The following is a 57,671-nucleotide window of genomic DNA, read 5'->3' as shown; positions in this document are numbered from 1 at the left end:
GAGAAAAATTAGTATTGGGTAGAGACTGCGATCGCAAGACATTCAACACAGACACAGACAGTAGGGCTGAACCCACCCCATGTCCAGAAACATCTAAGAGATAAATAGCCAAATTATCATCATCAATCCAGTAATAGTCAAAGCAATCTCCGCCTAACTGTGCTGAAGGAACAAACAAAGCTTCCGTAGTTACAGCACCAAGAAGCGGGGATGGTAAAAGCGATCGCACATACTCCGCAGCTTCAGCCAATTCTGCTTCTAAATTTTGGTTTAGCTTCTCTAAAGCTAGCTGTTTATTTTTCAAATCCTGATTGAGTTGATGTAATCTTAACCCGGCTCTAACCCGCGCCTTCAATTCATTCATTTCAATCGGTTTAGAAACAAACTCATCCGCGCCAGCATCTAATCCTTTAACTCGCTCCCCCTCTTCCCCTGGTGCTGCTCCCTTAGCAGTCAGCAAAATAAAAAAAGTTGTCGCCAAATTGGGATCTTCCTTCACTTGACGACACACCTCTAAGCCATCTATTTCTGACATTACCCAATCACAGATAATCAAAGCTGGATGTAATATCTTCGCCTGTGTAATTCCTTCTTCTCCATTGCTGGCTACAGTGGTATCGTACCCCTGATTTTGCAATGTTCTTTTCAGTGCTGCGCGCACTATCGGATCATCATCAATAATCAGGATCTTAAACATAATTTTCAACTAATACTAAATTTTGACCAACGCGCATAAAATAAATATTTCCCTGTTATTTGGCGATTTTTTTGTTCAAATTCATTTTATTTTCATAAAACATTGTTATAACTAATTTATCAAGTAAAATTTGCTATTATTTTCCCTCCACAAATTCAAATATTTGACAGGTAAAGAATGAATAAAAAAATTCATCTAAAAGTGAAGACAGACCTTAATGATACAGAGAAAGTTTTATCATGGTTTGAGCAAATTAATCAACCTCCTCTTCCTGATCAAAATGTCTGGTGGAAATGTCAAACTTTACTGATTGAAGGTTTTACTAATATTGTAGAACACGCACACAAAAATTTACCTGTAGAAATTCCCATTGAGTTGGAAGTTGTGCGGTTAAGTGAGCATATAGAGATTCGCATCTGGTCTGTTGGTGAAGCATTTGACTTGGAACAGCAATTACAAATTACACCTGAACTCACAGATAATTTTCAAGACAGAGGTCGCGGTCTCAAAATCATTTCTTCAATAGCAGAAGAATTCAGTTATCTTCCTACAGATGATCAGCGTAATTGTCTATTTTTTAAAATCAAATATTAATTTTTTGGTCTTTCTCAGCAAGACTTAATCAGGATGTGGCAGAACGAACTGCATTCTCTGACGAAACGCTTTAGCTATTAGTCTTAGCGTCTCAAATAGAAAGAACGTGTCCCAGAATTTTGGCATTATTTAGCTTGATTATTAGGGTCATTTGCTGCTAAAAAAGCTTTAATTTCTTGTAGAAAGCCTTCTAATTCTACCATAATTTCAGTTGCACCGATGCACTCTTGTTTATGACTCATTTGTTCTAGCTTTTCTACAGCTTGCTGCATAGATATAGCTCCTACATTGGCGCTTGCACCTTTGAGATGATGTGCTTCTCGCGCTAGTTGCTGAAAATTATTGGCAGCGATGGCAGCTTTGGTTGCTTCTAAATGTAACTGGCTATCTTCAACTAATATTTGTAATAATTCCAATTCAAATTCGGTGTTATTTTCCGAAAGCTGATGTAAATGTTCCCAATCAATTGCTAGTTCAAAATCAACATTTGTATTCAAAATTACTTGGCTCCAATGCTCTAGTATGGCTCCTAATTTGTCTTTTTTTACTGGTTTACTCAAATAATCATCCATGCCAGCATCTAGACAGTTTTGTTGGTCTTCTTTCATGGCATTAGCTGTCATGGCAATGATCACGGGTTGCGGATGAAGACGACGACGAATTTCTCTAGTAGTTTCTAAACCATCTAAAATTGGCATTTGGCAATCCATGAGAATTAAGTCATAGGCAATTGTTTCTAATAGCTGTAAAACTTCTTGACCATTGTCTGCAACATCAGCTGCATAACCTAAATTTTGCAGTTGCTTCAGGGCAACTTTTTGATTGACTAAATTATCTTCGGCTACCAAAATTTTCAATTTGGATTTAGTCAAGCCAGTTTTAGGAATAATTGGTTGCTCAATTTTGGGAGATGTTGGTCGGCTTTCCAAGATATTAATGATTGTATCGAATAGCCGAGATGGTTTTACAGGTTTGACTAAATAACTAGCAAATCCTATATTTAAGGCTTTTTGAACTTCATCTCTTTGATTAGTAGAGGTCAACATAATGATGGGAATATCCGCAATTAAAGGATTTGCTTTGATTTGTGTTCCCAAAGTTAAACCATCTACTTCCGGCATTTGCATATCAATCAAAGCCACATCATAAAGCATTCCTTTTTCAGCAGCAGTTTGTAAAGCATTCAGGGCTTGGGCTGCACTGTCCGCCGCATCTACTTGCATTCCCCAACGGGTAGCTTGATGATAGATAATTTTCCGGTTGGTAGCATTATCATCTACTACTAACAAGCGCCGATGGGTGAGAATTTCCCAGTCCTGTACAGGGGAAACAGGCTGAGACTGCTGATTAAAAGCTAGTTCAAACCAAAATTGAGATCCTTTTCCTAGCTGACTGTTTACCCCAATTTTTCCCCCCATCAAACTAACTAACTGGTGACAAATAGCTAGTCCTAAACCTGTACCACCATACTTGCGAGTAATGGAAGCATCCACTTGGGTGAATGGCTGAAATAGTTTGCTTTGGTCTTCAGAGGAAATACCGTTACCTGTATCTGTGATGGAAAAATTGATGCAGGCTGTATTTGGGGTTTGATTTCGCAGTTCGGCTCGGACGACAATTTCTCCTCTGCTGGTGAATTTGATGGCGTTACCAACCAGATTCATCAAAATTTGGCGCAGCCGACTAGCATCACCTTGGAGATAAACCGGAACGTTGCGATGAATCAAGCCGGCAATTTCTAATCCCTGCTTATGGGCTTGGGGTGCTAATAATTCTAAAACTTCTTCTACACAACTAGATAAGTCAAAATCTAAAGTTTCCAGAATCATTTCTCCGGCTTCTAGTTTTGACAAATCCAAAATCTCATTAATTAAGCATAAAAGCGCATCGCCACTAATGCGAATTGTCTCGGCAAAATCACGCTGTTCTGGATTCAAATCAGTTTCTAATAATAAGCCAGTCATTCCCAAAACCGCATTCATGGGTGTGCGAATTTCATGACTCATATTGGCTAAGAAAGCACTTTTGGCTTGAGAAGCTAATTCTGCTTGTTCGCGGGCAATTTCTAGTTCTTGTCGTTGGCGTGTTTCTAGTTCCAGTAAATTGGCTTGAGCTAAAGCAATCCCGATTTGATCAGCAAGCGATCGCAAAAGTTCAATTTCCCAATTATTCCATTGCCGGGGATGATTGCACTGATGGGTAATTAGCAATCCCCAAAGTTTATGTTGCCGGAAAATAGGAATCACCAGATTAGCTTTGACCTGAAATTGTTCCAGTAATTGTTTATGGCAAGGCTCGATGTCAGATTGTGCTAGATCATGAATAACGCCTATTTTACCTTGATAGTATTTCTGGAGATAATTATCTGTGAAACAAGGTTCCATAATGTTTTGACCCATAACCACAGGTAATTCAGGAATTGCAGCTTCTTTTAGTACTGTTATAGAATGATTGCCTTGCAATTGCGATATCAGTACTCGGTCTGCTTGCAATAGTTTTTGTACTTCTGTAACGCTAGTTTGCAGAATGTCATCAATTTGTAAAGACTCACGAATTTTTAAAGTCACATCAGCTAATAATTGCGATCGCAAGTTTTGTCGATGTAAATCTTCTTCGGCTTGCTTGCGTTTGATAAACTGACCGACCTGATTACCAATAGACATCATCACTTTCAGCAAATCTGCATCTTGTGGCTGAATTGTTTTGCTGAAGAAAGTCATCACACCTATAGTAATGTTGCCACTACGGATAGGAAAACCAAAAGCTGCGTGCAATCCCACTTGAGCCGCAACTTCCATTCTCAGAAAACTCTCATCATCCGCTACATCAATGAGCCATATAGGTTCGTCACTAGCCAATATCCGCCCTGGTAATCCCATTGCTGGCGCAAAAATAGTTTGTCTGGTGATTCTTTCAAACTCTTGTAGTTCAGGGGCTAATCCATACCAGATGTCGAGACACCGCAGCACATTTGTTTGCTGATCTAGTATCCAAATTTCACCCAAATCCCATGCCAAACTCTGGCAGATACCTGACAAGATGCCTTGTGTAGCTTTAGCAATGGTGACAGATGCTGCTAAAGCGCTGGTAGTAGCATATTGAGCAGCCAAATGTTTTTCTGCTCGCTGACGTTCAGTAATATCAATACCAGTAGCAATAATATACTCAATGTTACCTTGTTCGTCTTTCAGGTGAGCATTAGTCCAAGCGATCAACCGCCGATTCCCAGATTTTGTTACCCAGTAATTATTGTAGTCTTTGATTTTCTGACCATTAGCTATCTGCTCAAAAAATGCTTTGACTGGTTCCACCTCTTCTGGAATTAAAAACAAGTTCCAAAAATGTCTATTACTCACTTCATTAAATGAGTAACCTGTGGTTTGTTCACAAGCTTGATTAAAGCGCACAATTCGCCCTTGCAAATCCAGAACTACTACCAAGACACTAGCTGTATCTATGACAGCCGAAATAAAATTGCGTTCTTTTTTGAGTATTTCCTCTGTACGTGTGCGCTCACTAACTTCTCGATAAATCTGGTAGTAGACAAAAGCCAGAATGATAAAACACAGACAAATGGCGATCGCCACTGTCATAATAGTATTACGTCTGCTGCTTCTTGCGGCTAAAGACTGTTGCTGAAGCCGTTCTTGTTCTTCTTGCTCCATTGCATTAATCATCTCGCGGATATCATCCATGAGATTTTTACCCTGATTAGTTTTGATTACCTGCAAACTAGCCTCAAATCCCTGGTTTTGTCTTAACTCAATATTCTGTTTAATTCCTGCCAGTCTGGCTGCTATCAAAGTTTCTACAGTAGTAATCTGTCTTGGTTGATTAACTTGATTTGCTGTTAATGTTTTCAATAATTGGATTTGTTGAGTAATCTTGGTAACTGCCAATTCATAAGGTTCTAAATAAGACTTTTCACCTGTGAGAATATAACCACGCTGTCCAGTTTCAGCATCTGTCATCAGAGAAAGTAATTGTTCTTGAATATTGATTTTCTCTAAAGTTTTTTGCTGTTGATTACTAATTTCTAGATAAGTTTTTGTATTCTGATATGAAACCAAACCAATGAGGACGAGAATTGCTGATGCTAATCCCAATCCTCCCGCAATCTTTTTGAAAAATTTAAACCGGGCTTTCTTTGATTGTTGACGCTCCTGATTTACGAGTATCAAACTCGCTAAATTACGTCGCAGTTCCAATTGCTTAATAACTTGATGACCTAAAATGCGTAAAGCATTTACTTGTTCCTCCGTCAGATTACGCGGTACTTGGTCAATGACACAAAGGGTTCCCAAACTGTGTCCTTCAACATTAGTCAGAGGTATACCCGCATAAAACCGGACGTTGGGGTTTGATGTTACTAGTGGGTTAGTAGCAAATCGTTCATCAGTTGTGGCATCAGGAACGATAAATACATCTTTTTGCAAAATAGCATGAGCGCAAAATGCTATATCACGTGGGGTTTCTAGGGCTTCTAAACCAACTTTAGATTTAAACCATTGGCGATTGGTATCAACCAAACTAACCAAGGCGATGGGAGTACCGCAAATATACGAAGCTAACCGAGTCAGTTCATCAAAAGATTCTTCAGGTTGGGTATCAAGAACTTTATACTCTAAAAGCGCCTCAACTCTTGCCGCTTCGTCATCAGGTAATGATGCTTTCATAGGTGCGAATCCCTGCCTATAGTCGTTATGCGAGGTTACTCAGATTATGTCGCATGATTTTAATCATGACACAGGAAATTCAGTATATGAGAAAAATGAATTAATTGTAATAAATCTGACACACAATTAGCTTTATCTGGTCAGCAATACATTTTTAGGAATTGATTTCAGTTCACCAACCGGATGGGAAATGATTGAAAAGGCGATCGCATCTTTAGTTAAGACAATTGTTCAAATCGACGAATCAGTTTAGCCACCGATAATTCAGACATTTTGCCAACTTGAATGAGGAAGCAGTCTAGGTTGATCAAAGACTCTACATCCTAGTGCTAAATCAATCTAGAATTTATTTAAAAGCGATGTATTCGGTAAGTTAGGTGATCAACTACGCTGGGCGGTTACGAGATCAGCTATGCTGGGCGGTTACGCCATCGCACTATCTCCACCAATGCAGCCAACCACCATGCTTTGGAACTCGGAGGTTTAGAGCGAATGGTTGAAGCTTCACTGAGAGAGATGTTCTGCGTTTATGTATGATTGAGATAAAACAAACTCAAATATCTGCTCATGACATTACAAGAATTGCAAAAACAAGTCTTGAAATTACCAATGAGTCAACGCTGGCTATTGGTACAAACTTTATTAGAATCAATCCAACAAGAAACTCAACCAGTCTCAAAGAAGGGTAACTTATCCCGACTGCATGGTATTGCTAAAGGTACAGACATATCAAGTGATGAAAATATTGTTGCAGATTATGTCAGTTATCTAACTGAGAAATACCAGTGATGCGAGTTTTTATTGAATAGTAATATATTAGCTGGTGAGATGCAAAATGCCAACAATGAAAGTTGAACTACAATTGTCTTCAGAAGATTTGATCAAAGCTGTTGAGCAATTGAGTCAAGCAGATTTAAAGCAGTTTATTTCTCAAGTTATCGCTTTACAAGCACAACGTACTGCTCCGAGTTTGATGCAACAGGAGTCAGAATTGTTATTAAAAATTAATCAGGGGATTTCTTTAGATATTCAGAACTATTACAATGATTTAATAGCAAAAAGAGAAGCAGAAACTCTAACTGATGAGGAATATAGAGAGTTATTGAGCTTAACTGAACAGATTGAAAAACAGCAAGCACAACGCATTGAATATTTGGTAGAGTTGGCGAATTTACGAGGAATTTCGCTGAATGCGTTGATGGAAAGTTTAGGTATTCAGACGCAAGTTTATGTCTGAAAAAAGAGTCACAGCACAACAGAAAAAAGCTGTCGCTAAACGTGCAAATGGATGTTGTGAATATTGTCGAAGTCAAGTGAGGTTTGCTATTCAACCCTTCTTAAGTGATCATGCGATCGCACTCACAGCTATATATGAATCGTTCAATTAATGAAAAGTATTATCTCCTAGATTTTTCTTGGCAGAATGAACACGCCTTAAGTCCATGCTTTTGAAAGATACTAGGATTCGTATTAATGTAAATTTTGCGTTTATTATCATACATCATATATTCTAGTGCTAAACTCTTCCAGTGATTACAATCTCTATGAAAGTGATAATTTTCATTGGTTAAAATTCCTATATATTCCGAGCCTCTTAATTTTCTTGATATTTCTTGAGATTGTTTTCGTATCTCTTGATTTAAATTTTCTATTTTAACTTTGTATTGATGCTGTTCTTGAAGTAGTTTTTCTATTTGAGAATTTAATATTTTTTGTTGGTTTTCTAAACTATTTTTTCTACTTAACTCTTGATTTAGAAGGAGGATTTGATTTTGTTGGTTAGTTTTTATACCATTAAGTTTATTAATTTCTTCACGAAAATCAATTATTTGAGAATTTAATTGACTAATATAATTTTCACATTTTTTTATGTTTTTATATAGGTTATCAATTTCATGTAATCTTAAATTGTAGTCTACTAATTTTTCCTCTAAATTTTCTATTGCCACATCTCTTTGGTAACCAAGATCATTTATTATTTTTTGGAATTTTTTAATATCTTCATTGCCATCATTTTTATAGATATTAAGTGAGGATATTTTTTTAATTAATTGCTCAATTTTATAAATTAGTTTTAATCTCTTAGGGCTTATTTGAGTTTCTTTCGCTTTTATATCTTTACTAATTTTATCTAGTAATTCTTCAACAAATATAATTTCTGAAGTTTGAATTTTATTCATGGAATTAACTAGATTTTCAATCTGAATATAATCTTTCTCTTCTTCACTAATTATAAGTGCTTGAAAAAATTTTTGAATCCTGTTTAGAGTTTGATATTTCTTCGGTCTTCGAGGCTCTAATTCATTTTCAACTAAATTTCTTTTTTGTTCTAATACTTCTAGTGTTTTAGCAACTCTTTCATGGCTTCCATTTCCGTTTGTACTGAGTCTTGCAATTATTTTTTCATATAGCCAAATTTGAGATTCTAACTTATTTAATTTTTTAACTTGTTCATGATTATCTAATTGTGAAGCAAATTCGTTTTTTTGAACTTGTTGTTGAAAATTATTTACCTTTGCAGCTATTTTTCCTGTAAAGCAGCAAAGAAGTAACTCAATAGTTTGAGCATATGGGAAAGAGTAATCAGTAAAAAAACCGAAGAGAAGCCAAAATATTAAGGTTCCTAATAAGAAAAATATAACTTGGAAATAGCTTACCAACTTGCCAAACAAAGTTAAAGGCTTTAAGTCTCTATTTAAGAGATAAGGATAATAATAATTATTATTAACAGTATTATTATCACCTAGAATATTGTTGTTATTACCATTCCCTTGAATGGCTCTGATATCATTACCTTGATTTAAATTGTGATTTACGGCAGTATCAGTCTGATGCGGTGCATTAGCATCAGGCTGTTGTGAGTCAGAACTATCAGGTAACTGACTCATAAATTAATTCCTACAGACCCAATAGGTCAGAACGAGCAGCAGCAGCTAACCAAGTTGCAACTTTCACAATAATAGGCTTCGCAGTAGACCAAACTTTTTTTCCTGCATCTACTGTTTTGCTAGTTTTCTCAAGTGTTTCTGCCACAGTTCCTAAACGCTCTAATGCTCTGCTGTTATTTGGTTCTTCTTTGTCGGTTGCTTTCTTTGCAACACCCAAGTCTTCAATTACTTCTTCTTTAGTATTTGCTGGTAATTCTGCTCCTTCAACCAAAGTTTCGAGTTCTGTTAACAACTTTACGATACCTTCTTTGGTTAACGGTGTTCCAGTATCAGTAACAACTTGATTCTGTTGTGTAAGTTGATTACCATCTCCCAGAACTGCCTGATTATTATTTCCTTGCACTGCTCTGATATTATTACCTTGAATATTGTTAAGATTGCCACTAACAGAACCACCAACTGAAAACCCACTGGGATTGCTAGTCATATTACCTATCTTTTGGATTTATGGAGCGGACACTAAAATTCTACCTTCAATCGATTCATACTCATCTTCTAATAACTATAACTTAGCTTTTTGATAATTATTACTATAAAATACAACATCATAAACCTATTTGGGTTTAAATGCAGAACTAAAACTTACGACTATCATCACTCTTCTATCAATTGTTTCAGTTCATCAATATTTGCAGAAAATCGAAGTTCAGCATTTTCTTCTTCTTGCTTTGCTGCTTGCAAATTTTGAGAAATTTCCTCCCGGCGTTCCTCCCGTAAATATTGCTGCAATAATAATTGAATATGTAACTTCTCTTCAGTTGAAAAACATTTTATCGCTTCAACCACATCACTAAACATCATAACTGTCAATACCTGTTATTACTATATTTAAAATTTAATCCTAGATCAAAACCCCTCTTCCTCCTCTCTGCGTCTCTGCGCCTCTGCGTGACACAAAAAAAACGGCAGAGAATCAAAATTCCCTACCGCATCTTCAACTTTTACAAATTATTAACTACGACTCAATGCCTTGGGGTAACAATTCCCGGCGTTGTTCAGAACTAACTTGGACAATCCCATTCTCATCAACATCAACTATGGCTGTATCGCCATCCTTAATGCGACCAGACAGAATCTCTTCCGCTAGACTATCTTCTAACAAGCGCATAATCGCTCGACGTAACGGCCTTGCACCGTAACTCGGACTGTAACCTTCCTCAATCAAGCGATCCTTGAAGCGATCGGTAACTTCTAAGACGATACCCTTCTCAGTTAGACGACCAAATACTTCCTTGAGCATGATTTCGGCAATTTGTGTCACCTCTGGCTTGCTCAACTGACGGAAGACGATAATCTCATCTAGTCGGTTGAGGAACTCAGGACGGAAGTATTGCTTCAGTTCTTCGTTCACCAAAGAGCGAATGCGGTTGTATTGAGTCTCGGTAGCATCATCGGCGAATTCAAAGCCGATACCGCCGCCGCCTTTTTCAATTACCTTAGAACCAATGTTGGAAGTCAAAATCAGCAAGGTGTTCTTGAAGTCTACCGTGCGACCTTTGGCATCGGTTAACCGACCGTCTTCCAAAATTTGCAACAGCATATTGAAGACATCGGGGTGGGCTTTTTCGATTTCGTCGAATAGCACCACTGTATAAGGTCGCCGTCTGACAGCTTCAGTTAATTGACCGCCTTCGTTATATCCAACATAACCAGGAGGCGAACCAATCAGTTTACTGACGGTGTGGCGTTCCATGTATTCCGACATATCCAGGCGGATCATTGCTTCTTCGGAACCAAAGAAGTAAGAAGCCAAGGACTTCGCTAACTCGGTTTTACCTACACCAGTTGGACCGGAGAAGACAAAACTAGCGATGGGTCGATTGGGATTTTTCAAACCGACACGAGCGCGACGAATTGCCCGTGAAACTGCTTTCACTGCGTCTTCTTGACCGATTAAGCGCTGATGCAAGGTATCTTCCATGTGCAGCAGCTTCTCGGATTCCGATTCGGTGAGCTTGTTCACCGGTACGCCAGTCCAGGAAGCGACGATGTGAGCAATATCCTCTTCGTCAACTACAGGTTCTTCACCTTCAGTCCCGGTGGCGCTGGTTTTGCTTTGAGCGATCGCGCGGATTTCGGCTTTGATTTCCATTTCGCGATCGCGCAGTTCGCCAGCTTTGTCAAAGTCTTGTCCGCGTACAGCGTCGTCTTTTTCTTTTAAGATTTGACGTAGTTCTTTGTCTAACTCTTTGGCTGCTGGTGGCAATTGGGAGTTAATCAAACGTACCCTAGAACCAGCTTCATCGATTAAATCAATGGCTTTGTCTGGAAGGTAGCGATCGCTGATGTAACGGTCAGATAATTTGGCCGCAGCTACAAGCGCTTCATCAGAGATTTTCAGCTTGTGGTGTTGCTCGTAGCGTTCGCGCAACCCGTGCAAGATTTCAATAGTTTCATCAACTGACGGTTCACCCACCATTACTGGCTGGAAGCGTCGCTCAAGGGCTGCATCTCGCTCGATGTGCTTGCGGTACTCATCTAAGGTTGTGGCTCCAATACACTGCAACTCCCCTCTAGCCAAAGCTGGCTTGAGGATATTTGCTGCATCAATGGCTCCTTCCGCCGCACCTGCACCAATTAGGGTGTGTACCTCGTCAATCACCAGAATGACATTACCCGCAGAGCGGATTTCATCCATGATTTTCTTGAGGCGTTCTTCAAATTCACCCCGGTACTTGGTTCCTGCTACTAGCAAGCCAATATCTAGAGTGACTACGCGCTTATCTTCCAGGATATCGGGGATATCTTTGTTGGCAATGCGCGATGCTAAACCTTCAGCGATCGCTGTTTTACCAACCCCTGGTTCACCAATCAATACTGGATTATTTTTAGTCCGGCGACCCAAAATTTGGATCACTCGTTCAATTTCTTTGGCGCGTCCTACAACTGGATCTAGCTTGTTGTCCGTCGCCATTTGGGTCAAGTTCGAGCCAAACTCATCCAAAGTTGGAGTTTTGGTGCGTCCCGATGGACCAGTGGCTGAAACCTCTGCTGTTTCTCCCAGCATTCGGATAACTTGGGTTCGTACTTTCGATAAATCTACCCCTAGATTTTCTAGCACCCTGGCTGCCACACCTTCCCCTTCCCGGATCAGGCCCAACAGCAGATGCTCGGTGCCAATGTAGTTATGCCCTAATTGGCGCGCTTCTTCCAAGGATAGTTCTAAAACTCGCTTTGCCCGTGGCGTAAACGGAATTTCCACAGCCACAAAGCCCGAACCCCGGCCTATGATTTTTTCTACCTCAATGCGGGCATCTTTAAGATTGACACCCATTGATTTCAACACTTTGGCCGCAACTCCCGTACCTTCCCCAATCAGACCCAAGAGGATCTGTTCGGTTCCGACAAAGTTGTGACCTAAGCGGCGGGCCTCTTCTTGGGCCAGCATGATTACCTTAATGGCTTTTTCTGTGAAGCGTTCAAACATACATTTTTCCCATCACCTGCGTCGTGCCGGTATGCTGATTTTAGCACAGGCTCGGCTTTTGGATGCCTGTATAAAGATTATAGGCGACCAGAAAGTTTCGCCCCAGATGATGGCGTAATTGTTAATTATTTATTACTTTTTATCTGGCTGCTATACTGAGGGGCTTGAGTCTACCAGTGTTTCTGGGCTTGACTACTATGCAACAGACCACGATGGTTAAGGGTTTATTCAACCATTTACAAACATTAACTTTTAACATATTCATCCGGATCAAGTCAAGAATATCGCCAACCTATATATTTTTCTAAAGTCAAACTTTTTATTGATTAAATATTTCAATCAAATAATTTGCCGGAAACCTGAATTTTTGATCATTACTGTGATCCTGATCGCGGTTTGCTCATTTTCAGCGCCGAAGAAGCAGGGGAGCAGGGGGGGATTTGTAAGTTACTCAAAGTATTTGCCAAAAAGACTGGCGCAAGCGATCCCCGGAGGGGGGGCTTTGCCCATCGCTCACAGTAATGTACCAATTATCCAAAGTTTCTGGTAAATCTGAGAGCCACAGCACCAGAGCATCTTCGCCATTATCTTGGTAATAACCCTTACGCCGCCCCGCTATTTTGAAGCCAAATTTTTCATATAAAGATATAGCCGCCACATTAGAAGCTCGGACTTCGAGGGTAGATCGTTCTAAACCGCGATCGCAAGCAGCCTTCAGCAAAGAATATAGTAAAACCTGCCCCAAGCCTTGACGGTGATATTGGGGATGAATCGCCAAAATTGTAATGTGTGCTTCGTCTAAAATTGCCCAAAAACAGCCCAATCCCAGCAGCTTTGACGGAGCCAGGGGGGAAAACAAACCCAATAATTCACTGTTAGGACTGTCTAACTCTCTTTGGTAGCCTTCCATCGTCCACAGACCGCCAAAACAGGCTTGATCTAGTTCCAGGATTGCACTTAGATCCTCTGAAGTCAGTGTTTTAAGCTTTAAATTTAATGAAGTCACGTTTATGGGGAATGGGGAATGGGGAGACAATAGCGAACTGAAGTTAGGCATATCTCCTGTTACCGTGATATTTTCGGTAAACTGAGAATCGGGTGACTTTCTCACGCCACGCCCAAAAAAATTTCAACTTTGAGCAAGGATAATTTATAAAAACTATGGTATCGACTCACCCCACAGAGGTTCAATATGCTGGTAGTCAGTATTTACCTCAAAGGCGCAACTCAGAGGCTAATGTTTCCCCCAATCAGGAACTTTTGCCTTTGACCGCTCAAGTTAATAGTCAAGACATCCTGGAGATTGGTGGGTGTGATGTCACAACCCTAGTGCAGCAGTTTGGTTCACCTTTGTACATTTTAGATGAAGAAACGCTGCGTTTAGCTTGTCAGCAATACCGCGATTCATTTAAGCAATATTACCAGGGAGAATCTCAGGTATTATACGCCTCAAAAGCCTGGAATTGTCTAGCTGTTTGCGCGATCGCAGCATCCGAAGGTTTGGGAATAGATGTAGTTTCAGGAGGCGAACTCTACACAGCGCTGAATGCTGGTGTTAGTCCTGATAAACTCTATCTCCACGGTAATAATAAATCTCGTGAAGAACTAGTTTTAGCCATCGACTCTGGTTGTACCATTGTGGCGGATAACTGGCAAGAACTGCATACCTTGGTGAACATAGCAGAACAAGCACCGGGGACATCTTCCCCCATCCGCATCATGTTGCGGTTAACACCAGGGATTGAATGCCATACTCACGAATACATTCGCACGGGACATTTAGATAGTAAATTTGGCTTTGACCCCAATGATTTGGACGAGGTATTTACCTTTGTCAGTCAGCAACCTTGCTTAAACTGCGTAGGGTTACACGCTCACATTGGGTCTCAAATTTTTGAACGCCAACCCCATCAAGATTTGGCAGCTGTGATGGTGCAGTGGTTACAAAAGGCGGCAAATTACGGTTTAAGTATCACAGAATTGAATGTTGGTGGCGGTCTAGGAATTAGGTACACCGAATCTGATGATCCCCCCAGTATTGAAGAATGGGTCAAGGCGATTTGTGAAGTCATTCAAGCCGCTTGTACAGCCGCAAATCTGCCTTTGCCGAAATTGTTGTGTGAACCTGGGCGATCGCTGATTGCCACGGCCTGCATCACGGCCTATACTATTGGATCAACGAAAGTCGTACCCGAAATTCGTACCTACGTCTCAGTTGATGGCGGTATGTCTGATAATCCCCGACCAATTACTTACCAATCAGTTTATCGCGCAGTAGTTGCCAACAAGGTATCTGCTCCGCTCACCGAAACAGTAACCATTGCTGGTAAGCATTGTGAATCAGGGGATATTCTGATTAAAAACGCTCAACTGCCAAAAACTGAACCAGGGGATATTCTGGTAATTATGGGAACTGGTGCGTACAATTACAGTATGGCATCTAACTATAATCGCTTACCCCGGCCAGCAGCTGTTGTAGTGGTGAATGGCGAGGCCAATTTAATTTTGCGCCGCGAAAGTTATCAGGACTTGATTCGACAAGATTGTTTGCCAGACAGACTAAACGTGCAGAAGTAACCAGTTGAAATCAGTTAACAGTTACCAGTTAACAGGCATATGTGAGGAATTGAAACCCGCCACCAAAGCTTTCCACTAATTGGTGTGGTCTTTCACTAGTTATAAAACTGATAACTGATAACTGATAACTGTTAATGCCTCAAGCGTAAACCTTTGGGGCATGAAAATGACAGCGAAATGACCGAATATTGAGGGAGAACAAAGAGTAATCCAGATGTCATGAGAGATTCACCGAAGCAATGGCTGACAAACCTGGGATGGTCGCAGTCCTTGCTGCTTGGGACTCTGGATATCTTGTTAGTGTTAGCGCTGACTTACATCATACTAGTTATTATTAGTGAGCGCCGAACACTGTGGATGGTACGGGGTTTTATTCTCTTGATGCTAGCCTCAGCAATCAGTGGCAGAATGGGTCTACCACTGCTAAATTTTGTTCTCGAAAAATTGGTGATTGGCTGCGCGGTGGCGATGGCGGTTGCTCTCCAGTCCGAGTTTCGCCGATTTTTGGAGCAAGTGGGACGTGGTGAATTTCAGCAGTTATTTAAACCATCCAGTTTAACTATCCCCAAGTCTGATAGTGTGATTGATGAAATTGTGGATGCGGTGAAAGAACTTTCAAAAAACCGCATAGGAGCTTTGCTGATTTTGGAAACAACTGGTCCAATTCACGAGCGGGATTTTTCTGTACCGGGAGTCAAGCTGAATGCGGATGTTTCTAAGGAACTGATCCAAACAATTTTTCAGCCAAAAACTTTACTGCACGATGGGGCAACCTTGATCCGTGGCTCGCGGATTGTGTCATCAGGTATAATTTTACCACTTTCGGGACGCACAGCCTCGCGCCAGTTGGGAACACGCCATCGGGCGGCGATGGGAATTACTGAGCGAGTCGAAAATTGTATCTGTGTCGTTGTATCAGAAGAAACGGGTTCTATTTCCTTAGCGGAACGAGGAAATCTGAATAGACCACTCACCATTAGGACACTCAAAGAGTCTTTAGATGCTCGATTATCAACCTCTGTAGATCGGGAAGCTGTTGCTCCTAGTCTGTTAGGTTTGGGTCTTCAGGTGGGTCGTAAGGCAATAGGATTAGTTTCACGTGTACTCGGATTACCATCGACCGCTTCTCGCAATAAAAAATGACAGCACAACAAACTGAATTGCAAAATTTACCCTCTGACTTAAAACGAGAACTACTGCCAAAGCACGTTGCAGTGATTATGGATGGCAATGGTCGATGGGCTAAACTTCAAGGTCTACCCAGAATTATGGGACATAAGCGAGGAGTGGATGCCCTGAAAGATTTGCTGCGCTGTTGTCAAGATTGGGGCATTCAGGCACTAACGGCTTATGCTTTTTCTACTGAAAACTGGAAAAGACCCCAGGAAGAGGTAGATTTTTTGATGACCTTGTTCCAAAAAGTTTTACGCCAAGAACTACGGGAAATGATCGAGGAGAATGTGCAAATCCAGTTTGTGGGCAACTTGGATGCTCTGCCGCGATCGCTGCAAGCAGAAATCTCCCGCTCAATGGCAGAAACCAAGAATAATCGTGCCATTCGGTTTACGGTAGCTACTAATTATGGCGGACGGCAGGAAATTTTACAAGCTTGCCGCGCGATCGCCGAAAAAGTGCAGCAAGGTCTTATTCAACCTGATGAAATTGATGAACAGTTATTTGAGCGTCACCTGTACACAGCCGGAATTACTGACCCCGATTTATTAATCCGTACCAGTGGCGAAATGCGCCTTTCAAATTTCCTCCTCTGGCAAATGGCCTATGGAGAAATCTATATTACTGATGCTCTTTGGCCAGATTTTGACCGTAACGAATTTCACCGCGCCTTGTGTGCCTACCAGCAACGAGAGCGGAGATATGGGAAAGTTTAGATCAGACGGATAAAAACGACTAATCAATATATCACCAAAACAATTTAAAATCCAACATTTCCAAATATGTAAGTAATATCTATGACTAATTGCTAAAATACTAAATCTTAATCGATTAACTGTAGATTTAAATTCAGGAGCATCAGGTCGGTATGTGGCTAGATATTTGCAATCGATGGAAAGGCACGTCTTTAAAAAGCTTTATTCCGCTGTTTCTAGTAGGAGTCAGCTTGATTAGTGCGATCGCTGCCTGCTCTCCTGGTAATAGTGGCAGCGCTTCCACAAGAAAAGAACTTACCTTGGTGAGCTACGCTGTCACCCGCGCCGCATATAAAAACATTATTCCCCTATTTACAGAATACTGGCGAGACAAAACCGGACAGACAGTCACCTTTGGCCAAAGCTACGGCGGCTCAGGCTCCCAAACTCGTGCAGTGATTAACGGTTTAGAAGCCGACATAGTAGCCCTAGCACTATCGGCAGACACCCAGCAAATCCAGGATGCCGGACTGATTAAAGCAGGCTGGGAGAAAAAGACACCCAACGGCGACGGTATTGTTCACAGCTCTGTGGGAGTCATCGTTACCCGCGAAGGCAACCCCAAAAATATTAAAACCTGGGATGATTTAGCCCGCGATGATGTCAGAGTGATTACGGCAAACCCCAAAACCTCCGGTGGCGCTCGTTGGAACTACATGGCCTTGTGGGGGAATGTAATCAAAACAAGCGGCACAGAAGCACAAGCCAAAGACTTTGTAACTAAAGTCTACGGCAACGTGCCAGTTTTACCCAGAGATGCCCGTGAAGCCACTGATGCATTCTTTGCCCAAAAACAAGGAGATGCACTGATTAACTATGAAAACGAAGTCATCTTAGCTAAACAGCAGGGACAGGACTTACCTTATGTAGTTCCCAATATTAATATTTCTATTGATAGCCCGATTGCCGTAGTAGATAGCTATGTGGATCGGCAAGGTAACCGCGAAGTAGCAGAAGCATTTGTCCAGTTTCTCTTTACCCCCCCAGCCCAGCGCGAATTCGCCAAAGTAGGCTTCCGGCCTGTCATCCCGGAAGTAGTCGCGGAATTTGCCGAAAACTATCCCAAAATCTCCACCCTGTTCACCATCGCAGACTTTGGCGGTTGGAATCAAGTCAGCCCCAAATTCTTTGCTGATGGCGCAATCTTTGACGACATCCAAGCCAATATAGCAAGTCGCTAGGTCTAACTCATATTCTGTAGCCATGACAGTTTCCAAAACACAGTCTACCTCCCCCTCCGCGCCCAAAAATTGGCTCAAGGGCTTTTCTTTGCCGTGGGGGGTCACCATTACCTATCTCTCCATCGTCTTGTTGCTGCCTGTGTCCGCCTTAATACTGCGGGCTGCAACCCTCTCACCAGCAGAATTTTGGCGGCTGGCTACTGCTCCCGTTGCCCTATCAACCTATAACATCACCTTTGGCACTGCCCTCTTTGCCGCCGCTATCAACTGTGTGGCTGGCACTGCCACAGCCTGGGTGCTGGTGCGCTACGAATTCCCTTTTAAACGGGTTTTAGATGCGGTGATTGACCTGCCCTTTGCTCTACCCACAGCAGTTGCAGGTATCACCCTCGCCACAGTTTACAGTGAGCAAGGCTGGATTGGCTCATTTCTGACTCCCCTTGGCATTCGGGTTTCCTTCACTCGCCTGGGGGTAGCGGTGGCCATGGTATTTATTTCTGTCCCTTTTGTGGTTCGTACCGTGCAGCCTGTGCTGCAAGAGCTAGATTACACCATCGAAGAAGCTGCCTGGTCTTTGGGGGCTTCCCGGTGGGAAACTTGTTGGCGGGTTGTGCTGCCGCCGCTGATACCTGCCATCCTCACTGGTACAACCCAAGCTTTTGCCCGTGCTGTAGGGGAATATGGCTCAGTGGTTTTGATTGCAGCTAATATTCCCTATCAAGATTTAATTGCCCCCATTCTAGTCTTTCAGCGCCTAGAGGAAAACGACATGGCTGGGGCTACGGCTATTGGCACGGTGTTACTGCTGATTTCCCTGGTACTTTTGCTGATGGTGAACGTATTACAAGCTTGGAGGCAACGCTATGACGGCTGAATCTAAATCTATCCAGTCTCTCCCCGGTGAAGTCAAGTCCGAGAAAGGTAGAGAGTGGGGAAAAATTGCTTTGATTGCGGCAGTCGTGACCTATTTGGCGATGGTCTTGCTTCTTCCTACCCTTTATGTATTTATTGGAGCTTTCAGCCGGGGTATTGGCCCGTTTTTCGCCACCCTCATCGACCCCGACTTTACTCAAGCCCTGCGCCTGACAGCAATGGCTGTAGGAATAGCTGTACCTTTCAACGTTGTTTTTGGGCTATGTGCAGCCTGGGTAATTGCCCGCCGTCGGTTTCGGGGACGTACTCTGCTGTTGAGCATTATCGACTTGCCCTTTTCTATTTCGCCCATTGTGGCAGGTTTAATGCTGGTTTCCCTCTATGGACGCAATGGGCTACTAGGTCCCCTGCTACAATCTTTGGATATCAGGATTATCTTTTCCTTTCCCGGCATTGCTCTGGCGACGATGCTTGGGGGAATGCCCTTTGTTGCTCGTGAAGTCATCCCAGTACTGGAAGAAGTCGGGACTCAGGAAGAAGAAGCTGCTAAAACCTTGGGGGCTGGAGAATGGCAAACTTTCTGGCGAGTGACACTGCCTTCTATTCGTTGGGCATTGCTTTATGGAATTATTCTCACTACGGCTCGTGCTATGGGAGAGTATGGTGCTATTGCTGTGGTTTCGAGTAATTTAATTGGCCGGACTCAGACCCTTACCCTATATGTAGAAGGGGCTTATCGCAATTATGATTCCCAAAGTGCCTTTGCCGCTTCGGTGGTGTTAGCGGGACTTGCTGGTGTCACACTGGTGATTAAAGAGGTGTTTGAGCGCCGCATCCGCATCAAAGATGAAGAGGTTTAGGGAGAAAAGCCTCTCCTTACCAAGGAACCACGATGTTCACACAAGTTGAAAAACCTGATCCACTTTCATTTGGTAGCGTGTGTTATGGACGTTAGGACTAACGCACCGAGAATCGAAGATGGTGCATTGCACGACGCGACAACTACAAAAAATGATTTGGAGATTTAATCATGTGTGTGTACACGGTGGTTTCTTACCTAGTACAGGTCGGCGGAAATAAACAGACCATTCAAAATCAATGAAAAGCCTAGAGGATAATATTTTTGACTTTTGACTTTCGACTTTTGACTTCCGCCTTGCGGTACTAGGGCTGTAGGGAGAAGGAGAGGGACAGGTTCCTGCTGCTTGACGTTCACTGAAAGAAAAAGCCAGTAATTATCAGGGGTAAGAGAATTAAGGCAGACACAATTAACACAAGTGTTGCCGGATCAATTTTAATATGGTTCTTCTGTGGATCTCGCATTTGCCACCATCTCAAAGGAACTAATATATAGGACTACTATTTGATTTTTGAACAGACACGTAGGGTGTGTTAGCGGTAGCGTAACGCACCAAAGCCTTAATAATGGTGCGTTACGGACTTCATCCTAACGCACCCTACTGGCGTGGCAAGGCTAAAATGTTGCAATAGATTTTTGAGAAAATTGAGATGAATCGATGTTTTCAGCTTTTTCTCTAATGCACTATTTTAAGCTTGCCACGCCACTACAATACTTAATTTTTTCATAAATCAAACCGGATTCCTATATATATTCAGCCTAGAGGATATTTGCTCCTTTTTCCCAGTTTCTTCAGGCTGAGAAAATAAAACAATTCAATTTTTTGGCTACTTTTGTCTTCCTGATAGCGATACTAATTCCTACTTTGAACAGCGCTAATGGTTTGCAGTAACTGATTAGCTGTGTAAGGTTTGGCTAAAAAGGCTTTAACGCCCACATCATGAGCTGCATTGACTTTCTCTGTTGTGGCTAGTCCACTGACGGCAATGATTTTTACCTTTGGGTTGATTTTTTGCAATGTCTTAATGGTTGTGATTCCGTCCATAGAGGGCATAACCATATCTGTTAAAACAAGAGATATTTTATCTTGATTTTCTACATATAAAGCTATGGCCTCAATACCATCACTGGCTGTGATTGCTTGGTAATTATGGTTTTCTAAAGATGTTTTCGTAATATCCCGAATAGCAGCTTCATCATCTACAACTAAAATCAGTTCGCCATGACCTTGGGGCAAACTCTGCTCTATTTCTTCTATGGTTTCTGTGATATCTTGGGCGGGCAAATAAACCTGGAATTGACTGCCGTTTTCTGGTTGGCTGTGTACTTTGACAAACCCACCGTGGCTTTTAATAATTCCCATGACTGTAGAAAGTCCTAGCCCAGTTCCTTTACCCGTTTCTTTAGTGGTAAAAAATGGCTCAAATATCCGCTCTAATATTTCTGGGCTAATACCCATTCCTGTATCGATGACAGTAATGACTATATAGGAACCAACTTGAGCATCAATGTTCATCCTGGCATAGTTTTCATCTATTAAGAGATTTTCTGCCAAGATTTTTAGTTTTCCGCCGTTGGGCATGGCATCACGAGCATTAACACACAAATTCATCAGCACTTGATGTAATTGTGTGGCATCACCGGATACAGTCCAAAGATTTTGGGGAATTTGGCTAGTAACTTCTATTGATCTGGGAAAGGTTTCTTTGATAATGTGCTGAATTTCTATAATTAAATGCTTGAGTTGTAAAAGAGTCCGCTCTCCTTCTATTCCACGAGTAAATGATAATACTTGATTAACTAAACTGGCTCCACGTTGAGCATTGGAGATCAAAATGGGCAACAATCTCCGAGAGCGCTCATCATGCATTTGCGACTCTAAAAGTTGTGCTGTCATCATAATTGGAGCGAGAACATTGTTAAGATCATGGGCTATACCGCTGGCTAATGTGCCAATGCTTTCTAATCTTTGCGCCCTGAGAAACTGAGATTCCAGTTGCTTTTTTTGGGTAATGTCAGTGTTGACAACTAGGATGGATTGTGGTGTATTACCAAAGTTTTTAACTAACGTCCAACGACTTTCGACAATAATTTCTTGGCCGGATTTGGTTCTTTGATGTAATTCTCCTTCCCATGAACCATGTTCCATGAGATGTTGGAATGCTTGTTCTAATAGCTGTTCATTGTTTTCATGCCAAAGCTCTTGGGTTTTTTTGCCAATTACTTCTGCTTTTTTCCAACCGTATAAATCTTCGGCGGCTTTGTTCCAATATAAAACAGGGTCGTCTATATCATGGACAAAAATGGCATCGGTGGCAATGTCGAGTAAGGCAGCTTGTTGGCGGATTTTCTGTTCTGTTTGTTTGCGCTCCATTGCGTAACGGATGGAACGCTCTAGCAAGGGTGCAGTTAATTGGCTTTTTTCTAGATAATCTGCTGCGCCGGCTTTCATGGCTTCTAGGTCTATTTCTCTGTCTCCCTGACCGGTGAGTAATATGATCGGGGAGGAGCATCCGTTGGCGATCGCCTCGCGTAATAGCTCTAGTCCACTATTCATTCCTAAACGATAGTCTACCAGATAGAGATCATGATTTTGATGTGCGATCGCATCCTTTCCCGTTTCATAACTATCTCTCCATGACAACTCGCAGCCAGCCACCTGAAATTCCCTAAACCAATCACGAGTTAAGATATAATCGTCTTCATCATCATCAACTAATAGAACTTTGATCGGGTTTTCGTTCATTGATTCCTCCCACGGATTCTAGTGGCAGTTGCACTATTTGAAACCAGTATTTTCCTATACTTTTGATCATTTCAACTAAGGCGGCAAATGTGACTGGCTTAGTGATGAAGGAACTTGCACCTAAATTGTAAGTATGGTATATGTCCTCTTTGTCATTTGAGGTAGACAGCACAATCACGGGAATACTCCGCAGGATGGCATCTGTTTTAATATCTTCAAGCACCTCAAGACCGCTTTTTAGGGGCATATTTAAATCTAATAAAATTAACCCTGGACGTGGAGCTTGACTTTTGTCAGTATATAAACCACGATTATACAGATAATTCAGCAACTCTTCACCATTACTCACAATATGTAGATCGATGGGCAATTGGCTTTCTAGCAATGCCTCACGAACTAATATGCGGTCATCTTCATCATCATCTGCCATTAAGATTGTGACGCTTGTTTGACTACCCTGCACCCTGAATGATCTCCTATAAACTATTGACGCTCGTCATCGAGTTTTAATAAAAATTAAATGGCTACATCTTCTCATATATATCTATTAAGTTAGACAATGGCATTTCGCAGTCTTTGAGTAATCCCTCTGGAGGAAGAATAATTACAAGTGGCTATTAATCGGCAACGTGACCATAAATTTTGCGCCTTGTCCTGGGTGACTTTCTACTGTGATTATCCCATGATGTCGTTCGGCAATCTTGCGGCAGATAGCTAAACCCACACCAGTACCCTGATATTCCTGACGACCATGTAAACGTTGAAAGACGTTGAAAATGCGGTCAACATATTTTTGAGCAAAACCAATGCCATTATCTTCAACAGTGATTTGGCAAATTTCGGAAATTACAGAAACTTGATCTGATTGACAATGCAAAATTTGACTGTAGACTTTCACCACAGGCGGCGTTTGGGGTTGGTGAAATTTCAGGGCGTTACCGATGAGGTTTTGCAGTAATTGGCGCATCTGTAGGGGGTCAGCTTTCAGAGTGGGTAAATCACCGATTTCTACACGTCCATTGGTTTGCTGAATACTGACTTCTAAATCAGACAATACCTCTTGGGCGATTTGGGTCAAATTCACCGCTACAAAAGGCTGCGCCCTAGTGGTAACTCGTGAAAGTGTCAAGAGGTCTTTAATCAAAGTCTGCATCCTCAAGGCTGCATTCTGCATTCGTTCTAGATAATCGCGTCCTGGTGCGCTTAAGTCATTTTCGCAGGTAGTTTTGAGGCGATCGCCAAAAGTGATAATTTTCCGGAGTGGCTCTTGTAAATCATGGGAAGCAATAAAGGCAAATTCTTGCAATTCTTGGTTAGAACGGGCGAGTTCTTGGCGTTGACGAGTTTCTTTGTCGAGGATTAAACTTTGAGCGAGGGCGATACCTATTTGATCAGCGAGTTGTCGCAACAGTTCAATTTCCCATTCTGTCCATTCACGGGGGCGATCGCACTGATGAGCAATCAGCAGCCCCCAAAGTTGTTGTTCGCGGAAAACCGGAACAATAAGATTAGCTTTAACTCCAAATTGTTGCAGCCATTTCACATAGAGAGGTTGGAGTCCAGCCTGTTCTATATCAGTAATCGCACTAATCCGCCCCTGGCGATATTGCTCAATGTAACCTTCTCCCAAACAAGTATTGCCAATCATCTGTCCTAAAACAACAGGTACACCGCTGACTCCTGCTTCTTCCCGCACCTTGTAAGAACCATTGCTACGTACCTGCAAAATTAATACCCGGTCGGCGTGTAGTAGCTTTTGGAGTTCTGTAACACTGGTTTGGAGAATTTGATCGATTTGTAAAGACTGGCGAATTTTCAGAGTGATCTTGGCGAATAATTGCGACGCGGAAGCCGCCTCAAGGCTTCGCCAGTTTTGGCGTTGTAATTGCGCTTGTACCTCTTGGAGTTCGTCCAGAGCGGCGCGGCGTTTGCTAATGTCCATAATCCCGCCAATCATCCGCACTACATAACCATCTTCATCCCACACAGCCTTAGCACGAGTCAAAATCCACTTGTAAGAGCCATCCTTACACCGCACTTGAAACTCAATAATCAAAAATGGGGTTTTCTTGGCTTTGTGGTCAGCAATTGCTTGTTGCACCGCATGGTAATGTTCTGGACATATCCGGGAACACCATTCATGGGCATCAGAGGAAATTTCGTGGTCTTCGTAACCAAGCATTTCCTTCCAGCGCCGAGAAAAAAATACTTCATTAGTGATCAGGTTCCAGTCCCAAATGCCATCATTGCTACTCTGCACAGCTAATTGCCAACGTTCTTCACTCTTTTTCAGTGCATCCTCAAATCGTTGACGCTCAATCGCGGTCGCTAAAGTGTTGGCGATACCTTGGAGAAAATAAATATCATCTTTGGTAAAAGTACGCTCTCTGGTTGTGTGTGCGCCTAATACCCCAAAAGCAGATTCTTGGCCATGAATGACCACACTGATACCACTCACCACTTGATGGTCATTTAGCAGTGCGGGGCCATGAAATCGCGTTTCTTGCTGAAGGTTAGTCACAATCACTGGTTCATCAGAAAGCAAAGTATAACCAGCTTGAGACTTGATATCAGTGCTGACAGTTGCTTGTCCCACCAACCCCGATTGCCAACCTACTCCCGCCCTCAGTAGTAATGTCTCACCATCTGGTAACAGTTCCAAAATCTTGGCATATTCCACCTTTAAGTGTTGAGCAACAAGGGTGACACAGGAGTTCATCAATGTAGTCAAATCTATCCCCGCTAGAGCCTTTTGACTAAGTTCAGCGACAACCGCTTGTTGATTAGCACGCATCTCCAAGGCTGACTCTGCTTCCTTGCATTTGGTAATATCTCTATCTACCCCAGACATCCGCACAGCCACACCTGAAGCATCATGAAAAGCTGCTCCTTTGCTGGCTAACCAGCGAATCTTGCCATCGGGTAAAACCACACGAAATTGAATATCATAGTCTATCCCTTCCCGAATCGCTCGCTGATCCACGTATCTGACAAAATCCTGATCTTGAGGATGAATGCAATTAATAAAAGCGTCATAATTACCTGGAAAAGTGGCTGATTCCCAGCCATAGAGAAGTCGCAGGGTATCAGACCAAGTAATTTTGTTGGTCAACAGGTTCCAGTTCCAAATACCCATGTGGGCTGCCTCCAATGCCATCGCCATTTGTTGCTCTTGCAATTGTGCTAACTGAGTTTGCCTTCGTAATTCCTGCATGGCATGATCAGCTGCCAACAAACAGCGTAATCTGTGAAATAATACCGTCCATTGAATTGGCTTAGTCACCAAATCAGCTGCACCGACTGCAAAAGCTTGCTCCACAGATGCTTGATCGTCAAGAGCAGTCATGATTAACACAAGTGTGTTTTGAGCATTTGGAAGTGTTTGCAATTGAGCGCAGCAGGTAAATCCATCCATGACTGGCATCATGGCATCCAGTAAAACTATATCTGGCTGTAGATCAGTATAGATAGCAAGTGCTTCTATACCGTTACTTGCTTCTGCTAACTGATATCCCGCTTGTTTGAGCTGATGGCACAGTTCCATTCGGCTAAAGTCATCATCATCTACAACTAAAATCAGGGCAGAATCTTTCTTGATCATGCAGTTATGGCTGGTAAATATACCTGAAATTTCGTCCCTTTGCCGACCAAACTCGATACTTGAATAAATCCATGATGTTCTTCAACGATGCGGGTGACTGTTGATAATCCTAGTCCCGTACCTTGATCAATTTCCTTGGTTGTGAAAAATGGGTCAAAGATTTTGTCTAAAATTTTCTGATTCATGCCTAAACCAGTGTCAGTAACTGTCAGGACAATATAATCACCCACTTGAGCATCAACAGACATTCTGGCATAGGTTTGATCAATAAAAATGTTATCCGCCGATATTGACAAATTTCCACCTTTAGTCATAGCATCACGAGCGTTGAGACATAGATTCATCAATATCTGATGGAATTGCGTGCTGTTTCCCCAAATTGGCCATAAGTCTGCTGGAATTTCTGTGGAGAGGCTAATTGATTTCGGAAATGTTTGTTCTACAATTTGCTGCATTTCTAAAATCAAGTCTTTTACCTGAATCACCGTGTGTTGAACTGCCGCAGGTTGTAGGGGAATATCACCTTCCATACCTTGGACAAAAGACAGCACTTGTTTAACTAAATTAATACCATGTTTTGTGTTACTTTCTATGATAGATAAAATCTTCAGAGTTTCGCGATCGCCACATTTAGGTTGCAATAAATGTACTGACATTAAAATGGGTGACAACACATTATTTAAATCGTGAGCAATCCCACTAGCCAGAGTCCCAATTCTTTCCACACGTTGAGCGCGGAGAATTTTTTTTTCTAGTTCCTTTCGCTGCGTGATATCTGTGTCAACTATCAAAATAGTGTCATCGCCCAGCAAATTCCAGCGACTTTCAACTATGATGTTTACCCCAGATTTAGTATTTTTTTGCAGTTCTCCCTGCCAACAGCCATACTGTAAGACATCTTGATAAATTTCTGAGTCTTTTGGTAAAGCTTGTTTATCCAAAAGTTCCATAGCATTCTCACCAATGGCTTCTGCTGCTGACCAACCATAAATCGTTTCCGCGCTTTTGTTCCAAACTAAAATATTGTGAGATAAATCTCGCACAATTATTGCATCTGTAGCGATGTCTAGCAATGCCGTTTGTTCGCAGATTTGCACATCAGCTCGTTGACCTGCAAAGATGTCTATTGAGTTACGCCGGACTTCTAGTTGTGTAACTATCAAACGACTAATCGCTTCCAGTGCTTCCACCTGTTTTGCAGTGATTTGGCGTGGGATGCGATCTACTATGGATATAGTCCCAATAGCCTCACCTCCTGGTACTATCAGAGGTACGCCAGCATAAAATCTGGCATAAGGTTCGGAAGTAACTACTGCGTCTGTGGCATACTCCTCATCTGCTAAGGCATCAGGAATAATTAAAGTTTCCTTTTGCTGAACGCAACGTCTACAAAACCCGATGTTCATGGGTATTTGCGGAATATCCAACCCAATTTTGGCTTTGAACCATTGACGATTGGCATCCAGTAAATTAATTAAAGCTATTGGTGTATCACAAATTTGCGCGGCTAAGAACGCTAGATCATCGAATACTTGTTCTGGTGCAGAGTCGAGAATCTCATATTCATAGAGAGCCGCAATCCTTGCTGCTTCATGATTACACACTGAAGAGTTCATTAAATTTTTCCTACTAATACTAAATTACAACTTGCCTTCGTATTAATCGTTATTTTGTCAAGTTATAAAGTAGGGAAGACATCGGGTAAATGATGATAAAGTGCTGCCTGTGAGCAGTTTGTTTTCAAGTGCCATATAATTTACAACACATCTGCTAATTGGTACTCCAAATCAGTTAAGTCTTCACTGCGCTTGATTTGGCTCAAATTATGAGCGAAATTATCTCAAAAGTGTGAGTAAATAACTTTATTCTAATTATAGTAGTATGCCTGAAGGTGGATGGCATCAAAATTGAGCAATTTAAGTTATTTTACTGAATTAAGTGAACGAATATGCAATGTTTGATACTTTAGTATTTGAAGTTTTCACCAGCCTTGAACTTTTGTCAAAGTCTCCCCTCTCCTTTTCCCTTGGCGTGTACACACAAGTGATCGAATTTAGCCAAGCTCTTACAGAATCGCCCCCTAGCCCCCAATTATGGGGGAACAAGAATTTTCAAAGTCCCCCAGACTTGGGGGATTTAGGGGGCAAAATAGACGTAAACGCAGACACATAGGACTTGTGTGTACACGGTAGCCACCAGCGAGAAGAGGGAGACGCTATGGGAAGTTAAGAAGAGGGTTTGGGGTGAGGTACTGTATTTGATTAAATCCCCATTCCTAGTTATTTACCCCGATCAACTCAACTGCATCTCTGTCATCCCAATCTTGTAAGTAAACTTTGACAATTTCTTCTTTAGCGGTAGGTAGTCGCTTACCAATGAAATCTGGGTGAATTGGAACTTCTCGATGACCTCTATCTACTAAGACGGCTAAACGAATCACTTCTGGTCTACCATACTCAGTAACAGCATTCAAAGCAGCGCGAATCGTCCGACCTTTGAAAATTACGTCATCTACCAGGACAACTGTCTTCCCTGTGAGGTCAAAAGGGATGTTGGTTTTCGCAGGAGTCCTTAAGCCAATTTTGTCAAGATCATCTCGATAGAATGTAATATCTAATGCTCCTACTGCCACGTTGACACCTTCGAGTGTCTCAATTTGACGTGCCAATAATTCTGCTAATAGCGCTCCTCTCGTATAAATACCGAGGAGTACCAGTTGGGATAAATCACGGGACTTTTCCACAATCTGAGAGGCTAGGCGAGTTAAGGTCCGACGGAGGTCTTCTGAGGAAAGAATTTCAACTACTTTGGCAGACATAGTTTAGATGGGGGAATGAGTAGAGAGGCCATGAATCGCTTCTGTACAAGGGGACGCAATGCCCAATGCTCTATTTTATGATTACCTGTTTATCGAAGATGAATAATAAAGCGATCGCTATGCCTAACCATAATAAAAAAGAATATCGAGTCAATAATAAGGCAGTTTCAATGGAAGTTGGGGTAATAGGATGAATTGCATCTCCTAGTAGTGGTTTTGGTTTAGGTACTCCGCCATACCAATTTGTGCCTCCCATTTGCACACCCAAAATCGCAGCATAAGCACACTCACTCCAGCCAGAATTGGGACTGGGGTCTTTGACTGCATCTCGGCAACACATTCGCCAAACATAGCGGGGTTTACCTGATAACAGTGCCAAAGTAATCACCGTGAAGCGACAAGGTAGCCAAGTTAAATAGTCTTCAAACCTAGCACTAAACCACCCTAAATAAGTATAGGGCGCGTGCAGATAACCCACCATTGAATCAAGGGTACTACTAGCTTTGTATGCTAAAGCCAGAGGAATTAAACCCACACCCGGCACACAAGCACCCACAATGGCATAAAAAAGTGGAGCCATAACGCCATCAGTAGCATTTTCGGTAACAGTTTCTAACACAGCTCGCAAAATTTCGGCTTCTGAGAGCTTTTGGGTATCTCTACCGACATAATTACTTAAAATATTCTGAGCTGACGGTAAATCTCCTGCGGTTAATGGTTTTAAAACAGCTGACGCAGCTGTTCGCAGACTTTTCAAAGCAAAACAACTAGCTAAAAGAATGCTTTCTAAGAGGATTCCCCCCAATGGATGCAGCCCTTTGGCAGTTTGAATTAATAACCAACCTAGACAGCCGCTACCAAATATTAAGGTGATGCCTAAAACAATTCCCGCTATGCGTTGTGTTAGAGGATGATGGCAGACTTGAATAAAGAATTTAGTCAAGCGAGAAATTACCCATCCCATAACTTGCACCGGATGAGGCCAACCCCAAGGATCACCAATGAAGTAATCTAACAGTGCCGCCAGGATTAAAACCACAGATGATGTCATTTGTCTTGTATGTGAAAGCGTATGACTAATGACTAATAGTTCCTTAATGCTACAAGCCCCCAGATTTATTTCTGGAGTCAATCCAAAATCCAAAATCTAAAATCCAAAATTGTCTGACCAATGACTAAACCACAAAACTCGCTTCTTCTCCCAGAGAAGCTTGCCAACTACGAGCATCGTAATAGAGATCAGCCAGAGTAATACTGTACAAAGCTTCTTTGAGCTTTTGGTTGAGTCTTTGCCAGAGAGTGAATGTCACCCAATCTTCAGTTTGCGCCGGCGTTGGGGTGTGATGGGGTAAACGAGTCATATTTTCGCCGACGGCCTCTAAAATTTGACCTATAGAAATTTGTACAGGCTTTAATGCTAGTTGGTATCCGCCAATGCTACCCCGAATTGATTTGACTAATCCAGCCCGACGCATTTCTATGAGCAACTTTTCCAGGTAAGGGGCTGGGATATCTTGACGAAGTGCGATCGCTCTCACTGATGCTGGGCCATAACTCGGCTGTAAACTTAAATCTAGCAATGCCTTGACACTGTAATGTCCTCTGGTAGTTAGTTTCATGCTGGCAAGTTTTGTTTATTTATCAGTTGTCAGTTGTTTTGTTTTGACCACTGACCAGGGAATAATTACTAATGGTAATGATTAAAGGATCAGTTTTGCTGATCATCTTGTTTTCTCATTATCAAGCTTACCAAGTATACAAGTTTTGCGCGGGGCTTTAGGAAACTTAAACAAATATAGTCTAGCAGTGATCACAAACTAGATATAGTTATGAGCATTCTAGAAAATAGATTGTCTTGACAATATTGATAATTGTGTAACAATTTCACCTATGAGTGTAATATACTTGGCAAAGCTGAGATAAAAACTAAAGGATTTTGTTCTTACTAGTTCAATCTCAGCCAAAATAAAATCGATTCAACTACTTCAACCATTCATTTCTCATCTAAGTTGATGCCTAAATTGAAAAAAATAGAACCCCTACTGGGTGAAGAACTGCTCAAAAAAGTTAAAGAGCTAGAGAGCCTTAGCAAAGAAGATAAAGCCAAGCAGTGCGGCTACTATACCATTACCAAAAATGGTATCGAGCGTGTGAATATGATGAAATTTTTGAATGCCCTGATTGATGCTGAAGGCATTCAGTTAGACAGTTCACCCAGTGCCAATGGACGTGGTGGGCGCAGTGCTAGCTATAGAATTAGCGTGCAATCAAACGGTAATTTATTGATAGGTTCAGCTTATACAAAACAGATGAATCTCAACCCAGGAGATGAGTTTATCATCACCTTGGGGAAAAAACATATTCGTCTCAGACAGGTAGACGCAGATGAGAAGGAAGGTCTGGAAGCTATAGAAGCTACAGCTTAATAAGTTGTCAGTTGTCAGTTGTCAGTTGTTAATTTTTCCACTGGCTACTGACCATTGGCTAATGATTTACCATGAGCGGTAGCCATCAAGCCCTGACAGCCATAGCTGCGCTTACCGCGTCGCGTCTCTCTCCCAGAAAAAGGCTAATGGCTAATGACCAATAGTTGCCTTAATGGTACAAGCTCCCAAATTTATCTGTGGAATCAATCCCAAATCTAAAATCTAAAATCTAAAATTGTTTGACTGTTGCTGCTAAATATTGCTGAACTGCCTTGTGCGTTACTGTCAAGCTGCATATTAATGTCACTTGCTCGCGTTCTAGTAAGCCTAAAATGTACTCAGAATTATCTCGTGCTACCACAGGTAACTGGTGCAAACCTCGAAGGGACATCCGATCTAAAGCTTCAGACAAAAGTTCATCCCGCCAAGCATAGATAATTTCAGTGGTACAAATATCAATCAGAGTTTGATTCGCGAAATTACTGGGAATTTCATTGGTAGAAGACGAGTAATTTTGCGGTAGACGAAGAACACGATTAATGTCTTCTAGAGATAGGATACCAACTAATTGGTCTGCTTGATCAATTACTAAAGCACTCCGACAGCGATCGCGAATCATTTCAAGAGCTGCCTCTAACACTCCCAAAGTTGCAGGTAACTTTTTCGGGTAAATTACCATAGCATCTTCTACCAAAATTTGCTGGACAATTTCCGCCTGCTCGTCTTTCAACTCAGAAAGACCAATTTGTTGGAGATTAGAATTAGAGTTTAAATTTGGCTTAAACTGTTCTATGACCCACACACTTAAACCGACTGCTGCCATTAAAGGTAAAACAATGCGGTAGTCACGGGTTAATTCAAATAACATCAAAATAGCTGTTAATGGCGCTCTGACACTCGCCGCCAAAACTGCTGCCATCCCCACCATTGCATAGGCTGGAGGAGCCGCCATCACCTCACCAACTGCCGGAAATAGCAGAGTGACTATTTTAGCGTAAGCAGATCCAAAAGAAGCACCCAGAAACATCGCTGGTGCAAATAAACCACCCACGAAGCCACTACTCGTACTGATTGCCGTCATTAATAATTTAAGTACTAACAATACAACCAATAGATGCGGAGAAAACTCGACATCCTGAAGCATGGCTTCCACAGTTTCATAACCGATGCCTAAAATTTGGGGAAATTGTAAAGCGACTGTGCCGAGGATGAGGCCGCCAATCAAGGGATGTATCGGTTTAGGGATGCGTCCTAACAAGCCAAAACCTGGAATTAACCCAGCAAAGGCGGCTTTTGCTAAACGAACAGTTCCTGTATAAGTCAAAGAAACTAAACTGGCTCCTAAACCTAACCCCAGATAAAGCGGTAATTCCAAAAGACTGCGGACTTGATAAACAGGTAAGTCAAAAGCAGGTTGTGCGCCCAAGCCAATTTGAGCAATTAATGCTGCTACGACTGCGGCTAGCAGGACTACACTGACAGCAGAAGTGGCAAAAGATGTTGCTCCCATCACCACTTCTAAAGCAAAAAATACTCCAGCGATGGGCGCGTTAAATCCAGCTGCTAATCCAGCCGCCGCACCAGCACCTAAAAGTAACCGTTGTCGCTCTTGAGACACTTTGAGAATCACAGACAACAGCATCCCAAAATTTGCCCCAATTTCTACACTTGGCCCTTCAGTCCCCAAGGAAGCACCACTTCCCAAGGAAACAGATGCAGCTAACATTTTCGTGACTGGCCGTAATTGTTGCTTGAGTTCTGTTCCCTGAGAGGCAGCAATCATTGATGAAAGTCCGGGGCCAAAGTCTTGAGCATACCAACGCATCAATCCCACAATTAACCCACCCAAAATGGGAACACAGGCAAAAGTCCAGTTACCCCAGACACTAATTGCACCCATGAATTTTGCTCGCATCAGGTGATGAATCAGCTCAATTAAGTAGTGAAATGTGACTACGCCCATACCTGTACCACCGCCAATGAGCAGGGCTAAAAATAGTACAACAGTTTCTGGAGATAGTTGAAAACGGTTAATCAGTTGTGTTAAACGAGTAGAAGGGTTAGGAAATATAGGTTGTTCCGTTACCTTCCTCAGTTCGCTGGGAGGCAAGAGAGTCATTGAGAGGTGGGGTAAATGTCAAACAATTTTAGATTTTGGATTTGGGATTAATTCCACAGATAAATCTGGAGGCTTGTACCATTAAGGAACTATCGGTCAGAAAAAACTTAAATTTGGCGCTGCTACTTCTTATTGTCAGCCATTCTTGATCAAGCAGACAAGTTAAGTATAATTTGAGGGATTTACAAAGGTTCAGTCAAAAAACATTCGGCTTGTTAAAATTTTTATCATGAGAATGGTTAAATAAGAGAGAATTAATTATCGATGGTCAAACAATTGGGGATTTTAGATTGACTGTATTCCCTTGTGGATACACCTGGGGGATTTTAGATTGATGAACAGGTATAGCCGAGGGGCTTGAACCAAAAAAACAATTCCAAAATCCAAAATCCAAAATCTAAAATCTAAAATTGGCACGGTCAACGATCGCTAGTGGGGTGCGAGTCAGGGCTGACTTATTCTCTGTAGAGAACATAAATATAGGATCTGTGAGCTGCATGGATGTACCATCGGCGAACCGGAAACAACAGCCATCTTCACCTAAATCTAGCTATACTCGTGTTGCGACCATTGAGTCATGCTTCGTAGAAATACAATTACACAGATTGATTTGTGCCTGATGTCAGATCACACTGTGAGGTCTACTAAGTATTTTCCCCAAATGCAATATAGCTATTGTTATAGAGCGAGTAAATGGACTAAGCGGACGAGGTAGATGAATATACACACCTTTGATAATGATTATGTTGCTTGCCCAATTTGTCAAAGAAATGCCAAACAAAGACTGGCCGACTCACACATTGGCTTGTTTAGCTGTCCGTATTGTCAGCAGAGGCTAGTAGTCTGTCGCAGTGGCCACTATGTCCGCGATCCGTTTATGCTTAAACAAATTATGCTTTGTTCGGCTCTCCGTCGTCAAAGTAGTCCTTTAGCTAGAATTATACGAGATTTTATTCTAATCAAGCGTCCTGTATTAAGCTTGGCTGTGGGTCTGGCTATTTTCTTCAGTATGATCACTATGACGCAGCAAAATACAAAATATGATCAGCCATTGCCTACCATAGAGAAAATTCCAGAAGGGGAATAATGGTAGGGCAAAAATCAATTTCCTTTACAATCGACTGGGTTCTTTGGTGATTAATATCCAATCTCCAGCTTGATCAATCTGCTTGATTGATTGAAGTTGGAGTTCTTTGATCACATCTGCATTGATTAAGAAGTATGGTTGTCCAGTGTAGTGCCAATGATATTGCAGTTCGCTGACAGAAGCGGGAATAATGGTGCGATAGCGTAGCTTTCCGGAGGAAGCGCTATAAAAATCTAATGAGCTTCTATGGTAAGCAAAAGATGTATAAATTTTCTTGACTTGTGGGTCTGCTTGCATGATCATCGCAGCCACTGGTTTGACTGGATAAGCCTCTTTTAATTCCCAAACCCAGTAGTTTGATCTCATTAATAGCAACAGAGAAATATAACTTCCCCAAAGTAAAATCTTCAAGAATTGCCCATTACCTCGTTCTGCTAAAATAGCGGCTAAAGTCATAGTCAAAGCTACAGCCGCAAAAATCAGCTGTAAGTCGGTTTTCTGTATTGTCCCACTACTGAAGTAAATGCTACCAGCAGAAGCTACTACAGCCAGTATTGACAAACCACCTACCCAAATACGGGGATAGGATGAGGTGATGGGCAGATGTTCTATTTCTGCTAACTGAGCGCCAAAAGCTAAGGCTAAACTAGGGTAAATTGGGAACAAGTACCAAGGTAGTTTGATACTCATGAAGGAGATAATTAGTAAATAGACGAGACTCCATACCAGCAAGAGTTTCGCCCAGCTAAGGTTGCGATTTTCCCAAATTAAGCGTACAGTTTGGGGTAAAAAAATCAACCAAGGCCATGTCCATGTGAGAATTTCCATGACATAGTACCAAGGTGGTGCAGAATTTCTCTCAATGGCTGTGCCGATTTTGCTTAAGGATTGATTGACAAGGCCAACTTGAGCAAAGCTGTCACCGTAGTGCAGCAGTTGGGCGCTATACCAAGCAGCTACAGGTAAAATGCCAATGAAGATGCCTATCCAGAAATAGTAACTGGTGAGCAATCTGGGTGTATCCCAAAACAAAAAGACAATGGCGATCGCACCTAATAATATACCTAATAGCCCCTGAGTTAAACAAATCAACCCCAAGCCAATGCCAATACCGAGACAGTAACGTAAATCCCGGCGCGATCGCAACACGCACAACATCATGATCATTAAAAAGCTCACCACTGCGCCATCTAAAATCGCTAATCTGCCATGACGCACCACCGGTAGCATTGTCAGATAAATCAAAGCACTATAAATAGCTGCCCAACGTTGACGAAATATCTCTCGACCAATAGAATACAGCAATGGTACGGAAATTGCAGTCAACATTGAGCTAGGTAAGCGGCTTGTCCATTCATTCACGCCTCCCAAAGAATAAGCCCCAGCAATCAGCCAATGGATTAAAGGTGGTTTGTGATGATACGGTTCACCGCCGAGGGTGGGGTAAAGCCATCGCATGGAACCTGCGGGAGCATTCCAAATTTCCCTAGCAACCTGCGCCACAGTACCTTCATCCCCATCTCGCAGAGGTACTCCCCCCAGATTGATACTAAACAGTAAGACTGCGGCGAACAGTAATACCATTAGCCATAACCAATCAATCCATTTATTCACCGGGCGATGCTGTTGTTCTAGATAGCCCCAAATAAAACTTCCTTCTGGCATATTCTCTGATCATCATTTTACTTGCTGGTTTGGTTACATAGAGACCAAAGTGCATCTCTGATGTTGTCAACCAGTAACAATATGTGTTTTGAACAGTTGCTAAGTTCCAACGTTAACTCAATTTTCTCTGGACAACGATAAATTTTTGGCAAAATTTCCCTAATTTTGTTCAAGTTATTTAACAATAATTAGTTAGTAAAAATGATACAAATAGTACCAATATAAATATGCTACCTGTTGAGGAACGCGCCAATGAGTTTACCTTTTATTTTAGATATAACAATTGGTTTAATTTTTATCTACTTAATTTTCAGCTTGTTAGCTTCCGAGATTCAGGAAATGATTACAACCATTTTACAATGGCGTGCAGTTCACCTCAAAAAATCCATTGAAATTCTGGTTGCAGGTGATGCAACAAATTCCGACAATCATAGTGTGATCAGCTTTGTCAATGACTTGTACAACCATCCTTTGATTAAAAGTGTCAACCAAGAATCAAAAGGATTTTTAACGAATTTACCTCGCCAGTTGGTTTGGTTCTTATCATCTCTTCCTGTAAAATTTTCCCTATCTGGAGAAAAAAGAACTAAAAGTATTTTTGGATATACTCAAGATAAAACAGCGGATAACAAAGATGACAAGAGCCAGTCAAATAATATAAAACACAGTGCGCCATCTTATATTCCGGCGGAGACTTTTGCTACAGCCTTCATGGAAACATTAGGCATACCAGTACTGGTTCATAAATTAACTGAATCAAGACTGATGAACTTTAAAGATGAGCAGTTACATGAAATTCAAGATATCTTATTGAAGTTTCATAACCAGGTAAATAATATAGATGACGAAGTAAGTAAATTTTCTGTGAATATCTACGATGAATTCACAGAAATAGTAGAGAATAATTTTGCCAAAATCATTGCAGATTTTCAAAACAAGAAAGCTGATTTACTGACAAGTATGAATCGCATGACACAAATTTTAGATAGATTCATCGCGCTTTTTCAAGAAAATATGCCCAATGAGTTTTTTGCTGGCAAAGCTTTACAAAAACTGATGTTTCTCAGACAAGATATGTTTAGCAACATTGAACAAACTATCTTACTAAAAGGTTTGCGACCTCATATTAATGAAGTCGTTGAGTTAATCAATATAGGTAGTGATATTCATCAAGGATTAGTCAAGGAATTTTCTGATCAAAATACTGAAGCCTATAAAACATTTCAATATTTCCGGGAAAAACTGCAAGTATTCACCAAAAAATTACCCCCATCTGTAATCAACAATATGGCTACCTTAGCCAAGCGGGCTGAAACAAAAGCGACAACGACAGAGGAAGGAATTTATATATTACAACAGGAGCTAGAGCAGACCTTTGACAAATCAATGGCGCGAGCTGCTGGGGTCTATAAACGAAATGCTAAAGGTGTGGCGCTGTTAATTGGCTTTAGCATTGCAGTGCTGGCTAATGCTGATGCATTTCATATCGTGAGCCGATTATCAAAAGATGCTTCTGTCCGGATTGCCATTATTAATAATGTTGGACAAATTGTGCAGAATAAGAATATTGATTCGTCGGAAAATTTAGCTAATCTTAAAAAACAAACTGAACAAGTTTTAGCAGATATTGCCTTACCAATTGGTTGGACTGCGATTAATTTAGAACAGCAAATTGATTGGCATCCAACTAAGTTATATGATTTTTCTATCTGGAAATTTTTAACGATGATTTTCGGTTGGTTTGTCAGTGGTGTGGCGATTTCGATGGGTGCGCCTTTTTGGTTTGATTTACTGGGTAAAGTTGTGAATGTGCGGAATACAGGAAAAGCACCGACATCTGCGCCTAAAAAATAAAAATTATCCGTAACTCCCAGGCTTTTTCTTGGCGAATGATTTCAATTTGTTTGATAAATTCTCGCAAGTAAAATCTTCTTTCGGCTTCTGATAAGTCGAACCAAAATTGGGGAATGGACACAGCTTGAGCGACAGAACGCAAGTTGACTGGGGGAAGTGTCGCTAGTTTGGCTTGGAGTTGAGAAATTTCTGTGCGGAGTTTGTAAGCCCTTAATTTAGCGGTTTCATCGTCCAAAATCCCGGTTTCGACTAAAGCGGGTAATTGCTGGAGGATTTCTTGCTGACGTGCGATCGCTTGCCCTAAACTGTTCTTAATGGTATCCAACTGCGGAAAATCCATTCCGGCTACAGCCAGGGGTAAGTCACGGCAAATAATTTGAATTGTCTGTTCTAATACATCCTGGTAGGGAATCGCCCGACATTTGGGATGTTGAGTACAGCTAATTGGACGTAAATAAAGATACTCTTTATCTTGGTAGGGCTGGCTGACACGGGTAACTGTTGTATGTGACTGACACTGACTACAAATCACCAACCCAGCTAAAGAACGTGGTGCGCTCGCAGTTCGAGATGGTAAACGACTGTTACGCCGTAAAATTCGGTCAATTTGAGCCGCTTCTTCTCTGGATATGATGGGGATATGGGTATCAGAGATAATTTGATTATGGTGATAAGCTGTATCACCGCGATAAACGGGATTAGTCAGCCAGCGTCTTCCGGTAGTCACAGAAATTTTCTTCCCATATTTTTTCGCCAAGTAACGCACTGCGCCGCGCAGGGAAGCATAAAGTAAGAAGTGTTCAAAAAAATCTTTAACTACTGGTGAGGTACTGCGATCAATAGTATATTTTTCCTGACTACGACGATAGCCATAGGGAGCTTTACCAGGAGGCGGTGAGGCTTGCAGACGGTTGTAGGCGTGTGCTTGGCGGATACTGCGGCTATGCTGCTGACGTTGGATTTCCTGGAGTAATTTCCACAAATCAGAACCAAGAAGAGAATTTTCTGAAGTGTAGGGTTGTTCGGTGGCTATGATGATTATCCCCATTGCTTCGAGTTCATGCAAGCGATCGCTCACTTGGTCTAAACTCTCTCCCAATTCTTCCAAACGATGGATAAGCAGATAATCTGCTGGTTCAGTTTTACAGTCCGTGATTAATTTCTGTAACTGCGTTCTGTTACCCAAATCTTGATAAACTCGATCCACCTCCCATCCCCAATCATTGACATCAGCAGAAGGTTCTAGTAAAGGATTACTGTAAGCATAAGCAATAATTTTCATAACCCCACTCCCCACATCACTGCTGACTGAGTTCGATAATATTCCCATCTGGGTCTTGAGTGAAGAGAGCGGCGCGACCAGAAGCACTCACTTGAATGGGATAATTTTGATTGAGTAACTCTTGTTTAGCAACATCCAAATCAGCCACAGAAAAAGCAATGTGAGGATTGCGTCCCCATTTTTCCTGCGGGTTATCTGTGGGGACAGTAGTTGCAACTATCAGGTGGAGTTGATAGTTACCCACTTGATACCATGCACCGGGGTATTTGAGGGTACGATCTATTTTAGATAATCCCAACACCTGACCATAAAAATTTTCGGATTTTGCTAAGTCAGTCACGAGAATGGCTGTATGGAGAGACTGGTTAATCTGCATTGTGTATCTGCTCAACATAAAATCCACAGGATATATAGCAATCCTATCTGATTTGCTTGACACCGCGAGGCTCAGATCCCCCACATATTGAAGATGTCGGGGATCTATTTATCACATTTACCCTATGATATTTCGGAAATTAAAAAACATCTCCTAAACTCAGCCATTGGAAATTCTTAATCCTGACTTGCGATAGAGTTAAACACCCAAAATTGCAGTTGAATGGAAAGTGTTATCTCTCACCAATCAACTGACTAGAGATAACCCGTTTTTATTTGTTTAATAAATTAGTTGCAGCCACATTTCAGCTAGCAGCTAGGATTTCATCAAGATTTAACATCCCAGAGGTCAAAAAGAAGATGGAAAACGTCAACTTGGCGAAAATGACAGAGCGTTACTGCGCTTTGAGCATCGGTGTAATTTATTTGCTTTTAGGTTTAGCTGGATTTGTCCCTGCTTTAGTTTCATTACCAGGGACAAGCGCATCTTATATCCCGGCGGATGTAGCTCCTAACGCCTATGCTGCGGGATTTGGTTTGATATTTGGGGTAATTCCCACTAATTTCTTGCATAACCTTGTACGTTGCGCTGTGGGATTTTGGGGAATTGCTTCCTACAACAATGCTAACAGCGCTCGCATATTCAATCGTGTTTTTGCTATTACTTATGCGGTACTAGCGATTATGGGATTTTTACCCTTTGCTAAGTCATTTTTCGGCTTAATGCCTATTTTTGGAATTAATGTTTGGCTGAATGCCATAGCTGCGATTGCGGCTGGCTATTATGGTATTGTCATCCCTGCAAAAATTATGGGTGTTAATGTATCCCAAAACGTCTAATTGAAGGCTCCAGAATAGTAATAGCGCTTTTGGAGCATTTTTCTGGTTAATAATGGGAAAAATTGAGGTGAGCGATTAATCTCTTGGCAAATCTTTCCGCAAATGCGCTGAGATTTTTGTGTTCCAATTTATAAATCCAGCATAAATACGGTTACGCTAATTTGTACTTCTAAGCAAAACTGCAATTATCGAGTTTAATTAGGGTGCATTTAATGAACAACCCTGCAAATACCGTTATCCGAGTTAATTGGAACAGAGCCAAAGAAGTTGCACTGGAGTGGGAGCGAGCCTCACTGACTGATATCAATGCTTATTGTTTAGAGATTTTGCAAGAGATCGGATGTTCCAATACTGAACTTCCAGTCAACTTACTAACTCGTGAACAGCAGCTAAATTTTATCGCCGGCTTTGCATCTTTTGCTTTTGGGGAGGTACAAAATGTCCAACGCGTTAATTGAAAATAGCTGGGATGAATTAGAATGGGCGGAAGAAACTGCTTTTCCGGCTACAGATGATCAATTGCTGATTTTAACCCAAAAACTTTCAGAATTGGAAATTCCCATCAAGGTTTTCTTGCAAGCAGTATCTATAGCTGCTTATGACTGTGTATCAGCTTTTCGCTACGCCGATAAATATTTGACTCTTTTCCAGAATCAGTACAAACGTAAAAATTTCAGTGATTTTGAAAACAATTAATTAACTTGCTTTCACTAGCATAGCCTGGCCCTTCTACCCTAACCGTGAGAAGGGCTTGTTTTTTAGCAACTATGACTAATTGAAACCACAGATAGAAGAAAATACTGACAATATTCAGTAATGTGAGGCTAGTGACTCGAATATCAGGAAAATACCAGTGGTTCCAATTAAAGATAATAATCCTACACAAATCACGCCTTATGTAACTTATGGATTGATTGCAGTCAATGTCTTGGCTTTTCTTTATGAAGCCAGTCTTCCTCCCCAAGCATTAAATCAGTTCTTTCATCTGGCGGCTGTGATTCCCCAAGAACTCACCTTAAGTTTTTCTGGCATCTCTGTCAATCAGCCAGTACCAGAATGGGCTACTTTGATTACTGCACAATTTTTGCATGGCGGTTTTTTACATCTAGCGGGGAATATGTTGTTTCTCTGGGTGTTTGGGAACAATATTGAAGAAAAATTAGGCCGTGCTAAATATTTACTGTTCTATTTATCTTGCGGTGCCTTGGCATCCTTGGCACAATGGTTCTTTGCTCAAGATTCTACCATTCCTTCTTTAGGCGCAAGTGGTGCGATCGCTGGCGTTATGGGAGCATATATACTACGGTTTCCCCAAGTCGAAATTCTCGGTGTAGTACCTTTAGGATTTTTCTTCCCCTCTTTTCGGGTTCCAGCATATTTCTTTTTGGGCTTCTGGTTTATCCAACAAGCTTTTTACGGACTAGCCAGTCTAGAAGCGCCTACAAATATCGGTATGGAAGGCGGCGGTATTGCCTATTGGGCCCATGCAGGCGGTTTTGTATTTGGCGCAGTTCTGGGGCCGCTGCTGGGTTTATTTAGCGACAAATCCAATGAAGAATCTTTATCTGGGTAAGTTGGCAAAATCTCATCATCGGCTGTCAGCAACACAGGCTATATTGCAATTAATCGATAATTAGGAAAAACACCTTGTTTCCCCTCCATGATGAAAACCCAACGGGAATCACCCCATATTTTACATACGGGTTGATTGGTTTGAATATTGTAGTCTTTCTTCATCAAGAGAGTCTATCAAGTGAACAATTAGAGCAATTCTTCCAGATGTATGCGGTAATACCACGAGAGTTAACCAATAACTTTGCCGAAGAGTGGACGACTTTATTTACGTCACAATTCTTACACGGTGGTTGGTGGCATCTGATCTCAAATATGGTGTTTCTCTGGGTTTTTGGTAACAATGTTGAAGACCGGATGGGTCATTTCAAGTATGTAATTTTTTATCTCGCCTGCGGTGCTTTAGCCGCCTTGTCCCAGTGGTTTATTGGCATGGATTCCTCTATTCCTTCTTTAGGAGCTAGTGGTGCAATTGCTGGGGTTCTCGGTGCATATGTGATCCGTTTCCCAAAATCTAGAATTTTAAGCTTAGTCTTTTTGGGTTTTTTCGTCACCACAATTAGGATTCCAGCAGTTATTCTCATCGGAATTTTCGTGGTTCAGAATGTGATATCGGGTCTTCTCAGCCTGCAAGCTGCTGCTAATATGAGTGTGGAAACAGGCGGAGTTGCTTACTGGGCGCACATCGGCGGCTTTGCTTTTGGAATCATTCTTGCGCCATTATTCGGGTTATTTCGGCGCGATTAGTACCGCAGGGCAGAAGAGGAAAGGGTGCAGGGGGCAGAGGAGAAAAGGAACGGTTGTTAAGTCGCGAAAGTGTAAAGTAATTTCCAACTCCCCCCCGCTCCCTGCTCCCTGCTCCCCTGCTTCTTTAATCCCCTCGCTCCCTTCTCCCCTGCCTCTTCTTTGACTATTGGCTCAAACTTCTGAATAAACTCCGGCTTCTTGCTCAGATAAGACAGGCTGAGATGGGGAAACGAAAATATCAGCACCGTTAACAATAACTCCCAACAAACCCAGTTCAGATTCAACTAATTGGTCAATAGCTTCTCCTAACATATTTTCTTGTGTATGGTTGGGACGTGTTACTAACACTATGCCATCACTGAAGGGTTGGATTAATAAAGCATCGTTAGATGTGCTGAGAGCATTAGTATCTAAAATGACTAAATCAAAACGTTCCCGGACATCTTCCATCAGCCGTCGCATTTCGCTGGATTCAAGAATAGCCGCAGATTGACGCACAGGCCCAGGGCTGGGAATAATGTATAAGTTTTCTACTTCAGGAACTAAGCGGATACATTCATTCAATCTGGCATAATAGCGCAGGGGTTCAACGGTGGCATCAATATCAGGGGTAACATTCAGGGATAAAGCATGAGAGGGCGATCGCAAATCTGTTTCGATAATTAACGTTCTTTTGCCAGCCAGAGCGGAAGCTATACCTAAGTTATAAGCACTCACCGTCTTACCTTCATCGCTGCTAGTACTAGTAATCATCAGCACTTTCAAATCCCGACCACCAATCCGGCGCAAATTGCTGCGAAACTTTTCGTAAAACTCCAAATAGGGAGAATCAGGGGAAAGTATGACAGGTAGGGCGGCGATGTCCAAATCATCAACAGGCATTAAAGGCAATTCTCCCAAATGGGGAACTTCCCGTTGTCTGAGGGTGTCGCGGATATCCTCCCTGGTTTTGAAAGTGCCTTCCAGGGAACCTAACAAAAATATGACCCCACCACCTACTAGCAATCCCAATAAACTACCAATACCCAAAGTTAAAGGCACACTCTGAGCTTGACTGGCATTGTTGATCACATTAGGTATTCTGGCAATTGTTAAGCTACTAACTGTTTCTGCCTCTGCTGTTTGAGAGTCTGTCAGCTTTGCCTGCATTTGGTTATAAATCGTTCTTTTCAGGCCTACTTCCTGTTCTAAACGCGATCGCTCTAGTTGCTTGTTGGGAATTTGAGAATAATCTTGGCGTAATTTTTCTTCTTCTCTGATTTGTTGAGCTAATTGTTGTTGGAGAGTTTCTCGTTGGGTTTCCAAACCCACCATCTGATTTGCTAGCTGTTGTCGGGCTGGATCTAAGTTGCTTTGGGCGCGGATACCGGAAACATCCCCAGCTAGAGGAGCCGCCGTACCGTCACCTCCTACCACCTCACCAGCGCGTTGTTGCAGTAATTCTTCAATAGATTGTTTCTGACGCGACAACTGAATCATTGTCGGGTTTTCAGGTCGTAAATCTTTACCAAGTAAAGTTATTTGAGATTCTACTTGATAAATTTGCAGTCGCAAGTTAGAAAGAATCGGATCGGCACTCAAAGCCGAAGAAACATAGGCTTGTCCCACATTTAAACCCAACTTGTCTTGTAAACTGCCAAGTTGGGCATCAATTCCGGCAATAGTTAATTGAATTAACCGTTGCTGATTTTGGCTATTAGTTACTGCGCCGAGCAAACTACCATTTTCAGCCGCCAATATTGCCGGACGCTCGCGACGATCATACTGTTCTAGCTGCTGTTCTGCTTTTTCCAGTTCTGCTTTCGCCTGCGGTATGCGCTCATTAATTTTTTCAATAATTGCGTCTAATCGTCTAGTATTAATCTCACCACTCAAGCTAATCATGGCTTGCATTAATTCCTGCAATATCTGCCGCGATCGCTTAGGGTCAGTATCCTGATATCTCAACTCAATAATTGAGGATAGTAGTTCCCCGGCATTGTTTCTCTCCGGTAGAGTCAGGGCGACATTTGTCCCAATCGTTTCTGGTTTGACATTGACTTTCGTGGATACAGCCTGAAGGATCTGCTCTGATAGCAAAACTTGCTTACTCAGTTCTTGTCCTTGTTGTTGAATTTCAGTTCCAGTTGCGGAGAACGAAACTGGCGGACGAGTATAAGCCAGCGCTCCGTTTGCGATGTAGGTGGATGCTGGTTCTGGCTGAATTGCCACCACAGTTGATCCAGCCACAACTAAAGCAAAACTGGCTAATCCAATCCACTTGTATTTATCAAAAGCAATCAGATAACGCTTAACAATTGGTGGAGTCATAATAAAGGTATATTTAGAAGTATACTACTGAGGTTTTTGATAAATTAGATAGCAGTTCCATAATACAGCTTCGCGGAAATCAACCACCCATTTTCCATGCATTAAACCCTTGCTATCTAGTAATGACGTAAAGCCCTGAAGGGCATAACTGCGCTAGCGGCTTGCCGCAGCCCGCCATTACGAATTATAAATTACAAACAAACCGCTCATAAAAATCTGGACAAAGTTCCCCAAAAGTTACCAAGTCTAGACAGATAGGTTTGTAGTCTTAGTCCAAAGTCCTAAAACCACAGGCACAAAGTCTCCTAATTACAAATTATCTCCTGTCAAAGTTTTCAAAGAAATTGAGGAAACCCCGGATATTGAAAAAGGGCTGTGTAATCGTACCGAGAAAATTAGTAATTCTCCCCACTAAATTCCGTCCCACAACAATTACATCATTATCTTGCAGTGGCACATTTTGAGATGCATCCCCAGCCAAAGCTTTTCTCGCATCTAATTTCTGAGTAACAGCTTTACCTTGTTCGGGATCGAAGCGAACTAGGGCAATGTCCCGGAGATTAGCACGATCCAGATTTATGCCGGCTAAAACATCTATAAAACTACTGCCATTAGGTAGTGCTTGAGTCACCATTCCTGAAGCAGTGTAATTTAAAACCCGGACGCGAATTTGTGGTACAGCTAGGGATGAACGAGCCACTAAGTTGCGATCGTAACCGTCTTCCGTACCGACTTCTTGACGTGGAATGATGATCGCATCGCCATCTTGTAAGCGTAAACTCGGTAGTGACCCGTCATTCTGCAAGACTGCATACAAGTCAACAGTTTGTGAAATCACAGAACCATCCATCAACCTCCGACGGACTTTCACTTGCCGCAGGTCTGCGCTCATTGTAGAACCACCAGCAATGAATAGAGCATCAGAAACACGGGGTGTTGAAGAAGCAACAGGATAAATTCCTGGTCGAAACACTTCACCGCTAATGGTGATTTGAACTGGTCTTGGTCTGGCTAGTGACACTACCAGGATTGGTTCAACTAAAACATCTTTTAAACTCAAGCGAATTTTTTCTTGTGCTTCTGCCAAACTCAAGCCCTGTAAAGAAAGTGTTCCCACTTGCGGAACAACTATATTACCTTCTGGATCAATTTGGGCTTGAAAACTCGCATCTGGACGCAGCCCTGTTAAAGATAAAACTACGACAGGATCAATTACAAACCGATTCAGCGACCCCCGAATTTTTTCTTGTGCTTCTAACAAGGTTAAACCTTTGAGCGACACCGTGCCGAGTAGTGGCACAATAATGCTGCCTTCTGGATTGATTGAGGATTGAAAACTCAAATCAGGAAAACGTTGTACCGCAACGCTAATCGTATCTCCCAGCCCTAACCTATAGGGGCCAGGCGGGCGCTGAAATACCACACTAATGACATCTCCTGGACCCAAAAGATAGCGATTGAGTTCGGAAGAAACCTCGTCATTAAAACCCTCAGCACTGGGTGGAGGCGATGGTGGTTGTAAGAGTTGTGGGACATCAACAGCACCAGATGGGAGGATGGGTAATTGCCCTGTGGATTGCCCTGGATTTGATAAAGTTTGGGCAACAACAGGTTGGACAGCCGCTGTCAACAAAATGCCGACTTCAAGACTAACAAAATATAGGGCGCTGAATAATGCACGCATATCAAAAATGGAATTATGGTAAAACTGAGGTCAAAGTAAGTCCCACCGATTGATGATTTTACTCTGAAGATATCTTAAATCTTTAACAGTATAGTTTCGTTGATAATTTTGTACTTTATTATTTCTGCACAAACCAACGCACTCGTGATTTTTTTAGAAAGGACTTGCCATCAATGTCGCTTGTACTGTTTTACCAATAGACTCAGCTAAAGCCCAAGTAGTTTCCACTTGGCCAAAAGGTTCCATCGGAATCATTATGCTTACACTAACCCAAGGAACGCGATCTTTATGCCATTGTGCCAGTTGATCAGCCAGAAACCAGCGCACAGGTGAGGGATGTCCACCATTGGGGGTAGCATACCATTGCAAAACAGCGAAAGTGTCCTGTGGGGTAGAGACGCGAAAAAATCTTGCTTCTACCTTCGTTTGAGTATTTGATCCTGATTTTGGGGGTCGGTTGACAGTAAATTCCGCAGAGCGATATTGAGCGATATCCCATCGTTTCCAGCGAGTTTTTCCCCAGCTATTAATATCAGTCCATTCTACCTCTGGTTGATCCATTGGACCGTTTTGCGGATGCAAAAGTAATATGGCCTGCTTTTGAGTGCTTTCTTGTTTGAGAATCTGCAATGACCATCTACTTGTACCTACGAATTGTTCAGCTTGTTCGACAGTTTGCCAATCAGGAAGGGTGATCCCGGTTTTACGTATCTCCCTCAATGCTGTCAGGTTGGGAACAGGTGGTGGTTGTTTCCATTGCCATCGTCCTGTCAGATATCCGGGAAGTCCTCCGATGACTAACAGCAGTAATAACAACAACAGCACTGCTACATGAGTTGCTGGCTTTTCTTTGAAAAACTTAGATAAGGGATTCATCAGTAAAAATTGCCATAGTTACGCCAAATCTTACTTTAAAAGTGATCCAAAAATTTCATGATCAAATTTCTGGGTGAAGTAGGGGTAGTAGAAGGGACATTTTGACCGAAAAATTTTAGATTTTGGATTTTAGATTTTGGATTGGGAATTTTCGGTACAAGTCCCGCCCCTTCAGGGCGGAATTAATCCAAAATACTCGCTGCGCTGCGTGCGCTTCGCTAACGTAAATCCAAAATTGATTGACCAGTCTTTCCCCTTTGTTTATTTCCTTATCTGGCATTTTCCGTTTCTTCCGGAAGTTCTGAATCTGTGGAGAAATAGTTATTCATCCAATTGAGCAATGGTACTAATAGCAGCAGCATACCAGCTGAGTAAAGGTCTCCACCCCAACTGTCATGTAGCCATTTAAAAGCTGCCTCGCGACCTGTGCCGTGAAAGAAGCTGAGTACAGTGTTACGAATAATGTTGGCAATAATGCTGATGACTAGGGCAGAAGATAAAAACCAAGTGGTAGTGCGGCGTGAAGATAATGCACCAGTCCAATAAAGCAGCATCAAACTGACGTAGAAAGTCGTAAACAACATTTTTAGCCCGGCACAATAGGGGGCAACTTCGACAATTCTGCCATTGACGTATATGTTGATTTGATCAACTACTACTTCCATTCCCATTTGATTGAGGATGAAGCCTGCTGTCCCGGCAATGAAGCTTTGGAGAGGTAAGGTGTAGGGAACGACGAGGTAGGGTAAGGCGGTTGGGGTGGCTAAAAATATCAGCAGCAAAGCAAATGCTTGCAGTCGAAAGCCTGGTAAGCCTTTGAACCAGAAGCACAATCCTGTCAGTATTGTCGGTAGGGAAAGATTCACCCACTCTGGAATACCACTCAGATAAAATACTCCCCCGATGGAGAGCAAAACTGCACCTAAAGGATGGGCTGTATCTTGCAGTCGATGCCACTTTTTGCGGTTTAACCAAATTAGGTAAGCAGCAAATGGCAGACCAATAATACCGTGGCTAAAGTATTCGTGTTCGATACTAATGCTTTTGTTTAGCCAACCATCCACCCAGTGTAGCAAGAGTGGGGCATAGAGTAGGAGCAAAAAGCCGAAAATTGCTATGTTGAGCAATTGTCCCGTGTTTCTTTGTTTTAGCTGTTGCTGAAGTGCCATGATTTCAAACAATTTAAAATTAACAACTCACAATCCACAAATTTATCCCACGAACTGAAATCAGTTGTTTGGCTATGGATGACTGAACTACGGAATTAAAGCTGGTAAATTAAATACATATTAACTTTTGGGCTTGATCACTAAGAGCAGATGTAATACCTGCTACGACTGCTTTGATTTGGTTATTGTTCAAACCTGGGTACATGGGTAAGGATAATATTTGATTTGTGAGCTTTTCTGCTTGGGGAAAGTCTCCTTTTTTATAGCCTAAGTCGGTGAAGGCTGGTTGTAGATGGCAAGGAATTGGGTAGTGAATGCCGGTTTGAATTCCCAGTGCTGTGAGTTTGTCTTGGATTTGCTGGCGTTCTAGGGGACAAGAATCATCAATTTTGATCACATAAAGGTGATAAACGTGTCCGGTGCTACTGTGGTTTTGCAGAGGAATAATGCCAGCATCTGCTAGGGGTGCTAGTTCCAGATCATATTGCTGGGCGATTTTTAGGCGATCGCCATTCCATTGCGGCAAATGTGGTAGTTTTTCTAATAACACTGCTGCTTGCAATGTATCCAAACGACTGTTAGTTCCTGATTCTACATGAAAATACTTTTGGGATGCGCCATAATTTCGCAAGCGCTTCATTTTCTGCGCTACATCTGAATCTCGCGTTAGCAGCATCCCGCCATCCCCAAATGCTCCTAAATTTTTGCTGGGATAGAAACTAAAAGCCGCAGCTATCCCCACCGAACCAGCGCGATATCCGTCTCTTTGGGCTAAATGTGCCTGGGCTGCATCTTCAAAAATCAGCAGTTTATAAGTATCCGCTATCTCTAATAGCTGTTGGGGTGATACCATTTGTCCATAGAGATGTACGGGAATAATCGCTTTTGTCTGTGGTGTAATTGCTTTGGCGGCTGCTTCTAGGTCAATTAAAGCTGTTTGCGGATCACAGTCTACCAGAACAGGCTTGGCTCCAGCCCGTAAAACTCCAATCAATGTGGCTACAAAGGTGTTAGCTGGTAAAATCACTTGATCACCAGCACCAATATTACACGCTTGTAATCCAAGAGCGATCGCATCTGTTCCTGATGCCACACCTATACCATATTCTGTGCCAGATGCGGCGGCAAAAGCAGCTTCAAAATCTGACAGTGCTTTCCCTAAAATGAAATCTCCTTGTGTCAATACAGCCTGTATTGCTTGTTGTAATTGATGTTGAATCGGCTGGTGTTGTAAATTCAGGTCTACAAAAGGAATTTTACAATTCATATTTATCCTAGCTATCCTCAAAAATAAATATCAAATTTTTGCCTATTAATACAAGCCTTTACTGATGAAGTAATCGTAAAGTCTGAATAAATTAATTTATGGTTTATCTGCACAGACAAATTTTGTATAAAAAAACCTGCTGTTTTGGAGAATTTTCAGTAATAAAACTTAATTAAACGCCTAAAATTTTGACATCGTTGTCAAGATTTATATATTTCACCTAACTTAACAATAATTTTCAGAGGCATTTAATATCTAGCCATTCAAGATTAATTGATAAACATCCTCGTGCTGCTTTTTTTTGTGAACACTCTTTGTATCCTGTGCGGTTGCTGAAACAAGATGATGTATACAACCGCAATCAGATCGCCATAACTACCTATTTTGGCAACAAATATTGATCTTTAAGTAGAAAAACACCATAAATACTCCCCCACCTCAACGCTCAAACGTACAGCCAGTTTATGGGGTTTTCAGATCAAAAATTAGATGAATTTTTGCGTTTTATTTGATATTTAGCATTATATTACCCTGATCGAATATAAAACTAACGCTATTTGCCATGAAAACCTCCAATAAGGCAGATTAAATCACCTGTTCACGAATGTATTATCAAAATTTTGTGCCTATTTTGTTGATTAGCAGCAAAATTGGGGAATGCTTAAAAGTAGAAAATCATAACCCAGACTCAGGGGTTATATAGATTACAAGATCGAGAAAATATCAAGGTAGCAGTGGCAATGGTAGAGCCTGAAAACAAATTGTTTAGCTTCAAGGATGGTTGGGGTTCTCAAGAAGCAACAGAAGCACAACGCCTAGAAGCATTGTCTGAATTAGGTTTGCGGCAACCAGACACGATTCCGGTTTTTGAAGAAGCCACTCAAACTGCTGCCCACTTTTTAGAAGCGCCAATTTCCATATTGGGATTTGTAGACCAAGAACGTCATTGGTTCAAGTCGGCCGTGGGTTTATCTAGGCTAGGGCTAATGAATCATCTGGCACAAAACCGCCAGTTGTTACGTGAGGAATCCTTTTGCAGCCAAGTAGTAGAAAGCTTTCAAGTTTCTGTGATTAACGATACCCATAAACTCACCAAATCATCACTGAGAACTGGTAAGTTAGTACAGGATTATGGCATTCGTGCCTACTTAGGAGCGCCCCTGGTTGATGCTTCAGGAAATTGTTTAGGTGCTTTGGCAGTTATGGATTTAGTGCCACGTAAATTTACAACTCGCGATATTGAATTTTTACAAATAATAGCTCGTTGGTGTATGAGTGAATTTGAGCGCAACCTCCTGCTGTTGTCCAGAAAGTCCGAAAAAACTAATTCACCGTACACTACTACGAGATCACTCAATGATCAACGCACAAGAGGCAGGAGAGTCAATCCACCTAATTTAGAAACAGAATCTGGTTATAGTAAGCAACTAAAACTGAAACTTTTGGGACAGATCACGCAAGAGTTACGTACACCCTTAACATCTGTACTAGGCATGGCTAGCGTTTTAGGACGTGAGATATATGGGCCTTTGACAATCAAACAGAGAGAATATGTGGAAATCATTCAAGACAGTGGTCGGTACTTACTGTCTTTAGTGAACGAAATTAGCGAACTGGGAGCGTTGGATGAAAACAACTCTGTGCTGAATCTAGCTCCTGTAGATATTGAAATGCTCTGTCAGCAATCTATCAATATTCTCAAAGAAGCAGCTAATCGCCGTGACCAAAATATTCGCCTGTCCATAGAACCAGGATATAGCCGCATTTGGGTGTTGGATAAAGAGAAGGTGCGGCATATCCTGTATCACTTAATTTCCAGTGTGATTCGACTTTCTGCGACAGGTGGCGTTATCCGTATTCATGTTTCTTATCAAAAAAATACGCTGAATGTGACTGTTTGGGTCTCCCATCCCTGGCTAGGAGATGGGATAACTGAGGTTGACTCTTATTTTCACCTGAATTCTTTGTCCAAGCTGGAATTAACAGGCGAAGCTGGAACCTACAGCCCTGATCCAGAAAGTCAGGAGGACTCAGAGATGCCAGTAGTGGTGGAGAAATTACTGAATTTAACTGATTCTTATTCAGATACATTTACCATGAATTCTGCTGGGGATTTAGCTGAAGGTGATGGGAACTTGACGCGTGAACGCTTGGGTCTGTTACTTAGCCGTCAGCTAGCAGAATTTCATGGGGGACGAATTGCAGTTCAAGGTTCACCGGAATTAGGACACCGCTATATACTGTCTTTGCCATTACAGATTGCGACTTCTTCTGAAATAATCAGTGATTAGAAAAATCACCGCCAAGCAGCCTTTGCATAGCTTCCAGCACAGGAGTATTCCAGAAGGCTAAGTAAATAGAGGGGTGGAAACTCAATTAGCATCAACTAGAAATAATTCTGAATACAATGGCAATTATTACTTTTGTTGTGACTCCGGATTATGATTAAGTCCAAGTTCCGCGCAGGCGTGCTAATTGATGAGAAAGTGTATTTATGAATTTAGTCTGGCAAAGATTTACTTTATCTTATTTACCGCTGAAAGAATATCTGGCTACGAGCTATTTACACCGTTTTTTGGTGGGGATATTGCACTCTTGGCGGCAAAGTAGCATCTTGATGCAGTGGGGAGACGGAATCGCAGTTGCTTTACTCAGCCTGGTGTATGCTCTTGCCCCTTTTGTATCGAGTGGCTTAGTAGGAGTATTGTTAGTAGCTTGTGTAGGATTTTGGCTGCTGTTGACTTTATCCGATGAATCCGCACCGACACATAGGTTGTTATTTACGCCCATTCACTTGCTGGTGTTGCTGTACTGGGCAATTGCCGTAGTTTCTGCTGCATTGTCACCAGTTAAACAGGCAGCGTTGAAAGATTTGGTAGTATTGACACTTTATCTGTTGCTGTTTGCCCTCTGTGCTAGGGTATTGCGATCGCCTCGCTTGCGTTCTTGGATCATTACTCTGTATTTGCACGTATCTTTAATTGTGACTATCTACGGGTTGCGGCAATGGTTTTTTGGCGCTACAGCCCTGGCGACTTGGGTAGATCCACAATCTCCTCTGGCTAAAACCACGAGGGTTTATAGTTATTTGGGTAATCCGAATTTATTGGCTGGATATCTGATTCCAGCAGTAGTTTTCAGCTTGGTGGCCATTTTTGCGTGGCAAAGTTGGATGAAGAAGGCTTTAGCCTTAACTATGTTTATTGCTAATGGTGCTTGTTTGGTGCTGACTTTTAGTCGTGGCGGCTGGATTGGTCTAGTCGTGGGTTTATTGACTGCGATCGCTTTGCTAGTTTACTGGTGGACTGTGCAAATGCCTCCTTTTTGGCGTACTTGGTCACTGCCGATGATTTTGGGAGGTATGATTGGCTTACTGTTGCTAGCAGTCATATTTGTCGAGCCAGTCCGCATGAGAGTGTTGAGTATTTTTGCAGATCGTGGAGATAGCAGTAATAATTTTCGCAGAAATGTTTGGGATGCTGTTTTCGAGATGATTCGCGATTTCCCAATTACTGGGGTTGGCCCTGGTCACAATTCTTTTAATAAAATTTACCCCCTCTACCAACGTCCTCGTTTTACAGCTTTAAGTGCTTATTCGATTTTTTTAGAGGTGGCTGTAGAAACTGGTCTTTTGGGTTTAGCCTGTTTTCTTTGGCTGATAGTTGTGACCTTCAATAACGCATTTGTGCAAGTGCGACGATTGCGGCAATCTAGAAGTGTAGAGGGATTTTGGTTAATTGGCGCATTTGCTACTGTAGCGGGGATGCTGGCTCACGGTACTGTAGATACTATTTGGTTTCGTCCTGAAGTCAATAGCCTTTGGTGGTTAATGGTGGCTTTAATTGCTAGCTACTGGACACCCATAGCTCAAGACCACAATCAAAATTTTAATTTATCTCAGGGAGAACCTAAAGCCAGCTAAACAGGTGAAAAAATGGCGAAATTCAGGAGCCAGAATCCAGATGTGATTTGTAGCTCCTGAATGTCAAAAAAGTCGATGTCAATCATTCTCAATTCTGTTAACTTAGCGTGGCATCGCCCATTGTAACTTTTGAGTTGTCCTCAAAACGAATTTTGAATAGCTTAGTCTCTGTAGGTTGTACTTCCAGTAGTAGTCGGCTCGCGATAAGCAGTAGATTCCCCGCCACGTTTTCTCCCAGCTAAACCAGCTAAACCAAATAAACCAATTAATCCTAACCAACCCCAATCAAAATCTCGGCGTTCGTAAACTGTAGTCCTCGGTGTAGTTTCGACTCTGGGGTCAGTAACTTGGGCATTTGCAGGTAGAGTTAAAGGCAGCATGGCCATACTCAATGTGAGCAAGCCAGCACTAAATGCTTTGGTCAAATTACGTGTCATGGTGAAAATCTCTCGTACCTTCCAACGTCATTCACCACTGTATCGAGTCCCATAACTAATCAAATCAATCTGCGGCTATAAACTAGTCGTTCTCTAAACTCACACTGAAGACATACAACATACTTGCCATTTCTATTCATTCCAGTGTAGAAATCGTGAGATATTTCGGGCTTAATAACTTTTCATCGCCCGTTGCATATCACGTTGATCTTGTTTTCGTTTCAGGGATTCGCGTTTGTCATGGAGTTTTTTACCTTTACCAAGGGCTATACTCACTTTTACCCACCCTCGTTTCAGGTACATTTTTAAAGGTACGAGTGTTAAACCTTCCTGTTCCACCTTGCCAATTAACTTCCGAATTTCTTGGCTATGTAACAACAGTTTGCGCGTGCGACGCGGTTCATGATTAAAATATTGACCACTAGCGTTGTAAGGAGAGATATGGACGTTAATCAGCCATGCTTCGCCATTGCGAATCAAAGCATAACCATCTTGGAGATTAACTCTCCCGGCGCGAATCGATTTGACTTCTGTTCCTACTAACTCAACTCCTGCTTCAAAGGTTTCCAGGATTTCATACAAATAACGGGCTTGACGGTTGTCACTAATAACTTTGTAACTTTGGCTCTTTTCGCTCATTGAAAAAATTTTGTGTGCTTTAAATGTGCTGCAAAAATCTTGGGACTAGTTTGTGAATTTCTCTTCCAACATGAGACTTCTTAAATGTGATATCAGCGCGATCGCATATTCTTCTAATTTAACTTTTCTCCAGGGCGAAAGTTGCAGAAAAATTATGGCAAATTAAATATTAATTTACACTACACTGAGGATTTTCTGTATTTCATGGGCAAATTGTTAAGAATTAAAAACTTAAGTAGAGATTTTCCGCATTAAAAATTGCTTTGTGTTACAATTCGTAAAGATTTTCTCAGGATTTAAGATTTTCTTTATAAATCAACCTTCAGGCAGTCATTAGCTGGTAATCCTGTCATAGTATGAAACATAAGGACACTATTTCTGCCTGTGTTCACTGATGTAGCTCGTCTAAGTAAATTTCTGAGTAAAAAAATGCTAGGGGTGTATTGTCCATGCCCTTGACTATTCTTGTTGTGGATGATGACCTGGGAACTCGTCTGTCTATTAGTGATTATCTTGAGCTGTCTGGCTACTCTGTGGTCACGGCGAATGACGGTCAAGAAGCTTTGGTAATGGTAGATAATTACCATCCTGATTTGATCGTTACCGATATTATTATGCCACGAATGAACGGCTATGAACTGGTACGTAGAGTACGCCAACAACCAGCTTTCCGGTTATTACCTGTAATTTTATTAACAGCACGCACAAAGACCCAGGAAAGAATTCTGGGCTACCAGTCAGGGTGCGATTTGTACTTACCTAAGCCTTTTGAACTAGAAGAGTTAGCAGCCGCAATTCGTAATCTTTTAGAGCGATCGCAAATTATTCAATCTGAGTACCGTTTTTCTCATAAAGAGAATTTGGGCAGTTTCAGACACTCAAAAGAGGTAGACATCCCAAATTCTCTATCTACTAATATTCAGCAATCCCATCTATTGGCATCGTTGACACCCAGAGAACAAGAAGTCCTAGAAATGTTGACTCATGGTTTTTCTAATGCTGATATGGGACATCGACTGCACTTGAGTCCGAGAACAGTAGAAAAGTATGTGAGCAGTTTATTAAGAAAAACTACCACTAGCAACCGAGCAGAACTGGTGCGTTTTGCCATTAAGCATGGCCTAGTGGAATAGCTTTTACGCTGGAAGTGGCTAGCACCGCTACGCGGAAGTCAAAAATCAAAAGATTGTGCTATTTATGCCCAACTGCACTAGTAACGTGTTGGAGTAGACCTTCACAAGCATCCACAAGTAAATCTATTACCTGATTAAAACCCTCTACGCCACCATAGTAAGGGTCTGGGACTTCCTTCAGGGTGTGCCGAGAGCAAAAACCACACATCAGGTAAACTTTGTTGTGATACTGCCCAGTGGAATCAAGAGCGAGTATATTATTATAGTTCTCTTGATCCATTGCCAAGATCATATCAAAGTCCTGAAAGTCTAGTTTCTGAAATTGCCGAGCTTGACCAAGCAGTTTAATTCCCAACTTCGCCGTAGCAGCACTACTCATGCGTCGGTCGGGTGGGCTACCGATGTGATAACTAGATGTACCAGCAGAATCACAAAGGATGCCATCGCTCAAGCCAGCCTGGTCGATGAGATGATTCATAATGTTTTCTGCCGATGGCGATCGGCAGATATTCCCCAGACAGACAAACAGCAACTTGTAAGGCATAAATATTTTACTGAGTATCGCTCAAAGGTCAAAAGTCCACAGTCATCAGTCTAATTGTTTATGACTAATGACCGAAGCGATTTTAGATTTTAGATTTTAGATTTTGGATTAAATGAAAATCTGAAATTTAAAATATTCGGTTTCAAGCCTCTGGTTTCACGCAGAAGAAAAACCAAAATTTTTCAATGTTTAAGCCTCTTCTTTATCAGGAGAGGTTAATCCAAAATCGTAAATCCAAAATCCAAAATTGAGTGCCTAATGACTAAAATCCAGGTAGTTCCAGACCGCTAGTCAAATCTTCCATCCGTTCCCGCATTGTTGCAGTGGACTTGTTGTAAGCATCTTTCATTGCTGCTGTCACGAGGTCAGAAAGTAATTCTGCACCTTGCGCTAGAGCATCTGGGGCAATTTCCACCCGCTTGGGTTCTTGGTTACCACTGACAATTACCTTAACCAGTCCACCGCCGGACTCTCCCTCGATTTCCATTTGCTCCAATTCTTCTTGAAGCTGTTTAGCGCCTTCTTGAACTTGCTGCGCTTTTTTGAACGCGTCTGCGAGTTCTCTCATTTTTCCCAAACCAAAACCGAAACCCTGTCCTTTTCCTGTCATAACTGATTGTGCGCGTGTGCGTAGAATAACAAATCAAATTCAATTATAGATGCGGTCGGCAATTTGCCTCTTTTATTACCAATAATTAACGCTGGGTATTGGGTATCGGGCAGGGGAGAAAAGGCAGAGGGGCAGGGGGCAGGGTGCAGGGGAGAAAATAAGAGGACCGGTTGTTAAGTAACCGGAAG

General features: G+C 41.9%; 47 protein-coding genes and 1 pseudogene (1 of these 48 running past the window's edge). 21 read left to right on the top strand and 27 right to left on the bottom strand.

Annotated features, from left to right (window positions below; all coding sequences use genetic code 11):
- Positions 1–697 carry the 5' portion of a PP2C family protein-serine/threonine phosphatase gene (locus tag AACX33_RS05100; protein ID WP_194001584.1) on the bottom strand. It extends 464 nt beyond the left edge of the window, so the window shows 697 of its 1,161 coding nt (coding positions 1–697); the start codon lies at positions 695–697; its stop codon lies off the left edge, out of view.
- A gap of 177 nt (positions 698–874) precedes the next feature.
- Here AACX33_RS05100 and AACX33_RS05095 point away from each other — a divergent pair, with 177 nt between their 5' ends.
- Positions 875–1,291, top strand: a complete 417-nt coding sequence (locus tag AACX33_RS05095) for an ATP-binding protein (RefSeq protein WP_194001586.1) — start codon at positions 875–877, stop codon at positions 1,289–1,291.
- Between the two features lie 125 nt (positions 1,292–1,416).
- Here the strand turns inward: AACX33_RS05095 and AACX33_RS05090 are convergent, their stop codons facing one another.
- Positions 1,417–5,967, bottom strand: coding sequence for a response regulator (locus AACX33_RS05090; protein ID WP_194001588.1), 4,551 nt, complete (start codon positions 5,965–5,967; stop codon positions 1,417–1,419).
- A gap of 567 nt (positions 5,968–6,534) precedes the next feature.
- Here AACX33_RS05090 and AACX33_RS05085 point away from each other — a divergent pair.
- From AACX33_RS05085 to AACX33_RS05075, 3 genes are read left to right on the top strand one after another with little or no spacing between them, the layout of a single operon-like run.
- Positions 6,535–6,756 (top strand): hypothetical protein, encoded by a 222-nt coding sequence (locus AACX33_RS05085; protein WP_194001590.1) that lies wholly within the window; start codon positions 6,535–6,537, stop codon positions 6,754–6,756.
- Between the two features lie 55 nt (positions 6,757–6,811).
- The gene (locus AACX33_RS05080) at positions 6,812–7,204 is read left to right on the top strand and encodes an STAS/SEC14 domain-containing protein (protein ID WP_228049073.1); all 393 of its coding nucleotides are present in this window, start codon (positions 6,812–6,814) and stop codon (positions 7,202–7,204) included.
- Entirely contained in the window at positions 7,197–7,355 is a 159-nt protein-coding gene (locus AACX33_RS05075; RefSeq protein ID WP_194001594.1) for a hypothetical protein, read from the top strand. Before AACX33_RS05080 ends, AACX33_RS05075 begins: the two co-directional genes overlap by 8 nt.
- 9 nt (positions 7,356–7,364) lie before the next feature.
- On the opposite strand, the gene AACX33_RS05070 is transcribed toward AACX33_RS05075, so the two are convergent.
- From AACX33_RS05070 to rimI, 5 genes are all read right to left on the bottom strand, one after another.
- On the bottom strand, positions 7,365–8,855 hold the full coding sequence (locus AACX33_RS05070) for a hypothetical protein (RefSeq protein ID WP_194001596.1): 1,491 nt from the start codon (positions 8,853–8,855) through the stop codon (positions 7,365–7,367).
- A gap of 10 nt (positions 8,856–8,865) precedes the next feature.
- The gene (locus AACX33_RS05065; protein ID WP_194001598.1) at positions 8,866–9,342 is read right to left on the bottom strand and encodes a hypothetical protein; all 477 of its coding nucleotides are present in this window, start codon (positions 9,340–9,342) and stop codon (positions 8,866–8,868) included.
- Between the two features lie 167 nt (positions 9,343–9,509).
- Entirely contained in the window at positions 9,510–9,716 is a 207-nt protein-coding gene (locus AACX33_RS05060) for a hypothetical protein (protein WP_194001600.1), read from the bottom strand.
- A gap of 154 nt (positions 9,717–9,870) precedes the next feature.
- Positions 9,871–12,342 (bottom strand): ATP-dependent Clp protease ATP-binding subunit, encoded by a 2,472-nt coding sequence (locus tag AACX33_RS05055; protein WP_194001602.1) that lies wholly within the window; start codon positions 12,340–12,342, stop codon positions 9,871–9,873.
- Positions 12,343–12,793: 451 nt separating this feature from the next.
- Positions 12,794–13,348, bottom strand: coding sequence for a ribosomal protein S18-alanine N-acetyltransferase (gene rimI, locus AACX33_RS05050; protein WP_194001667.1), 555 nt, complete (start codon positions 13,346–13,348; stop codon positions 12,794–12,796).
- Positions 13,349–13,503: 155 nt separating this feature from the next.
- On the opposite strand from rimI, the gene lysA reads away from it, so the two are divergent.
- From lysA to cysW, 6 genes are all read left to right on the top strand, one after another.
- Entirely contained in the window at positions 13,504–14,919 is a 1,416-nt protein-coding gene (gene lysA, locus AACX33_RS05045; RefSeq protein WP_194001604.1) for a diaminopimelate decarboxylase, read from the top strand.
- Positions 14,920–15,138: 219 nt separating this feature from the next.
- Positions 15,139–16,062 carry a diadenylate cyclase CdaA gene (gene cdaA / locus AACX33_RS05040; protein ID WP_194001606.1) on the top strand — a complete coding sequence of 308 codons (924 nt, stop codon included), beginning with the start codon at positions 15,139–15,141 and terminating at the stop codon, positions 16,060–16,062.
- Positions 16,059–16,808, top strand: a complete 750-nt coding sequence (locus AACX33_RS05035) for an isoprenyl transferase (RefSeq protein WP_194001608.1) — start codon at positions 16,059–16,061, stop codon at positions 16,806–16,808. The genes cdaA and AACX33_RS05035 overlap by 4 nt, the downstream gene beginning before the upstream one ends.
- A 152-nt stretch (positions 16,809–16,960) precedes the next feature.
- Positions 16,961–18,028 carry a sulfate ABC transporter substrate-binding protein gene (locus AACX33_RS05030; RefSeq protein WP_194001610.1) on the top strand — a complete coding sequence of 356 codons (1,068 nt, stop codon included), beginning with the start codon at positions 16,961–16,963 and terminating at the stop codon, positions 18,026–18,028.
- 22 nt (positions 18,029–18,050) lie between these two features.
- Positions 18,051–18,902, top strand: a complete 852-nt coding sequence (gene cysT / locus AACX33_RS05025; protein ID WP_194001612.1) for a sulfate ABC transporter permease subunit CysT — start codon at positions 18,051–18,053, stop codon at positions 18,900–18,902.
- Positions 18,892–19,761, top strand: coding sequence for a sulfate ABC transporter permease subunit CysW (cysW, locus tag AACX33_RS05020; RefSeq protein WP_194001614.1), 870 nt, complete (start codon positions 18,892–18,894; stop codon positions 19,759–19,761). Before cysT ends, cysW begins: the two co-directional genes overlap by 11 nt.
- Before the next feature lie 852 nt (positions 19,762–20,613).
- Here the strand turns inward: cysW and AACX33_RS05015 are convergent.
- The 7 genes and pseudogenes from AACX33_RS05015 to AACX33_RS04985 form a co-directional block, all read right to left on the bottom strand.
- Positions 20,614–22,506 (bottom strand): hybrid sensor histidine kinase/response regulator, encoded by a 1,893-nt coding sequence (locus AACX33_RS05015; protein WP_194001616.1) that lies wholly within the window; start codon positions 22,504–22,506, stop codon positions 20,614–20,616.
- Complete coding sequence (locus AACX33_RS05010) at positions 22,472–22,969, bottom strand: response regulator (RefSeq protein WP_194001618.1); 498 nt, start codon at positions 22,967–22,969, stop codon at positions 22,472–22,474. The genes AACX33_RS05015 and AACX33_RS05010 overlap by 35 nt, the downstream gene beginning before the upstream one ends.
- Positions 22,970–23,110: 141 nt before the next feature.
- Positions 23,111–26,107: a PAS domain-containing protein gene (locus AACX33_RS05005; protein ID WP_194001620.1), complete on the bottom strand. Its 2,997-nt coding sequence runs from the start codon at positions 26,105–26,107 to the stop codon at positions 23,111–23,113.
- Positions 26,108–26,112: 5 nt separating this feature from the next.
- Positions 26,113–27,723, bottom strand: a pseudogene (locus tag AACX33_RS05000) (ATP-binding protein); the annotation flags it as partial.
- Positions 27,724–28,382: 659 nt separating this feature from the next.
- Positions 28,383–28,925 (bottom strand): bifunctional pyr operon transcriptional regulator/uracil phosphoribosyltransferase PyrR, encoded by a 543-nt coding sequence (gene pyrR, locus AACX33_RS04995; RefSeq protein WP_194001624.1) that lies wholly within the window; start codon positions 28,923–28,925, stop codon positions 28,383–28,385.
- Between the two features lie 70 nt (positions 28,926–28,995).
- Complete coding sequence (gene cbiB, locus AACX33_RS04990; protein WP_194001627.1) at positions 28,996–29,976, bottom strand: adenosylcobinamide-phosphate synthase CbiB; 981 nt, start codon at positions 29,974–29,976, stop codon at positions 28,996–28,998.
- A 124-nt stretch (positions 29,977–30,100) separates the two neighbouring features.
- Complete coding sequence (locus AACX33_RS04985; protein WP_194001629.1) at positions 30,101–30,544, bottom strand: Rrf2 family transcriptional regulator; 444 nt, start codon at positions 30,542–30,544, stop codon at positions 30,101–30,103.
- A 393-nt stretch (positions 30,545–30,937) separates the two neighbouring features.
- On the opposite strand from AACX33_RS04985, the gene AACX33_RS04980 reads away from it, so the two are divergent.
- Complete coding sequence (locus AACX33_RS04980) at positions 30,938–31,351, top strand: AbrB family transcriptional regulator (protein WP_194001631.1); 414 nt, start codon at positions 30,938–30,940, stop codon at positions 31,349–31,351.
- Positions 31,352–31,580: 229 nt separating this feature from the next.
- On the opposite strand, the gene AACX33_RS04975 is transcribed toward AACX33_RS04980, so the two are convergent.
- Positions 31,581–33,470, bottom strand: a complete 1,890-nt coding sequence (locus AACX33_RS04975) for a chloride channel protein (RefSeq protein ID WP_194001633.1) — start codon at positions 33,468–33,470, stop codon at positions 31,581–31,583.
- Between the two features lie 715 nt (positions 33,471–34,185).
- Here AACX33_RS04975 and AACX33_RS04970 point away from each other — a divergent pair.
- Entirely contained in the window at positions 34,186–34,557 is a 372-nt protein-coding gene (locus AACX33_RS04970; RefSeq protein WP_194001635.1) for a hypothetical protein, read from the top strand.
- Positions 34,558–34,581: 24 nt separating this feature from the next.
- Here the strand turns inward: AACX33_RS04970 and AACX33_RS04965 are convergent, their stop codons facing one another.
- Positions 34,582–36,222, bottom strand: coding sequence for an ArnT family glycosyltransferase (locus AACX33_RS04965; protein ID WP_194001637.1), 1,641 nt, complete (start codon positions 36,220–36,222; stop codon positions 34,582–34,584).
- Between the two features lie 252 nt (positions 36,223–36,474).
- On the opposite strand from AACX33_RS04965, the gene AACX33_RS04960 reads away from it, so the two are divergent.
- Positions 36,475–38,076: a hypothetical protein gene (locus tag AACX33_RS04960; RefSeq protein ID WP_194001639.1), complete on the top strand. Its 1,602-nt coding sequence runs from the start codon at positions 36,475–36,477 to the stop codon at positions 38,074–38,076.
- Here the strand turns inward: AACX33_RS04960 and AACX33_RS04955 are convergent.
- Both AACX33_RS04955 and AACX33_RS04950 read right to left on the bottom strand, forming a co-directional pair.
- Positions 38,066–39,358: a recombinase family protein gene (locus AACX33_RS04955; protein ID WP_194001641.1), complete on the bottom strand. Its 1,293-nt coding sequence runs from the start codon at positions 39,356–39,358 to the stop codon at positions 38,066–38,068. The genes AACX33_RS04960 and AACX33_RS04955 overlap by 11 nt on opposite strands.
- Positions 39,359–39,374: 16 nt before the next feature.
- Positions 39,375–39,734: a VOC family protein gene (locus AACX33_RS04950; protein WP_194001643.1), complete on the bottom strand. Its 360-nt coding sequence runs from the start codon at positions 39,732–39,734 to the stop codon at positions 39,375–39,377.
- A 359-nt stretch (positions 39,735–40,093) separates the two neighbouring features.
- On the opposite strand from AACX33_RS04950, the gene AACX33_RS04945 reads away from it, so the two are divergent.
- From AACX33_RS04945 to AACX33_RS04925, 5 genes are all read left to right on the top strand, one after another.
- A complete protein-coding gene (locus AACX33_RS04945) occupies positions 40,094–40,573 on the top strand; it encodes a DUF4383 domain-containing protein (protein WP_194001645.1) in 480 nt (159 codons plus the stop codon).
- A gap of 212 nt (positions 40,574–40,785) precedes the next feature.
- Positions 40,786–41,031, top strand: a complete 246-nt coding sequence (locus AACX33_RS04940; RefSeq protein WP_194001647.1) for a hypothetical protein — start codon at positions 40,786–40,788, stop codon at positions 41,029–41,031.
- Positions 41,012–41,269 (top strand): hypothetical protein, encoded by a 258-nt coding sequence (locus tag AACX33_RS04935; protein WP_194001649.1) that lies wholly within the window; start codon positions 41,012–41,014, stop codon positions 41,267–41,269. The genes AACX33_RS04940 and AACX33_RS04935 overlap by 20 nt, the downstream gene beginning before the upstream one ends.
- Positions 41,270–41,426: 157 nt before the next feature.
- Entirely contained in the window at positions 41,427–42,146 is a 720-nt protein-coding gene (locus tag AACX33_RS04930) for a rhomboid family intramembrane serine protease (protein WP_194001651.1), read from the top strand.
- Between the two features lie 74 nt (positions 42,147–42,220).
- Entirely contained in the window at positions 42,221–42,892 is a 672-nt protein-coding gene (locus AACX33_RS04925) for a rhomboid family intramembrane serine protease (protein ID WP_194001653.1), read from the top strand.
- A gap of 171 nt (positions 42,893–43,063) precedes the next feature.
- Here AACX33_RS04925 and AACX33_RS04920 read toward each other — a convergent pair whose 3' ends face one another.
- The 5 genes from AACX33_RS04920 to AACX33_RS04900 all read right to left on the bottom strand — a co-directional run bounded on the left by AACX33_RS04920 (position 43,064) and on the right by AACX33_RS04900 (position 50,198).
- On the bottom strand, positions 43,064–45,202 hold the full coding sequence (locus AACX33_RS04920; RefSeq protein WP_194001655.1) for a GumC family protein: 2,139 nt from the start codon (positions 45,200–45,202) through the stop codon (positions 43,064–43,066).
- 316 nt (positions 45,203–45,518) lie between these two features.
- Positions 45,519–46,886: a polysaccharide biosynthesis/export family protein gene (locus AACX33_RS04915; RefSeq protein WP_227788863.1), complete on the bottom strand. Its 1,368-nt coding sequence runs from the start codon at positions 46,884–46,886 to the stop codon at positions 45,519–45,521.
- A 153-nt stretch (positions 46,887–47,039) separates the two neighbouring features.
- Positions 47,040–47,762, bottom strand: a complete 723-nt coding sequence (locus tag AACX33_RS04910) for a cyanoexosortase B system-associated protein (protein WP_194001376.1) — start codon at positions 47,760–47,762, stop codon at positions 47,040–47,042.
- 269 nt (positions 47,763–48,031) lie between these two features.
- Positions 48,032–48,931, bottom strand: coding sequence for a cyanoexosortase B (gene crtB, locus AACX33_RS04905; RefSeq protein WP_194001374.1), 900 nt, complete (start codon positions 48,929–48,931; stop codon positions 48,032–48,034).
- Between the two features lie 109 nt (positions 48,932–49,040).
- Entirely contained in the window at positions 49,041–50,198 is a 1,158-nt protein-coding gene (locus tag AACX33_RS04900) for a DegT/DnrJ/EryC1/StrS family aminotransferase (RefSeq protein WP_194001372.1), read from the bottom strand.
- A gap of 740 nt (positions 50,199–50,938) precedes the next feature.
- On the opposite strand from AACX33_RS04900, the gene AACX33_RS04895 reads away from it, so the two are divergent.
- Entirely contained in the window at positions 50,939–52,489 is a 1,551-nt protein-coding gene (locus AACX33_RS04895) for a GAF domain-containing sensor histidine kinase (RefSeq protein ID WP_194001370.1), read from the top strand.
- 203 nt (positions 52,490–52,692) lie between these two features.
- On the top strand, positions 52,693–54,120 hold the full coding sequence (locus tag AACX33_RS04890) for an IctB family putative bicarbonate transporter (protein ID WP_194001368.1): 1,428 nt from the start codon (positions 52,693–52,695) through the stop codon (positions 54,118–54,120).
- A 161-nt stretch (positions 54,121–54,281) separates the two neighbouring features.
- On the opposite strand, the gene AACX33_RS04885 is transcribed toward AACX33_RS04890, so the two are convergent.
- Both AACX33_RS04885 and smpB read right to left on the bottom strand, forming a co-directional pair.
- Positions 54,282–54,557, bottom strand: a complete 276-nt coding sequence (locus AACX33_RS04885) for a WGxxGxxG family protein (protein ID WP_194001366.1) — start codon at positions 54,555–54,557, stop codon at positions 54,282–54,284.
- Between the two features lie 171 nt (positions 54,558–54,728).
- Positions 54,729–55,196 (bottom strand): SsrA-binding protein SmpB, encoded by a 468-nt coding sequence (smpB, locus tag AACX33_RS04880; protein ID WP_194001364.1) that lies wholly within the window; start codon positions 55,194–55,196, stop codon positions 54,729–54,731.
- 449 nt (positions 55,197–55,645) lie between these two features.
- Between smpB and AACX33_RS04875 the strand changes: the two genes are divergently transcribed.
- Positions 55,646–56,329 (top strand): response regulator transcription factor, encoded by a 684-nt coding sequence (locus tag AACX33_RS04875; protein WP_194001362.1) that lies wholly within the window; start codon positions 55,646–55,648, stop codon positions 56,327–56,329.
- A gap of 58 nt (positions 56,330–56,387) precedes the next feature.
- Here the strand turns inward: AACX33_RS04875 and AACX33_RS04870 are convergent, their stop codons facing one another.
- Together AACX33_RS04870 and AACX33_RS04865 are read right to left on the bottom strand one after the other, a co-directional pair.
- The gene (locus AACX33_RS04870; RefSeq protein WP_194001360.1) at positions 56,388–56,873 is read right to left on the bottom strand and encodes a low molecular weight protein-tyrosine-phosphatase; all 486 of its coding nucleotides are present in this window, start codon (positions 56,871–56,873) and stop codon (positions 56,388–56,390) included.
- A gap of 262 nt (positions 56,874–57,135) precedes the next feature.
- Positions 57,136–57,483: a YbaB/EbfC family nucleoid-associated protein gene (locus AACX33_RS04865; protein WP_194001359.1), complete on the bottom strand. Its 348-nt coding sequence runs from the start codon at positions 57,481–57,483 to the stop codon at positions 57,136–57,138.
- Positions 57,484–57,671: the final 188 nt, after the last annotated feature.

Source organism: Nodularia sp. LEGE 04288 (genome assembly GCF_963896525.1).
Classification (GTDB): Bacteria; Cyanobacteriota; Cyanobacteriia; order Cyanobacteriales; family Nostocaceae; genus Nodularia.
Note: the sequence above shows the minus strand (reverse complement) of the source record. Positions and strands in the feature narration are given on the sequence as shown.

What these genes read in the sequence shown, in the direction of transcription:
- AACX33_RS05095 (WP_194001586.1), top strand. Translation starts at nt 875, where the DNA reads ATGAATAAAAAAATTCATCTAAAAGTGAAGACAGACCTTAATGATACA.
- AACX33_RS05090 (WP_194001588.1), bottom strand. Translation starts at nt 5,967, where the DNA reads ATGAAAGCATCATTACCTGATGACGAAGCGGCAAGAGTTGAGGCGCTT.
- AACX33_RS05085 (WP_194001590.1), top strand. Translation starts at nt 6,535, where the DNA reads ATGACATTACAAGAATTGCAAAAACAAGTCTTGAAATTACCAATGAGT.
- AACX33_RS05080 (WP_228049073.1), top strand. Translation starts at nt 6,812, where the DNA reads ATGAAAGTTGAACTACAATTGTCTTCAGAAGATTTGATCAAAGCTGTT.
- AACX33_RS05075 (WP_194001594.1), top strand. Translation starts at nt 7,197, where the DNA reads ATGTCTGAAAAAAGAGTCACAGCACAACAGAAAAAAGCTGTCGCTAAA.
- AACX33_RS05070 (WP_194001596.1), bottom strand. Translation starts at nt 8,855, where the DNA reads ATGAGTCAGTTACCTGATAGTTCTGACTCACAACAGCCTGATGCTAAT.
- AACX33_RS05065 (WP_194001598.1), bottom strand. Translation starts at nt 9,342, where the DNA reads ATGACTAGCAATCCCAGTGGGTTTTCAGTTGGTGGTTCTGTTAGTGGC.
- AACX33_RS05060 (WP_194001600.1), bottom strand. Translation starts at nt 9,716, where the DNA reads ATGATGTTTAGTGATGTGGTTGAAGCGATAAAATGTTTTTCAACTGAA.
- AACX33_RS05055 (WP_194001602.1), bottom strand. Translation starts at nt 12,342, where the DNA reads ATGTTTGAACGCTTCACAGAAAAAGCCATTAAGGTAATCATGCTGGCC.
- lysA (WP_194001604.1), top strand. Translation starts at nt 13,504, where the DNA reads ATGGTATCGACTCACCCCACAGAGGTTCAATATGCTGGTAGTCAGTAT.
- cdaA (WP_194001606.1), top strand. Translation starts at nt 15,139, where the DNA reads ATGAGAGATTCACCGAAGCAATGGCTGACAAACCTGGGATGGTCGCAG.
- AACX33_RS05035 (WP_194001608.1), top strand. Translation starts at nt 16,059, where the DNA reads ATGACAGCACAACAAACTGAATTGCAAAATTTACCCTCTGACTTAAAA.
- AACX33_RS05030 (WP_194001610.1), top strand. Translation starts at nt 16,961, where the DNA reads ATGTGGCTAGATATTTGCAATCGATGGAAAGGCACGTCTTTAAAAAGC.
- cysT (WP_194001612.1), top strand. Translation starts at nt 18,051, where the DNA reads ATGACAGTTTCCAAAACACAGTCTACCTCCCCCTCCGCGCCCAAAAAT.
- cysW (WP_194001614.1), top strand. Translation starts at nt 18,892, where the DNA reads ATGACGGCTGAATCTAAATCTATCCAGTCTCTCCCCGGTGAAGTCAAG.
- AACX33_RS05015 (WP_194001616.1), bottom strand. Translation starts at nt 22,506, where the DNA reads ATGAACGAAAACCCGATCAAAGTTCTATTAGTTGATGATGATGAAGAC.
- AACX33_RS05005 (WP_194001620.1), bottom strand. Translation starts at nt 26,107, where the DNA reads ATGATCAAGAAAGATTCTGCCCTGATTTTAGTTGTAGATGATGATGAC.
- pyrR (WP_194001624.1), bottom strand. Translation starts at nt 28,925, where the DNA reads ATGTCTGCCAAAGTAGTTGAAATTCTTTCCTCAGAAGACCTCCGTCGG.
- cbiB (WP_194001627.1), bottom strand. Translation starts at nt 29,976, where the DNA reads ATGACATCATCTGTGGTTTTAATCCTGGCGGCACTGTTAGATTACTTC.
- AACX33_RS04985 (WP_194001629.1), bottom strand. Translation starts at nt 30,544, where the DNA reads ATGAAACTAACTACCAGAGGACATTACAGTGTCAAGGCATTGCTAGAT.
- AACX33_RS04980 (WP_194001631.1), top strand. Translation starts at nt 30,938, where the DNA reads ATGCCTAAATTGAAAAAAATAGAACCCCTACTGGGTGAAGAACTGCTC.
- AACX33_RS04975 (WP_194001633.1), bottom strand. Translation starts at nt 33,470, where the DNA reads ATGACTCTCTTGCCTCCCAGCGAACTGAGGAAGGTAACGGAACAACCT.
- AACX33_RS04970 (WP_194001635.1), top strand. Translation starts at nt 34,186, where the DNA reads ATGAATATACACACCTTTGATAATGATTATGTTGCTTGCCCAATTTGT.
- AACX33_RS04965 (WP_194001637.1), bottom strand. Translation starts at nt 36,222, where the DNA reads ATGCCAGAAGGAAGTTTTATTTGGGGCTATCTAGAACAACAGCATCGC.
- AACX33_RS04960 (WP_194001639.1), top strand. Translation starts at nt 36,475, where the DNA reads ATGAGTTTACCTTTTATTTTAGATATAACAATTGGTTTAATTTTTATC.
- AACX33_RS04955 (WP_194001641.1), bottom strand. Translation starts at nt 39,358, where the DNA reads ATGAAAATTATTGCTTATGCTTACAGTAATCCTTTACTAGAACCTTCT.
- AACX33_RS04950 (WP_194001643.1), bottom strand. Translation starts at nt 39,734, where the DNA reads ATGCAGATTAACCAGTCTCTCCATACAGCCATTCTCGTGACTGACTTA.
- AACX33_RS04945 (WP_194001645.1), top strand. Translation starts at nt 40,094, where the DNA reads ATGGAAAACGTCAACTTGGCGAAAATGACAGAGCGTTACTGCGCTTTG.
- AACX33_RS04940 (WP_194001647.1), top strand. Translation starts at nt 40,786, where the DNA reads ATGAACAACCCTGCAAATACCGTTATCCGAGTTAATTGGAACAGAGCC.
- AACX33_RS04935 (WP_194001649.1), top strand. Translation starts at nt 41,012, where the DNA reads ATGTCCAACGCGTTAATTGAAAATAGCTGGGATGAATTAGAATGGGCG.
- AACX33_RS04920 (WP_194001655.1), bottom strand. Translation starts at nt 45,202, where the DNA reads ATGACTCCACCAATTGTTAAGCGTTATCTGATTGCTTTTGATAAATAC.
- AACX33_RS04915 (WP_227788863.1), bottom strand. Translation starts at nt 46,886, where the DNA reads ATGCGTGCATTATTCAGCGCCCTATATTTTGTTAGTCTTGAAGTCGGC.
- AACX33_RS04910 (WP_194001376.1), bottom strand. Translation starts at nt 47,762, where the DNA reads ATGAATCCCTTATCTAAGTTTTTCAAAGAAAAGCCAGCAACTCATGTA.
- crtB (WP_194001374.1), bottom strand. Translation starts at nt 48,931, where the DNA reads ATGGCACTTCAGCAACAGCTAAAACAAAGAAACACGGGACAATTGCTC.
- AACX33_RS04900 (WP_194001372.1), bottom strand. Translation starts at nt 50,198, where the DNA reads ATGAATTGTAAAATTCCTTTTGTAGACCTGAATTTACAACACCAGCCG.
- AACX33_RS04895 (WP_194001370.1), top strand. Translation starts at nt 50,939, where the DNA reads ATGGTAGAGCCTGAAAACAAATTGTTTAGCTTCAAGGATGGTTGGGGT.
- AACX33_RS04890 (WP_194001368.1), top strand. Translation starts at nt 52,693, where the DNA reads ATGAATTTAGTCTGGCAAAGATTTACTTTATCTTATTTACCGCTGAAA.
- AACX33_RS04885 (WP_194001366.1), bottom strand. Translation starts at nt 54,557, where the DNA reads ATGACACGTAATTTGACCAAAGCATTTAGTGCTGGCTTGCTCACATTG.
- smpB (WP_194001364.1), bottom strand. Translation starts at nt 55,196, where the DNA reads ATGAGCGAAAAGAGCCAAAGTTACAAAGTTATTAGTGACAACCGTCAA.
- AACX33_RS04875 (WP_194001362.1), top strand. Translation starts at nt 55,646, where the DNA reads ATGCCCTTGACTATTCTTGTTGTGGATGATGACCTGGGAACTCGTCTG.
- AACX33_RS04870 (WP_194001360.1), bottom strand. Translation starts at nt 56,873, where the DNA reads ATGCCTTACAAGTTGCTGTTTGTCTGTCTGGGGAATATCTGCCGATCG.
- AACX33_RS04865 (WP_194001359.1), bottom strand. Translation starts at nt 57,483, where the DNA reads ATGACAGGAAAAGGACAGGGTTTCGGTTTTGGTTTGGGAAAAATGAGA.